This is a genomic window from Crocinitomicaceae bacterium, assembly GCA_016708105.1.
Lineage (GTDB): Bacteria > Bacteroidota > Bacteroidia > Flavobacteriales_D > Crocinitomicaceae > JADJGJ01.
In genome coordinates, this window is sequence record JADJGJ010000002.1 from 1038089 (window position 1) to 1095759 (window position 57671).

Genomic DNA, 57671 nt, shown 5'->3' on the forward strand with positions numbered 1-57671 from the left:
ATTTGATCTTGGAAATCTTTCATGGCACTTGGTGAATGAGGAATTAATATGGAAGTGTTTTTTCCATTGGATCCAATATGATTGAGCGTATCAAAATATTGGGTCAATAAAACGAAGTGCATAATTTCTTCATGTGAAACACCTTTGAGTGATTTTTGAAAATCTTCAACAGACTCTTTAAAACCTCTGATAATTTCACGGCGTTGCGCTGCGATACCTTGACCTGATAATCTTTTTGACTCGGCATCAGCTTCAGCAGCCTTTACCACGCGAATTTTAGCACCTTCAGATTCTTCCATGGTGGCTTCTTTATCACGTTTAGCGGCGTTGATCTTATTCATTGAATCTTTTACCTTGGCATCCGGATCAATATCTGTGATCAATGCTTTCACAATGAGATATCCGTAGTCATCCATAGAATCTGCCAAGTTTTGACGAACAGCAGTTGCTATATCTTCTTTTTTAGCAAATACATCATCTAATTCCATTTTAGGAACTTCAGCACGCACATCATCAAAAATGTAGGATGCAATCTGATGTCTTGCATTATCTAATGAATAATGCGCTTCCCACATTTTATCATTCATAACTTGAAATTGTACTGATACTCTCAAGTGCACAAAAACATCATCTCTTGTTTTGGTTTCAACATCAACATCTAACTGCTGAACGCGCAAATTAATTACACCTGCTTTTTTATCAATGAACGGAATTATCATTCCAAATCCTGCATGAGCCATGCGTTTGAATTTTCCCAAACGCTGTATGACAAAAACAGTTTTTTCATTTACGAGAATAATTGATTTAATTAAAAGCAGAAGGAATAATACTCCTCCAACAGCAATGAATATGATCATTTGTTGATCTAGATTGTTCATAAAGGGCAGTTTAAAATTAGAAGGTGAAGTTAGTTTTTTTCTTGAAAAGAATATCTGCAGAACGGATAATAAAAAATCAAGCAACTATTTACTGACTGTTAATAATCAGTTGTCTGCGGTATTTTGTCAGCAATTTTGATTTAGAAATAAAACCGATAAATTGGTCATTTTTAAGAACCGGTAAATTCCAGGATTCTGTTTCATCAAACTTTTTCATTACTTCGTACATGCTATCATTGAAATCAGCAATAGCCGGCGGGGTACGCATGAGTTCACGTGCTTTGAGTGAATCATACAATTCAGTTTTAAACATGATTTCACGAATATTGTCTAATAATATTACCCCGGTGAGTTTACCTTCATCATCAATAACCGGAAATATATTGCGTGAAGATTGAGCAAGAATTTCTACAAGTTCGCCAAGCGATGCTCCTGGCTTTACCACAATAAAATCTGTTTCAATAAGTTCTTTAAAACTGATGGCTGAAAGAATAGTTTTATCACGGTCATGCAAATGCAAGTCTTCATGAACAGCTAGTTTTTTAGCATCCATTGAAAGCGGTTCAAAATATTTTGCAATCATAAAACTAGTAGCTGACACAAGCATCAAAGGAATAATCAGTTCATAGCCACCGGTAATTTCTGCAATGAGAAAGATACCTGTGAGCGGTGCATAGAAAACACCTGCCAATATACCTGCCATGGCAACAGCTGTAAAGTTGCTTTCAGATAAGCGGGTAAAGCCAAGTAAGTTAATTGCTTTCGCGAAAAAAAATCCCAAATAGGCACCCACAAAAAGTGAAGGAGCAAAGTTTCCGCCATTGCCTCCACTGTTGATGGTAATGGATGTTGCAACAACTTTGAGTAGCATAATAATTCCAATAAACAAAAGAACAAACCATTCATTGTCTGATAAAAAAGAGAATAGTCCATTACTGAGCAAGGCTTCAGGTTGTTGATCAGCAAGGGATGAAATACTAGAATATCCTTCACCAAAAAGACTTGGAAAAAGTAAAATGAGCATGGCCAAAACAAAACCTCCAATCAATGCTTTTTTGTATTTCGTTAATTTGCTTCTGGCAAAAAAGCGTTCAATTTTTGTAAACATTCTTGCGTAATACACAGAAACCAAACCGGCCAGAACTCCTAACAAAACATAATAATGCACTTTTTCATAATGGAAATATTCTTGCAATTTGAATGATAATAAAATATCTTCTTGCAGAATAATTTTAGAACATAGCGTACCAACAGCAGCCGCAATCATTAGTGGAATGAAAGCGGAGATTGTTGCGTCAACAAGTAAAACTTCAAGCGCAAATAAAACTCCGGCAATTGGTGCGTTGAATGCCCCTGCAATACCGGCGGCGGCACCACATGCAAGCAATAAAACTCTGTCTTTATAACCTAAATTATACGTGCGTGAATAATTAGAACCAATGGCTGAACCTGTTGTGACAATTGGAGATTCTAAACCCGCTGAACCGCCGAGTGCAACGGTAACTGCACTAGTCACTACGTGAGAATACATCATCTGTTTAGGAAGATGGGCTGACTTTTTAAAAATTGCTTTATGAATATTGGATGTACCGGCGCCCAGCACACCTTTAAAAAAAACTGTTGTGATCCAAACTGTAATCACGATGCCTGCCATGGGCAATAATAAATAGATGTAATATTGATATGGCAAATCATAATCATAGGTTATTGCCAAATGAATATAGTGAACCAGCGTTTTTAATATTACAGCAGCAAGTCCGGCAGATAAACCAACGAGAATACTTGAAAAAATAATGAACTGCTTATTCGTGAGTTTGCGACTCAGGTAGGTGATCAATTTTTCATATGAATTGATGATTCTCATTTTACGCGTGCAGACATTATTTTTTTAAGTAGTAATTTGTGCTGTGTTGTATTTGAAAAGATTAATTGGCTACCAAAGTACAAAAATGTTCAGCAGTAAAAATTTCATTTAGGCAAGATTTTGCGAAATGTGCCGCTCTGAGAAATAACATTTCATGCGGGATAAGAAATGAATGTTTGCAATTGTCATCCTGAATGCTTAAATTACAAAAAACTAAAATCAAACCCTATGCTTGATTATATATTGCATCTATCGCCGGGCATATTAATTGCGCTGGTGATTATTCTTTTTATTGGACTTGTATCACAGGCTGCCTTGTATGCTAAGGCGGGCGAACCATGGGCTGCAGCTTTAGTACCCGTATGGAACGTGATGATTTTTGTTGATGTTGTCGGGCGTCCCAAATGGCAAAGCTGGATTATTATGGTACCCGGTATAATCATTCTGGCAGTTATTCTCATTTGGCGTATTGAATTAAACGGACTTTTTCCGGTGATTGATCAAGAAACTCTTGTTGCCATGCCCGGGCCAACTCAATGGAAAGAGGTGATGATACCACTTATTATAATTGGTATTGCCGCTTTGCCCATGATTATTTTTACCATGATTATTTTCACCGAAATATGTGACTCTTTTGGTCAGCATAAAACATCTGATAAAGTGATGGCTGTGATTTTTAATGGTGCGTATATCCTATTCGGCATTGCACTTTCTCAAGCGCAATATGAGGCACCATGGTATAAAAAGAAGAGAGGAATTCCGTACACTTTGCCTGAAGATCCTAAAAAAATCCGCGCTGCACAAATGGCAAAAGCTCAGGAAATAAAACGCTCTCAAGGTAGATCAGCCACAGGAAGAAAGTAGGTGTTGGACCTAAATTAGCACTGAAAAAAAACGTCATTGTTTCCAAAAAGTGCGCACTAACGTTACTGTATTTCCTCCTCCTTAATCCCCCTCCAGAGGGGGAAAGCCGCAGCTCAAGGGTTTTGCAAAAGTGGGAACTAACGCTACTTCCTCTCTCTTGCGGAGAGAGGAAAGAGGAGTGAGGACCACATCACACCAATTAAGTTTATCTTTGTATCATGGTAACCGTAGAAGAAGCAATTAAATTAATTGATCAGAACACGAATCAAGGCCCGGCAGAAAATAAAAAGTTGGAAGATGCCTTGAATTATATTTTATTTTCAGATGTTTTTTCACCTATTGATATGCCGCCCTTCAGACAATCAGCTATGGATGGTTACGCATTGAATTTTCAAGCAGACCTGAAATCATTTGAGGTTATTGGTGAAATTGCAGCAGGATCATCTGAACTTTTTGATTTAAAACCGGGTGAAGCGGTGCGTATTTTTACCGGAGCCGCTGTGCCTGATAGTGCAAACGTGGTGGTACAACAAGAAATTGTTGAACGAAAAGAAAATAAAATTTCTTTGATGAAAGAAATTCAAATTGCACAGAATATCAGACCTCGCGGAGAACAAATTTCACATAACGAAGTTGCTTTAAAAAAAGGTACTGTAATCAATCCGGCGGCACTTGGTTTTCTCACCACATTGGGTCTGACAGAAGTAGTAGTGCACCGCAAACCTGCTGTTGCTATTCTTACTACAGGCAGTGAATTGGTGAAGCCCGGTACTCCGCTGAAACATGGACAAATTTATGAGAGTAATTCCGTGATGTTGATGGGGGCATTGATGAATTATGGTTTTGAGAAACCCACCATGGTGAAAGTTAAAGATGATTTGGCAAGCACATCGCAAGCCATTGAGAATTTATTGGCAGAACATGATTTCATTTTAATCTCAGGCGGAATTTCAGTGGGTGATTATGATTATGTAAAAGAAGCGTTGACTCAACAGGGAGTGCAAGAAATTTTTTATAAAGTAAAACAGAAACCCGGCAAACCGGTTTTCTTTGGCAGAAAGGAAAATAAGTTAGTATTTGCATTACCCGGTAATCCTGCGTCAGCATTGACGTGTTTTTATGTTTACGCCTTGCCGGCTTTGCAAAAGTTCAGCGGCATCAGTCAGCCCGGATTGCAAAAAGTGAAACTGAAGTTGAACAAATCATTTGCTAAAAAACCCGGGCTTGCGCATTTTCTTAAGAGTACAATTTCTGGAGATATAGTCACAATTTCTGATTCGCAAAGTTCGGCTATGCTAAATTCTTTTGCTCAGGCTGATGCGATGATTTATCTTCCGGCAGATCAAGAAAATTTTCCAGAAAATTCTACTGTGGATGTTCTATTGATTCGTTAAAAAGTTATGGCGGTTTTTCATCAGGTAGGAGTCATTTTACTCGCAGGCGGCAAATCGTCTCGCATGGGGCAAGACAAAGGTTTGATGAATCTTGACAACAAACCTATGATAAGTCATGTGCTTGAACAGGCGCAAAAAATTTCTGATCACATACTCTTGGTTGCTAATGATGATGCGTATAGCCAATTTGGTTATCCTGTTTTTAAAGATGATTATCATGAGTTAGGACCCATGGCTGGTATCTACACCGGTTTGCGGAATTCAGGGTATGAATATAATTTGGTGCTGAGTTGTGATATCCCGTTTATTCATCAGGGAGTGCTTGAATTCCTTGTTGAATCATGCCAAGGTAATGATATCACAGTGGCAGAATTTCAAGGAAAATTGCATCCATTAACTGCGGTCTATAGAAAATCATGTTTGGATGTCTTGAAAAAAAATATTGAACAGCATAAGTTAAAATTAGTTTCAGTATTTGATGAACTCAAAGTACGCTGTGTTGATATGGCAGATTTTTCACCTGAAAATTTTAGAAATATCAATTCATTAGACGACTTAAAATAGGATACAAAAAACGTTGAATTGTCGTGATTTTCATTCCTTAAGAACAGCAATAACAGTAACCTTTCAAGCCAATTTACTTATATACGATGGTTGAAAACTGGGTAAAATATACCTGTATAAGATCATGGATTAATCTTTATTTTAGCAGGATGTTCTCAGCAAAACAATTTTACCTCTGTGTGACAACGTAATATCAAATCATTCCTTATGAAAAAAATTTCTACGGTTATTCTGCTTTTTATTTCCATTACCGGATCAGCACATTGGGTTTGGGATGAGTTTACCGGTGAAGAGCGTGCTTTCTTCTATAATATGACACGCCGAACAGAAATTCTAAAACCTGAACTTTTTCACTTGTTTGAATTTACTGATTCTATTCCGTGGGTGAATGATACTTTGCCTGATTATGCATACGTTGAAAAACAAGTGGTGAAATATCCTGAAAAATTGATTCTGCATCAGCATGAAATGTTACGTAAACCGGTTGGTCTAATCAGTGATCTAGCATTGGCTTATGCTATCTGGGAATTGGATCGCATACTTCATTACAGGCAGTCAACCGATGAAAAAGATAAACCACTGAAAGAAAAACAAAAGGTATTTGAAAAATACATCATGGAAAATATTCCGCAAACTGCGCTTACTACTTTAACATCCGGTGAGTTTGTTTTGCAAAAAGGAATTTATGGTTATCTCTCACCTTCACTCACTATTTCAGATAAGTTGGCTTCCTTGGTGAATTCCGGATACACCTTGATGGATCAAATGTTGATTGCCAATGCTATCTCATCAGCACAAGAAAAATATGTACATCTGCGTGCCGGAGAATTAATGCATCATTTAGGTTATTCAAAAGATATAATACGTACTGACTTCATCTCAGCTGCCGGTGACGGATCATCCTATTCTGATTTGGAAGGTTCATTCAAAACTCCTTACAACCATACTATACCTGATGAAAGAAATCTTTACTTTTTTGAAGCAGAAGAATTTGTTGAAAAAGAATTGAAACCAGATGGTGAAGAGGTGCTGAAAAAACCAATTATTCGCATTAAAGATATTCGCGTGCGTGAATTCAGAACCAGCACAGATAAAGCAACTGTGTTACATTTTGATGTGCAAGGATATCACCCTGAAAGACAAACTACCATTGCTATTCAGAAAGGCGGAGCATCTTATATTCTTTATGGCAAAAATGATCATAGATTGGTTTCACCTGATTCTTCATACGGCACCGGAACAACCTATTGGAGATTATTATGGGAACTTGAGCATTTTTATATTGATGATTTGAATGAAAAACTATACGGCAAAAGAGGATATGACTATTGGATTGATGTGTATGAGAAAAAAATGAAAAACACAGAATTACTCATTAAGAAAACCGAATTCAGATTAGATGAATTGCGTCATCAACCCGCTGGACAACCCAAAATGAAAAAGAAAAAAATCAAGAATAAAAATCTGGACAATTCTGATCAGATCAACGGACATCCAACCAATACACTCACAAAAACAGAAAAGAAAATGAACATTGAGCAAAATCGCTTAGTGCATTTGAATACCCAATGGGAGAATGAAAAAGCCATGCTTGAAAAATTGAAAAAAGAGATGGAAGAAGCTTACATTCTACTTGTAAAATATCAGACCCTGTATGATAAAATGCAAAAAAATCTCGGATATATTTTTATGGCACATGAGCAAGAAGGTGATATTTTCACTTTTTCAGATGGCGCCATGTTTAATTATGCTACACAAGATTTTATTTTTCCAAGAGAGAGCAGAGAAGAAGTGTTTCATGTGTATCACATTGCTTTTGGAGAACGTGTTTTATCAATGCGCATTGAAGAAACTTTTATTCACATGAATTTGTCTTATGTGAATTTGAAAGATCGTTGCACTCTTGAAAAATTGGTGTATGACAATGAAGGATCAACCAAAATGACTGTATCTGATTCAATTCAAACACAAGAAATATTTATGGCCATTCTTGAAAAAGATCTTCCGGTGGAAATACTTGCCTGCGCCGGTGGTATTGTTGGTAATCCATCAGATGTTGATCATGATTTTTTCAGAGATTCAAGTTCTGTTGCAATTGTCAGTGGAGGTAGCGGATACAATTTTAAAAATGACGGTTTTGTGATGTACCGCGCTGATAAAACCAATAAAATTTCACTCAGCGTAACGGTGTGGAATGAAAAATCTGTGACTGAAAAATTCTCTGCATATCAGGCAAAATATTTGAAGTTTCACGGCAAATATCCCGGTTTGAATGAGGCAGATTTTTATACCGGTATCCGCGCAAAATATATTGCTAACCGTTGGATTGAAGAGTTAAAATCTCTTGCCATTAAATGGTATAAAAAACCGGTAGAACAAACTAAAATTCTGAAAGCACTCAACGCATTAAGCGTGAAATCAGTTTGGTTTGAAAATAAAAAGGTGAAAGCAGCAGTGCCTGAATATTTGAATTAGTTAAATCAACAACTGCACTCCAAGGTTGAAAACAAGACTGAAATCAATTATTCATTCAAATTCCAGTCATATTCCAGGTATTCAATTTTTGCACCTGCCTGAATGGTGATATTTGAATACAGATTTAAAAAATCAATGAGTGTTTTACCATCCACATTGAAATCGGTAGCATACCATTCAAATAGTGCGCTGAGTTGTAATTTTTTTTCAGCCAGAATATTGTGTTTAGTGTCATTTATGAATGTTTTGGTTGCACTACTTAATTGTGAATTCATCTTGTCTGCATCGTAAGCCTGGTTTGATAATTTTGGACATGATTTTGATGCGCAGTTGATTGCAAAATGTATGCGTGGTTCATTCATTTTTCTCAGAATGTCATTCTCAATTTGATTCAAGGTATAATTGGTACCACCCAAGTTTGCCATTTTAAAATTCCAGATATCTTTACCGCTGAATGAAATATCTTTCACAGATGCAACAGGATATTTACTCAGTACAAATTTTATAGTGTACGCATTATACGCATTAATGTAATAAGCTAGTTTTTCATTGCTTGACCAATCTGTTTGCGGGGCATGGTCACGCAACTCAAGTAAATATGCATCCAGTGAATCCATATTCACTTTCATTGATTTGTAGTTGACTGTTCCGCTGCTGCTAACATAATTTGACAAATAGCGATCCCAAATAGCATGTTCTGGTTTTTCTGATGAAAATAAACTTGTGCTAATCACTAAAACTAAAAAAGAGAACAATGCTTTCATAAAAATATAGTTAATAATATGTGGCTTAATAAATCAAATTACTTTGTGCTATTATTGTGGTCGCTCAAATCTATAAAACCTGACAGAACTTTGCAAAAATTATACCAGTGCATTTGGGTAACGCAAATTATTTCAAATGTTACTGTTGTTTAAATGTATATATTCCTTTTGGCATAATGCAATAATGCAAGGGAATATCTGCACTGTGTACATCATCAATCTCTTCAAAATCATCAAACTGATACAAACCAATGAACAGGCAATTTGGCTTGCAGTTCACTAAAAATTTATCATAGTATCCTTTTCCATAACCTACCCGATAACCTTGTTTGTTAAGTGCAAGCATTGGAACCAATACAATGTCAAGTTGATCTGAATTTATCTCAGCACCTGATTGGGGTTCTAAAACACCAAACGAATTTTTTTTCAGTTTATCTTTTCCTTCGTAACGAACATGTTTTAATTTTTCATTTTCACACATCACAGGTAAATAGAAATCTGCTTTGATGGTATCTAATAAAAGCCAGGTATTAATCTCCTGAAACCTAATAATAGGAACAAAACATGAAATATTTTTTCCGGTCAAATCAAAATAGGCGCAAAGATGTCCGGCAATTAAACGTGAAATGTAATCTTGTTCAGCATTACTGAGCTTGCTGCGTTTCTCTTTGTATTTTATTCTCAGATCTTTTTTTAGCATGATTATTTATTTAAAAATCCAGAGGCTAATAATACGCTAAATATCATCATAGAAACGGCAATTACCCAGGTAAGAATTTTAAAATCTATTTTTTTGAGAAGATATTTTCCAATCACTGCTCCGCCAAAAGCTGCTAATAATGAAAATGCAAGTATTTGCCAGTTTGACTTAAGAATGTCTAAGTCAAAATTGGCAAAATATTCGGCTGTTCGTGAAATGTCTACGGCTAATGCAATCACAATGCCGGTAGCTATGAAAACCTCTTTATCTAATTTGTATTTTGTGAGAAAAGCAGTGCGCAAGGCTCCTTGGTGACCTGATAAGCCTCCAAAAAATCCACTGATTAAACCGCCTAACCACAAATATTTTTTATTCAGATTCAAGGTGAATTGCGGTACTATTTCAATCACGGCAAAAATGATCAATAATAAACCAAAAATCAAATTCATGAGGTGAATTGAAAACAAGTTACCATTCATTGTGTATTGCGCAATCACGACATCTTCAAAATGAACCAGCAACCAGGCACCAAAAAATGCAGCCGGAACAGAAGCCAAACCAAATGGCAAGGCAATTTTCCAGTCAACCTTTTTTTGCATCAGTAAAAATTTAAATAGGTTGTTAAGAAAATGAACGATTGCTGTTCCGGCAACAGCCAAAGCCAAATCATGAAACAACAAATAAAATACTGGTGTCAGAATAGTACCCAAGCCAAATCCACTAAAAAAGGTGAGCCAGCTTGCCGCAAACGAAATAAGTATTAACAAGAAAATTTCCATCAGGGTTTTTTATACTGCTGTGAAGATACGAAAAAATGGGGATGTTTTTGGTTGGTGATAGAGAATGGAATGATAGAAAAATCCTGTTTCTACGTATCATCAACTTTATGTGAATTTAGCGCTTAATAATACAATTACCTTCAGAAATGTAAAACACTTCGCTCAAATTCACGACATTTGCCATAAGATTTAATCTCATTGGCATGACCCTGGATAAATTTTTACCTGCTTCATTTGATTGGCATACCGTGCCGGTTGAAAAAATTGCAGGTATGCGTGGTATGGCACTTACTAAAAAGAAAACCATTGGTAACGTTACTATTCGCCGAGTTGAATATACACCTGAATATGTTGCGGATGTGTGGTGTGAAAAAGGTCATGTGGTTTTTGTATTGGAAGGACAACTCATCATTGAACATAAAGGTGGGAGCATTCATTCATTACACGCCGGCATGGTTTACACTGTGGGTGATGATGCACGTGCGCACAAGGCAAAGTCAAAAAATGGCGCTGTGGTATTTATTGTAGATTAAATTAAAATCAAATTGCGTATGGAAAATATTCATCATTGTCTTTTTATTGTTTACGCAGCTGATCAAGAAAAAAGTAAAAGTTTCTATGCTGATTTACTAAAAATGAAACCAAGTTTACACGTGCCGGGTATGACGGAGTTTACGCTTTCCCCAACTTGTAAAATTGGAATCATGCCTGAGGCCGGAATTTCAAAAATTCTTTTACCGCACACAAAAAATCCAGTTGACGGAAATGGAATACCACGTTGTGAAATTTATCTGACAATTGATGATGTTGACACATGGTTCACGCATGCGCTGCAATGTGGTGCTATTGAAATTTCAAAACCAGTTGTCAGAGATTGGGGACATCGGGTAGCCTATGTTCAAGATCAAGACGGACACATCATTGCACTGGCACAAATTCTTTGATCGCAATGACGCAACCTGAAATAAAAGGGCTCACACAAAAAACTGCAGATGAATTACTGCTGAAGCATGGCTACAATGAATTGCCCGCACGAGGCGGTTCAACTTTTTGGAAAATCATGCTGGATGTTGTGCGTGAACCCATGTTCATGCTCCTGATTGCTTGCGGACTACTATACATTTTACTAGGCGATCACAGCGAGGGCATTATTTTAATTTCCACGATTGTTATTTTAATTGGCATTACATTTTTTCAAAATCAAAAAAGTGAAAAAGCCTTGTTGGCGCTGAAACAATTGGCTACACCGCGCGTGTTAGTTATCCGTGACGGTGAGAAAAAAAACATTCCCGGACGCGACCTTGTTCCCGGTGATATCATTCTTTTGCATGAAGGAGACCGGGTTGCTGCAGATTGTCAATTGATAGAATCAGTGAATCTTACTATGGATGAATCCATGCTCACCGGTGAAAGTATTGCCGTTGAAAAAAATATTCCTGAAACAGATTTACTTTATAGCGGAACCATGGTTGTTAAGGGTTCCGGAATTGCAGCCGTGCTTGCTACCGGATTACACTCACACTTAGGAAAAATTGCAGGTTCGCTGGCATCAGTGCAGAATGATCAAACTCGTTTGCAAGTTGAGATGAAAATATTTATTCGTCGACTTGCTTTGATTGGCGTTTTAATTTGTGTAGGAATTGTTCTTGCATTTTATTTTACGCGTGGAAATTTGCTTGAATCTATTTTGAGCGGATTATCTTCTGCCATGGCCATAATGCCCGAGGAATTTCCGGTTGTTCTTACGGTATTTTTATCACTGGGTGCGTGGAGATTGTCCAAGCAAAAAGTACTTACACGCAAACCTTCTGCCATTGAAACACTGGGATCAGCAACCGTATTATGCAGTGATAAAACAGGCACCATCACCGCAAATAAAATGAAGGTGGTTGCAATTGTGAGTAATGATACGCTTATTTCTTCAACTGATTTTGATGGTCAAAATGAAGGTAGTCAAGAAATTATTCGCATCGCAAAATATGCATCACAACCTACCGCTGTTGACCCAATGGATAAAGCTATTTTTGAATTGCCCGGTGAAATTTCAGATGCGCAAATACTTATTCGGGAGTACCCACTAAGCAAAGAATTGCTTGCTATAACACGTGTTCTTAAAACAGAAGATGATCAAACAATTGTTGCCTGCAAAGGATCACCGGAAGCCGTGATGAATTTGTGTAAAATTTCAGGAGAACAAGAAACAGAAATCAGAAATAAAATCAATGCACTAGCTGCAGACGGAAAAAGAATTCTTGGAGTAGCTCAGGGTGATTCAGTCAATGAAATTTTACCGGAAAACCAAGGTGACTTGGATTTTACCTGGCTGGGGTTACTGGCTTTTGAAGACCCGGTTCGTGCGGGTGTGAAAGAATCAGTGCATGATTGTTATACTGCGGGTATAAAAGTGGTGATGATAACAGGTGACTATCCGGTGACGGCAAAAAGTATTGCGTTGCAAGCGGGATTTAAAAGTCCGGTGAAGGTGGTTACCGGAGAAGAATTAAATGCCTGGAGTGATGAAGAATTGAAAAATAATATTAAAACTATTGATGTTTTTGCCCGAGTTGTGCCTGAGCAAAAACTAAGAATTGTTCGTGCATTTCAACAGGCTAATGAAGTGGTTGCCATGACAGGTGACGGCGTGAATGATGCACCGGCATTAAAGGCTGCGGATATTGGAATTGCCATGGGAAAAAAAGGAACTGATGTGGCGCGTGAAGCATCATCACTTGTATTATTGGATGATAATTTCAGTTCTATTGTTGCTGCTATTCGCGGTGGTAGAAGAATTTATGATAATCTGCAAAAAGCCATGTCGTACATATTGGCAATCCATATTCCAATTATAGGGCTCACGTTAATTCCTGCATTTTTTTCAGAACTTCCGTTGCTGCTTCTACCAATTCATATTGTTTTTCTTGAGCTGATTATTGATCCGGTTTGCTCACTTGCTTTTGAATCAGAGCAAGAAGAGAAAGAAATCATGAAGCGTCCTCCGAGAAATCCGTTGGCAAAATTTTTCAGCATGAAAAAAATTGTTTCCAGTTTGGCAGATGGATTATTGTTACTGGGTATAGTGGCAGGCGTTTATTTTCTGTCAATTGAAGAAGGGCACACAGACGGCGAAGTTCGGGCTATCGCTTTTTCAAGTTTGGTGTTAGGCAATATTTTTTTAATTCTGACTAAGTTGTCTAAATCACGTTCTGTTTTTTCTGTTTTAGCTGAAAGAAATAAATGGGTGATGATCATTTTGACCTTAGCACTTCTCTTCAATATTTTATCTATTTCTCTGCCTCCTTTACTAGCTGTTTTTAATTTTGAGTATCCCGGATTGTTTCACTTTATTCCTGCCATTGGAGGTGCTGTATTGCTGCTCTCAATTCTTGAATTTATCAAGCTGATGCGCTGGAGAAAAGTGAAGGAAAAAATGATGAATGGGTAGAAGGTGATTTATTGTGTGGAGCTAAGTAATTTTAAATTTTACGTTGTGGTAGGGCACGAGCAAGATGCTCGCGCCAGCGGATGAAGGAAAAAATGATGAATGGGTAGAAGGTGATTTATTGTGTGGAGCTAAGTAATTTTAAATTTTACGTTTGTGGTAGGGCACGAGCAAGATGCTCGCGCCAGCGGGTAAGAGGAGTGATGTATTGTAAAGTTATTAGCGCAAAAATTTTCTTGCTATTCAGCCATTACATTTTCCCAGTATCGTTTTGCAGATTCAAAATATTCTGTAGATGGTGCATTCAACATTTCACTGCTATCTGTAATTTTGCCTCCAATATCATCCATAAATAAATAGGAGTATCCTTCCATTTTGTATGAATTGCCATTTTCAAATAAATAAAGTTTTTGATTTCTTGGGCTCACGTCGCTGAAGCAATCTAGTCGGTAAGCCACTGTTATTTCTGCTATTCCATCTTCACTCACATCTATACAGTTTATGTTTAGTCCAATATGTTGAGCAAGTATATCAAATTCACATTCAACAATAGAATCTCTAACTTCGTTAAGTTTTTTAAATGAGCCATCACTTAGCTCATTATAGACATATAAATAAATCCACGCGTTAGAACTGAAATCAGAAACTGATTCAGTTTTTGACGAACGAATGAGATAATTTTTATTGTTTTTATCGTACCATGAATAGGCATCAAACAATTCACCTTCAAATGCACATTCTATAGGTATAGAGTCTTGCATGATACTCACCAGTCTCATTTGTTCAACAGTGACAGAATCTTTTTTAGGCGTAGTATCTGTTGTTTGATTTGTTGAAGGTGCATCACTACCGCATGCAAGCGCAATAAACGGAATGGCAATGGATGTAAGAAATTGTTTTTTCATAAGTATAACTATAAATTGGTTAAATAATTCAAGGTAATTTCAGCAAGAGACTTCATATTCTGAGCTGAGAAATCAAACGAAACTCCGGCGGCTTGATAAATTTCTTTGATGCCTTTGGTGTATCCTAAAGAAAGCCCGTCTTTATATTGCTGAATTGCTTTTTGTTCATCGCTGAGTGAATTTTTCCATACGCTCAATGCGCCCAATTGTGCAAAGCCATATTCAATATAATAAAATGGCACTTCAAATAAATGCAATTGTTTGTGCCAGCTATAATCTCTGCCTGATTCATAACCACTCCAATCAGTTAATCCGGTACCAAAGCGCTTGCTTGTTTCTAGCCATTTTTCCTTGCGCTGTTCACGGGTATGATTCGGGTTTTCATATATCCAGTGCTGAAACGCATCAATGGTTGCAATCCACGGCAAAACGCTCAGTATTGATTCAAGATGTTCTTTGCGTGCGCGTTTTAAATCATCATGCTGCGGATAAAATATTTCCCAATATTTCATACTCAATAATTCCATTGACATAGATGCAAGTTCTGCAACTTCACTTGGAAAACTTTTATACGCGGTTAGTTCAAGATCTTTGGTGAGGAATGAATGAATAGCATGACCTCCCTCGTGAACCATGGTTATTACATCACGATCAGTACCGGCGGCATTCATAAAAATAAACGGAATTCCAATTTCATACAGGGGATAATTATACCCTCCGGGTGCTTTTCCTTTTTTTGATTCCAGATCAAGATGCCCCATTTCTTTCATGGTAGCAATACAATCAGAAAAATAGGTGTCCATCTTTGAAAATGCCTGAATGGTTTTTGTTGTCAGATCATCACCGGTTGTAAAAGGTTTCAACGGGGCTTTTCCATCAGGGTCAGCGCTGAGGTCCCAGGGTTTAAATTTTTCAAATCCAAATTTTTTCAGTTTCTCTTCCTGAATATTTTTGTAAACAGGCACAATAAATTTTTCTACTGATTGATGAAAATCTAAACAATCCTGCACTGAATAGTCAAAGCGATTCATCTCTTCAAATTTATAATCTCTGAAATTTTTAAATCCGGCATTCAAGGCTATTTCATGTCTGATTTTGACTAACTGATCAAAAATGTCTTCTAATATTTCATTGTCTTGATTTTTGCGTTCAAACAATAAGTCAAAAACTTCTTTACGCACGGTGCGGTCAGGGTCTTTCAAAAATCGTGCAGCTTGAGGTGATGTAAGTTCTTGCCCATTGTAGGTGATGGTTTGTTTACCAATGGTTGTGCTATAATCTTGCGCCAGATTTTGTGTTTTTGAAAACAATTCAATATTTTCTTCTCTGAAAATTTTAATTGCACTTTCAACTTTTTTGAGAAGAATGATATCGGCCTGATCTTTCAATTCATTTTTATACGGGCAGTCAAAGAGTTTTTTATTGAGCAGATTTGATGCGGCAGAAACCGGTGGATTAATTTCATTTACAAAAGTTTCATAGGCCTTTGCTGCATCCTGGTTTGTTGTATCAATGGTCATGCGAATGTAGCGCCATGCCATGTCTTCTTCCAATACGGCTTCCAGTTCGCTTGATTTGTGAAGCCAGTTTCTGAATGCGACGGCGTTTTCTATTTTCTCGTCTAGCAAGGCGTCAAAATAGGGTTTGACATCATTATATGAATTGATCACTAGATCATCTTTTAGAAAAATTCTTTTTTTGCGTTCTACTTTCATAGGTTGAAATTCCACTTCGTTTTAAAATAAGTCAGAAAAAAAATGCTGCCTCCAACAGACAGCATTTTCAAATTTTATTTATCTCAGATTTCTTTTTTAGCCGATTTCTTTTTTGGTTTTTTTTCAGGTTCTGTTTCGGCAGTTACAACTTCACTTTTCTCTTCTTTCTCTTCTGATTCAGATTGAAGTTTTTTCCAATTGTTTACTTTTTCTTCCGTAATAAATCCTTTATCAACCAAGATGTTATACCATTGAAATAGTTTTTTTACATCCGTGTCATATACACGCTCTGCATCATAGTTTGGCAAGAACGTGATCAAATATTCACGAAGTTTTTTAGCTTCTTCCTTATGGTTAATTGATTTCTTGTACTCTTCTTTTTCTGCAAGCGAAACGTAAACTTGTATCAGTGGAACATCTTCATCATACGTGTAGATGCTGATATCATCTAATGCTGAAATTTTATCACTTGCAAAAGCCGGAAATTTTTTTCCGTTATCCAATGATTCAACAATAATGTTGTTTTTCCCTTGTGCAACTACCTTGTATAAGCCGGGTTTTCCGCTAATGGCAATAACTCCTTGTAAATCCATGTAAAAAAATTTGGGCTAAAGTAGCTATTTTTTAATGATCAGTTCCGATGTGACAACAGTATTAAAACACAAATTATTCACACAGCATTCAGGTTGTGAATAAATTATTGCTTCACTAGTTTAAAAGTGCGATAACTCTGCTGATAATAGAGCGTTACAATGTAAGTGCCACCGCTAAGTTCACTTGTATTTATAGGTACAAACAAATTATCTGAAAGAGGAGAAAAACCTGTGAGTACAACTTTACCACTGATATCTGCAATTACAATTTCCAAATCATAATATTCATTTTTGATCAGATAAATCCATTCTGTAAAGGGATTAGGAAAAATCACAAACTCATTTTCAGTTAATTCATGTATTTGCGAAAGATCAATAAAAGTGTCTGCTGATGTAAAACTGCAACCATCATCACTGAATACCTGAACACTGTAATAACCTGTAGTATCAGGATTATAATATTGAGAATTAGAATTTGAAATGGCTGAGCCGTTCAGAAACCAAATTAGTGAGTCAGCCGTGGTTGTAATCAAACCTCCGCCCAAAATATTGATGATGGGAAAAGTTGGAATCTCTCCCTGAATCACGATTACCGTATCAGTGAATGCTCTACATCCTTCATTGTTTATCACGGACAAGGATACCGTATCAGGTGAATCAACACTGATGAAAGGATTTTGATCTCCGTTATACCAGAGATATGAATCAAAATTATTTTCAGCTGTAATAAATAATTCGGGGTCAATGCAAAGTACAGAATCACCAAGAAGTGTAACCGTAAAATTTGTTTGGTTTAATAAAGCAAATGCGTCTACTTTTCCATAACCATAGGCATTGTTTGGTGTTGATCCGGTGTATCCATCTTCATAGGCGTAAGTGTGTAAATCATCTATGAATTGCTGATGTGTTGCTTCAGGACATTTTTCAAGATACAGTGCTGCAATGCCTGCAATGACCGGCGATGCCATGGATGTGCCTCCGTTTCTCACGTGCTGCCCTCCCTGCCCAAGCATAGAGGGATTAGAAACAATTAAACTACTCTGTAACCAAAGCGGACATGAACTTAAAATTCCGTCTCCGGTTGCAGCTACGTCCGGTTTTGTATAGCCAAGCCGATTAGGCCCTTTACTTGAATTAACCGTTAATTGTCCGGCCGGACCACCGCTCAAAACATATAAATTATTGTTCACATCTAAATAATCTACCTGATTTTTAAAATTCCCAACAGTCACAACGTGCTCTGAGCATGTCCATGAACTTACGGTTGTTGTCAATGAATCAGGATAATGATAGTGAGCCACCGGAGGAAAATCACCAACCAGCGGCATGCCGGTATTTTTAATATCTGACAATCCCATCCATGCGCCTGACCACAAATCATATTCACCCGCACCATAGGTCTCAAATCGGAATAAATAATTTGATGAGTCAGGTGAATCAATGAGAAGTTCAATATGATATAAGCCGTTAATTAATTGGGTTGTAAATTCTACGGGCGCCAGTTTGTTGGTTCCGTTCATGATGGAATCAGTGACAGTTGAATCAATGATGTCTAAGATATTATAAAATTGTGTGCGTCCTCTGAAATCAAAGGCCGGTGAAGTATTGTCAGCAGCAAAAGCAAAATGCACCTGATTAAAATTTGCGGTATCTGCCCACAAATCAAAATATACGGCAGGCGTTCCAAAATAAGAAGATGGATTGACGATAAACCAACAGAATGAAGTGTCTGTATCAACCAATGCATTCACGTGATATTTACCTTGCGCACCAGAATTACCGGCAGCGGCAACAACAATGCGACCTGATTTTGCATTGAGTAAACTATCAATCACCAGGGATGCAGGATCTAATCCATCATGTGAACCTAGGTAATCGCCAACACTGGTATTTACAACAGCCGGTTTACCCAATGTATCAGCCATTGAAAATACAAAATCAATAGCGTCTGCAACTGTCATAGTCCAATTAGCTGCGTTAAAATCAGTTTCAATAATAATGATATCTGATTCCGGCGCTGCCCCTTTGAATGCTCCTGTTGCCATGCCATTGCCTGAACCTGCACCGGTCACGGTAGTACCATGTGCATTATTATCCATGGAGGTACAAGTACCGTTATTGATTGAAGCACTATCCCATACTTGTCCGTAACCGTATTTTCCGGGGGTTAACAAAGCATCGTAGGGTAATGATTGATCCCAATAATAAAGTACGCGCGTTGAGCCATCAGCATTTTTAAAGTCATCATGTGTATAGTCTAGCCCTGAATCTACATAACCTACAATAACCCCTTTACCGGTATAGCCTTTTTGCAGCGGACTATATCCCTGTTGAACTGAGTCAATATTCTGTGTCAACCGCATGGTATCATTGAGATGTGCAGGATAAGAAGGTTGAAAATAAATTTTCTCAACTGCCCCGCTGAACGTCAATCTATGCAAGGTTTGTGGCGTACAACGAATAAAGTGCCAGCCTGATACAGAGTATTTATAATGTACATCATCTGATTTTAATATAGCTGTTAAATCTCCCTGCAGGGCAAAATCAGTTTCTTTTTCAGGATTTTTGGTGCTGTAATGATTGTACCAAATACCTCCTGAAACGCCATCTTGTTGGGCATTTGTGAAAAAATTGACCAGCAAGGTTAAACTCAATATGAAAAAGATTTTCTTGTTCATTCTCACTCAATAACGTATTCAAACGCAGATTGGTTTATACAAATTTACATCAATTTTTGCTCCTTCATACCGTGTAGCTACCTTTTACAGGAATTGGATATCTTCAATTAAAAAGAATTTATACTTTTACATTTATAAAAAAATGAACGACGATGAATATTGAGATGAAACGAATTTGTACACTACTACTTGCGGGTTTTTTCTTTTTTACAAATACCCTTCTTGGACAGGATGTCAATCCTAAAATTGTCAATTGGTATAACGGTGCCAAATTTGGCATGAACACTGATTTGGCTTATAAAAAATTGCTGGTTGGCAAAACATCTACTACCGTGATTGTTGCTGTAATTGACTCAGGTGTTGATATTGAGCATGAAGATTTACAAGGCAAAATCTGGACTAATACAGATGAAATTGCAGGTAATAAAATTGATGATGATAATAACGGATACATTGATGATGTGCATGGATGGAACTTCCTTGGAAATCCGGATGGAGAGAACTTGGCGCATGAGCAATTAGAGATGACTCGTTTGTATTCAGAATATGAAAAAAGATTTGCAAACAAAAGTTATCCTGATCTTTCAGAAGATGAAAAGAAAGATTACGAAGAATACAAAACGGTGCGTGAAAAAGTAGAAACAGAAAGAAAAGATGCAACTGAGCAAGTTGAATTTCTGCAAGATTTATATGACAGAGGAAGTGAAGCTGAAACAAAAATTAAAAAAGAATTGGGAGGATCTTACACCTCATCTGATCTTAAAAAATTGAAAAAAGATCCTGAGCTGGGGCAAGATGCAGAATTTCTTTTGATACTCGAGCAAAACCACATAACCGTTGAAGATCTGAAAGAATATGTAGATCATTATAATTCACAATTGGAATACCACTACAATATTGATTATGATGCGCGTAAAATTGTGGGTGATGATCCTAACAATTTTGAAGATAAATTTTATGGAAATGGTGATGTTGAAGGACCAGATGCAATGCATGGTACACATTGTTCAGGAATTATTTGTGCCAACCGTGGTAATGGAATTGGAAATGACGGTGTAGCAGACAATGTATTAATTATGTCAATTCGCGCCGTGCCTGATGGAGATGAGCGTGATAAAGACATTGCCTTGGCTATTCGTTATGCTGTTGATAACGGTGCTCAGGTTGTGAATATGAGTTTTGGTAAATCATTTTCACCACACCAAGAAGAAGTGATTTCTGCCATCAGATACGCTGAAGAAAAAGGAGTATTGCTTGTACATGCTGCAGGTAATGATGGTAAAGATATTGGAGAAGAAGATAATTATCCAACTCCTCAATATCCTTCAATGAGTGAGCGCTTTAGTAACTGGATTGAAGTAGGAGCATCTACTCGCTACAAAAAAGCGCTTGCTGCATCGTTCTCAAACTACAGTGACAAAATGGTTGATATTTACGCTCCTGGTCTTGAAATTTGGTCTACCGTGCCGCAAAGTGAGTATGAAGAATCACAAGGTACTTCAATGGCAGCGCCAATGGTCACAGGGCTTGCAGCTTTATTGAAATCGTATTTCCCAAAACTTACCATGTTTGAAATTAAAGATATCATATTACAATCAGGGCAAGATGTGAGCACAAAGATTACTCCTCTTCCCGGCGATACGCAAGAAATACCTTTTGGTGCGCTTTGCATAACCGGCAAAATTGCCAATACATACAATGCTGTTTTGATGGCCGAAGAATGGTCAGCAAAGAAATAAAATGAATTAACTTTCGTTCAGATGCCATTCAGCCTTCCTGTTGAATGGCATTTTTTTTGATTATCCTACTGAATAACCGCAACGCCCACGACAAATAAATTAAACAGATCATGCAAGTAAAGAATATAAAAATTTCTATTTTACTTATAAGTCTTTGTCTTAGTGTGACAGCGGTTTATAGTCAAAATATTACCACGTTTACCGATGTCAATTTCCGCACCTATCGATTTGATCGCGGAGCGTTTGAACAAATTTATTATCAGCGCACCAAAGATGTTATAGTCTCAAATAAACATGTCTGTATTGTAGACTCTAAAGGTGATGTTTATGCTTATGCCGGTGATGAAAAAATTCAGATTGCGCAAACACACAGTGAAATTAAAGTAACTGACCATATTACCCTGGTACGCACAGCTAATGTATTGCGCGTATTTGATACAGACATTGTTCATCTGCTTACATCAAATGCCATGGGCTGGGCTGTTGGTGATAGCATTGTCTTATATCAGGATTACATTGGCGGTTATCTGAATTATTATTACCAAAATCAAGTGCATCAAATTGGAATGGTAGTAGGTTCATACCCTTTGCTGCCGGGTGAAGTAGGGGCAAATACTTTCGTTTATAAAGACAATGCAGGTAATCATTCAGTTTTTTGGCACGGACAATTTTATAATTTGCTGAATACTAAATTACCTGTCACCTATTCTGCAGGGCAAGATGTTGTTGCATTCAATGACCCGCAGCACATGACATTTGCAGCGTTTGACAATGGATATATTCTTGATTTGGAACCACAACAGGCCAAACGATATACAGCGGGTGATAATTTTATATATTATCAAGATGCTGCTGACGTGCACAAAGTGGTGCGTGAAGAACGTGTTACTGAGTTGGGCATTGACATTACCGGGGTGAATGTTACAGATAGCCTCGTCATTTATCAAGATTTTGGTATAACTAAGGTTTGGTATAATGAAAAGATATATCAAATTTTCAACATGGTATTAACAGATTATCAAACAGATGGAGGAATTATAGCCTATATAAACAATGTAGGCGGAGTCAGCGCTTTCTACCGTGGTAATGAGGTAGACGTAACAAATTCAAGGGTTGAGAGCTTTAAATTGGCAGGCAGTACCATTTTATTAAAGTATGGGCCTTCTTCATACTCAGTCTGGTGGAACGGGGTAGTCTATGATTTTTGACGTATATTTGCGTTCAAAATTTTTAAGAGATGAGTACCTGGTATACAGTAAAAGTAAAGTTTACAAAAGAATTTCAGGACGGTACGCTCAAACGCGTTACTGAGCCTTATTTGGTGAATGCTGGTTCATTCACTGAAGCTGAAGCAAGAATTTATGAAGAGGTTGGAGAATTTATCCGCGGAGAATTTATTGTGACATCAATTGCACGCACTGATTATGCTGATATTTTCCATTATGAAGATTCAGACCGCTGGTATAAATGCAAAGTGTCATATACCACTGAAGATGACAATGGCAAAGAGAAAAAAGTGAATCATAATTTCATGTGCTCAGCACCCACTGCAAAAGATGCTTATGAGCGTATGGAAGATAGCTTGAAAGAATTGATGACTACGTTTGAAATTCCGTCTATCACCTTAACTACTATCGTTGAAATTCTTCCTGCAACCGGTGAAGAAGGCGAAGATGGTGAAGGAAAGAAAAAAGGAAAAGGTCGCGCTAAAGCAAAGAACTCAGCTAAAGTTCGCGTTGCATACAAATCAGAAGAAGAATAAAAAGTCCGCGCATTGCGGAATAATACGTTCAGGTCAAATTTGAAATAAAATGTCTGATCATTTAGATAAAACCCGCAATCAACGAACCGACTTTACAAAAGGAAGTATGGATCAGGTGAAACACCCTGATCCATTTCTTTTTTTTAGTGAATGGTATCGTGATGCTCATGAAAAAAATTGTGCTGACCCGCATGCCTTTGTTCTAGGGACAGTATCAAAAGACGGTCAACCTTCATCACGCATTGTGTATATGCGTGAATTGTTAGAAGAAGGTGTTGTGCTTTACACCAACTATCTCAGCAGAAAAGGACAAGAATCAGAAATGAATCATAAAGTTTCTGCACTCTTTTATTGGGATTGCCTTGAGCGACAAGTACGCATTGAGGGAACTATTGAAAAGGTTAGCCCTGAATTAAGTGATGATTATTTTGCATCGCGTCCTCGCATAAGTCAAATTGGTGCGTGGGCTTCAGAACAAAGCAAAGAAATTCCTGACCGACTTACTTTAGATGAACGCGTAAAATATTTTGAAGAAAAATTTCCTGAAGTAGTTCCTCGTCCACCGCACTGGGGTGGATATCTCATCAAACCTCATTATTTTGAATTCTGGCAAGGCCGCTTAGGTCGTTTGCATGATCGTTTTTGTTATGAAAAACAAGCTGAAGGCTGGAGAATTTATCGTGTCAGTCCCTGATCAATAATTCAATTACTGAAAATTGTGCTGTACAATAATTATGAATTTCATCTGAATTCAATCACGTAAAAAATCATAAACCGTTTTAATCTAATAGTTTAAGACAATGGTATGAACGGTAATTCAAACTTGATATCAAAAAGTAGTTTTGGGTACTCAAAAAAAGACACCCATGAAAAACGAAAACCTTCGTGCAAAAAAATATTTGCGATCGCATGCAGCGCTTTCTGCAAGTAAATTCATTTATGTTTTTGCATTGATTATAATCAGTCATGCATGCATTGCGCAGTATCAAATTGGACATACCACTATTACGTTCAATGATCCTACCCGCACTGGAGGATATGGAAGTGGAGGAGGCCCCGGCAGACAAATTCAGACAGAAATTTATTATCCGGCAAATGTAGCGGGTGAAGATGTTGCTGTAATTCCGCCTTATCATCCAGTTGTAATTTGCGGACACGGTTTTGCCATGTCATGGGATGCCTATGAAAATGTTTGGGAATCCTTGGTGCCACTTGGCTATATTTTGGCTTTTCCTCGCACAGAGGGTTCATTATTCCCTAGTCCTAGTCATGAAGAATTTGCCCAAGATCTTTTAATTGTAGAACAGAAATTGATTGCGCTGCATTCTGAGCCAACAAGTATTTTTTATGATCATGTTTTTAATCGTTCAGCAATCATTGGACATTCAATGGGGGGAGGATGTACCATTCTTGCCGGTGCTGTTGGCAGCGTTACGTTGAAAACCATTGTTGGATTTGCTCCTGCTGAAACAAGTCCTTCTGCCATTGCAGATGCATCGGCTGTTACTGTACCTGCTCTAATTTTTTCAGGTAGTTCTGATGGTGTCACGCCTCCAGTTGATCATCACCTGCCAATCTATAATGCGTTGGGATCTGCATGTAAATTTTTTGTGAGTATTGATGGTGGAGCTCATTGCTATTTTGCCAATACCAATTTCAATTGTGATTTTGGAGAGTCTACCAGTTCAACAGGTATTTCAGTAACTAGAGAAGAGCAACAAGAGAAAACAATGTCTCTGCTAATTCCATGGCTTGATTTTTATCTGCATGAAAATTGTGATGCATACAATGCTTTTGAAGATTCGCTGAGCAGTGTAGGTGGAATTACAACACAACAACAATGCACCTATAGTCCGTTTGATGTGACTGCAGTTATCACGGGTGAAACTCTTGGCAATGATGGTAGCATTGATCAAACAGTAAGTGGCGGAATTGGAACATATACTTTTGACTGGTTTATCGGTGCAACTACAGAAGATTTGACTGGTATTGCAGGCGGAACCTATTCAGTTTATGTAGGTGATGGATATTGCAAAAGATACTATGAGTATTTTGTGAGTTCACTGCTTGATGCTGATGAAAATTTGGGTGAAAATATATTGATATACCCTAATCCGGTTTCTGATGTGCTGCGCGTTGAAGTTCCTGAAAATTTAATTAACCTTGAAGTAATTTCAATTGATGGACGAGTATTATCGGTTCCTTTATTAAATGAAGCTGCCGGAATCTATGAACTTGATATTTCCACTCTTTCCGTTGGAACTTATATTTTAAAATTGACAGATGAAAACAGCGCAACCCGCAGTTTCAGTTTTGTCGTAAAATAGAAATCCTATCAAGGGTAAAATAAATTTAATCTCTTGTTTCAACGGCTTGCAACGTATTCAGCATCAATGAAGCAATGGTCATTGGTCCAACTCCGCCGGGCACGGGTGTGATATAAGAAGCTTTGGCAGCAACTTCATCAAATTTAACATCACCCAATAATCTAAAGCCTGATTTTTTAGATGGATCATCAACACGGGTAATTCCTACGTCAACAACCACTACGCCATCTTTCACCATATCACCGGTTAAAAATTCTGGCTTGCCTAAAGCGGCAATGATAATGTCAGCTTGCTGCGTGATTTCTTTCAGATTTTTAGTGCGTGAATGGGTAAGTGTAACCGTGCAATTACCTACTTTGGTATTGCGCGCCATCAGAATACTCATGGGCATTCCAACAATATGAGAACGACCAATCACAACGCAGTTTTTACCTGAAGTTTCTACATTATATCTGTCAAGTAACTGAACAATGCCATACGGAGTTGCCGGTAAAAAAGTAGGTAGGTTCAATACCATGCGTCCCAAATTTTCAGGATGAAATCCATCCACATCTTTTGACGGGGCAACAGCAAGCGTTACTTTGTGTTCGTCAATATGTGCGGGCAGCGGTAACTGAACAATGTATCCGTCAATGATTGGGTCTTGGTTCAATTCTGATATTTTCTCAAGCAATTCTTTTTCAGAAATGGTTTCAGGTAAGGTGATGAGTGAAGATTCAAAACCTACTTTTTCACACGCTTTTACTTTTGCATTAACATACGTTAAACTGGCGCCGTTGTTGCCAACAAGAATGGCTGCAAGGTGCGGAATTTTTTTTCCCTGCTGCTTGCGTTCCGCTACTTTAGTGGCAATTTCAAGTTTAATATCATCTGAAGTTTTGTTTCCGTCCAGTAAAATCATGGTATGTCATTTTGAGTGATGATCAAAACTACTAAAAAATATCACGCGTGAATACTCTTTGAAATTTATACAACCAAACAACTTGATTTTGTAAATTTGTCTTAATAACAATTAAATAAACAGACTATCAAAACAGATTTTCTCATCATTGGGTCAGGCATCGCCGGATTAACTTACGCAATCAAAGTTGCTAAGGCTAATCCAGCTTGTAGTGTTACCATTATTACAAAAGCAGATAAGGGAGAGTCCAATACCAAGTATGCCCAAGGAGGAATTGCGGTTGTTTTAGATGAGCATGATTCTTTTGATGTTCATATTGCTGATACGCTAAGAGCAGGTGATCACATAAATGATGTTGACGTTGTGCGCAAGGTGGTTGAAGAGGCGCCTGATCGATTGCGTGAAATTATTACGTGGGGTACACGTTTTGATCGCACCAAGGCAGGAGATTATGATTTAGGCAAAGAAGGTGGACATACTTCAAACAGAATTCTGCATCACAAAGACATTACCGGATTTGAAATTGAACGCGCGCTGCTTGAGAAAGTGGCTGAATGTCGCAATGTTGAGGTATTGACACATCACTTTGCTATTGATCTCATTACAGATCACCACCTTGGAAAATTAGTTACCCGCCGCACAGATAATACCTGTTACGGTGCCTATACACTGAATAGCCGTACAAATGAAATTGAACGGGTACTGGCTAAATTTACCATGTTATGTTCTGGTGGAGCAGGGCAGGTTTATAGTCATACTACAAATCCTATTATTGCAACCGGTGATGGAATTGCAATGGCGCATCGGGCAAAGGCGCTGGTGAGTGATATGGAATTTGTTCAGTTTCATCCAACGGCTTTGTTTGAACCCGGAAAATCTCCTTCATTCCTGATCTCAGAAGCCGTGCGTGGTTTTGGTGCTTATATCAGAAATAAAAAAGGTGATCGTTTTGTGTTGAAAACAGATGAGCGCGGTGAACTTGCATCACGCGATATTGTTTCAAAAGCAATTGATAAAGAATTGAAAGTAACAGGAGAAAATTGCGTGTATTTGGATTGTACACATCTTGAGATGGAAGATTTTTACAGACACTTTCCAAACATTACGGATTATTGCCGCAAAATTGGTGTTGATGTTTCTAAAGACTGGATTCCGATTGTGCCAGCTGCTCACTACACCTGTGGAGGTATCAATGTGAATCAATATTCTCAAACCAGTATAAAAAATTTATATGCAGCGGGTGAGTGTTCTCGCACCGGTCTGCACGGTGCAAATCGCCTTGCTTCTAATTCATTGCTTGAGGCATTGGTTTTCGCCCATCACGCTGCATCTGACGTAAGTGAAAAAATCTATAGCATTCAGTTTAATGATAAAATTCCGGCATGGAATGCTGAAGGCACAACTGATCCTGAAGAATTAATTTTGATTACACACTCTCGCAAAGAGTTGCAAACAATCATGTCTGATTATGTTGCCATTGTGCGTTCTAATATTAGACTCAAACGTGCTCTCAGTAGGTTGAAAATTCATTATGAAGAAACTGAAGAGTTGTATAAAACAACCAAAATATCTCCACAACTTTGTGAGCTTCGTAATCTCATCACCATCGCGTATCTTATCGTGACACAGTCTATGGTGAGATCTGAAAATAAAGGGTCGTTTTATAATGTTGATTTGGTATAAGATTTTTTTTCGGATAAAAAAAAACATTATCTTGGATGCCATCTAACTTAATACTCATTTTATGCGCGTACCTATCAGTAAAACATTTACCCTTGACGAATTGAAATCAAAATTAGAAACAGAAATGGGAGATGTTGTCTGCTCATTCCGTTCTCCAAAAATACTTGTGGTAAAAGACAAATCATCCTCAGCCGCCGCTTTGGTTTTGCTGCGTAGCAATAGAGCTTTGGTCAATGAAGGTTTTGCTTCTATGGGTGCACAAATGGTGTTTGCACTTTCATTAGTTTTACTCGGAATTTTGATTCCGTTTTTAATTTATGCAATTGCATTTTTGCCAAAACAAAAAGCTATCCGTAACAAAGTGGCTGACTATATCAAAACAAATTACGGAACGGCAGAGGTTGTTTGAGTTTGACACAAAAACCTTGGCGTTCTTGGTTAAATATTAAAAATAGGTATTCACTGCAAATTCGAATTGGTCTATGAAAATTTGCTTGAATGCAGAGATGTTATTTTGCTCATAAAAAATCAGCATTGCTTTTTTATAATCTAAAGAGTCAACTGTCCTGAAAGAAAGCGGACATTGATTTTGATTTATTAGAATTGCATTACTGATGATTCTTGCGGTGCGTTTGTTGCCGTCTTCAAACGGCTGAATATAGGAAATCAGTACAAGGGCAAGTAAGGCTTTTTCAAAAACGTCATGCTTGTTGTTTATCAGGTTGCACATCTGATTTAGTGCATCACGAATTTGAAATTCATTGTCCAATGGTTTGTAATTGGTGCCAGAAATACCAACACGCCTTTTGCGGATATTTTTTCCAACGGGTAAATTTTTAATCAAGATACTATGAATGTCCTCAATCCGTGAAATATTCAATGGGTTGATATAATCAGTATTCGAAAGAATAAAGTCTAAAGCTTCTTTGTGATTTAACAACATCACCGCTTCATTTTTTGTTTTTCCTGCTGCGGTTTCCTGCTCTCTGATCAGTCTTTCAGTTTCAAGCAGGGTATATGTGTTTCCTTCAATTTGGGAAGATTTCCAACTCAGGTCAATTGCCAGTCGTTCAAATTCTCGCTGATATTGTTCAGCGGTGAGATCTTTTGTGTTTTGTCTGAAAATTTCTTGCAGAGATTGCAATTTATTACCTTCAATTTCAGAGAATAATTTCATGTTTGTGAGTATCTGATCCATCAAGTTCAAATTAAAATCAACATTTATTTTTCTCTCATCAATCTCCTGATCGAAGTATGTAGTCTGGTCAATTGGGGCTAATACACGATATGCCTTCGATAATTCGTAACGCGTACCCTTTCCTTTGCCGATTGACTGAATCAGGTTGGAGGCCAAGAGCGATTGCAAACTTCTTTTCACAGTGGCGTATCCAAATTTTGCTCCAGTTCCCTCATGAATTTCTTTCGAAGAAACCAATGGATTCTTCCGTAAATAGTCAATTATCAAATTGTTTATAGGGGTATTAACTTTCATATGGTAGTATAATACGGCTCACAATTTTACGAAATAAAGCTCAATTTGTTGTTGTTTTGAGCCAGAAGTTTTGGTTTGGTGAGCTGCATAACTGGGGTACACGTCATAATTAGGAAAAAAAACCTAGTACGACTTGAGGACTTGCGGGACTTGCATACTATGGATGCTGAAGTTCACAAGTGCACTCTAATCCACCCAAAACCTCCGCACGCTCAGGCAACTTTAAACAGATTTAAGCGTATATACTAAAGATCAATTTATTGCGTTTTTATTTAAGTGAAACTTAAATACGGGTTCATATTGGCTTTTTTATGGTGTTTTGGAAACTATTCCAAAGCTAGTCATATCATGGGCGGAGAAATCACCTGGACTTGTTTGGGTGGTGGTGCTTATCAATTCAATCTGGTTCTCTATCGTGATTGTAATGGGCTTGAAATTACTGATCCGGCTTTGAATATTGAAGTATGGGGTCATTCTACCATAACAACAATCACGTGTAATTTTGTGTCATCAACTGACCTGAGTCCTGAATGTACACAGGTTGGCGGAGGGCCGGCAGAATTAGATTGTGGATCAGGAACGGGTGGCGGAAACGGACCCGGCGCTGTTCAGAAATTATTATATCAATCAGCACCCATTGTCTTGTCAGGTACTCCTCCTTCTACGGGTTGGGCTTTTACGTATGATTCTTTTTCACGCAATTGGGGTTTGAGTAATATTTTAGATCCGTTCAATTACGGTATCACGCTTTCAGCTTACATGTATGCAGTTGATGGTAATAATGCAAATCCATGCAATGATTCTTCTCCACAATTTGATCAGGATCCATACATGTTGATGTGTGCGGGAACAGATTTTCAATACAACCCGAATGCGTATGATCCTGATAATGATTCTCTCGTTTTTTCATGGGGAGTACCCCTTGATCACTTTGTTTCGGGCTCATTCAATCCTCCGATAAATCCAGCACCGGTGCCTTTTGTTGGCGGGTATTCTTCAACTAATCCAACACCTGATGCTTCGTTTGCCCCGGGAAATATTCCTGCCGTGATGGATGCAAACAGTGGCGTGATTTCTTTTTTATCAAATACCACCGGTAATTTTGGTCTCGTACAAAAAATTGATTCGTACCGAGATGGTGAATTGGTGTCTACGGTGCATCGTGAAATTCAGATGATCGTTATTCCGTGCCCGGGATACAATAACAACCCACCGGTAATTACTCCACCATTTTCAGCCGGAACAAGTTTTTATGGAGAATTTTTTGCAGGTGATCTGATCAATTTTAATGTTGTAATTTCTGATCCTGAATTGTTGCAAGATGGAACCCCGCAGTTAGTCACCCTCAATCCTTCAGGAAATTATTTTGGAACCAATTTTACTGATCCCAATTCAGGATGTGATTACGTGCCGTGTGCAACATTGAGTACAGCACCTGTCATTCAAGGGGTGCAGGGTTTGACCACAACATTTAGCTGGCAAACATCTTGCGATCATTTATTGGATGCAAACGGAACGCAATTGCCTGAGGTAACTTATTATTTTGTACTCAACGCGCAAGATGATTATTGCAGTGTTCCGGGTCGTGCATTTGAAACTGTAGAGATAAAGATTAAAAATAAAGAAATGTTGAGTCCCGCTGATTTGCATTGTGCAGATGTGCTTGCAAATGGTGATGTTGTGCTAACCTGGGAACCAACAACAGATGCTTCCGGAACTTCATTTATTGAATATGAAATTTGGTCAATGGAGGATGGATTTATAACAGCTATTCCAACTATTGGAACCAATACTTTTACTGTTGCAGGTGCAGGTGCTGATTTGGCGAACAAACATTATTACATTCTCACCGAGTTTGGTTGCGGCGGAAATAATATTCTCAGTTCTGATACCTTGTCAACTATTTTTCTGACCTTGATTGATCTTGCTGACGGGCGTGTATCATTGAGTTGGAATGATATGCATAATCCAATCAATAACGGTGATAATCCGGTTTATGAAATTTATCGGGAATATCCGGCAGGTAACTGGACTTTGCGAGGAACATCGCCGTATGGCGGAACGAATTTTTTTATTGACACCGTGGATGTGTGCAGTGCATTTATGTCTTATGAAATTTGGGTAGAGAACAGTGCCGGTTGCACATCAACATCAAACCAACCCGGTATGGTTTTGCAAGATATTATCAATCCCATCATTCCAGTAATTGATTGGGTGAGCGTTGATACAACTACAGGTTTTGTTGATATCAGTTGGAATGTAAATTCATCGGAAGATACTTATGGTTATATCATTTATGCGCTGATTTTAGGATTTTGGGAACCAATAGATACGGTATATGGCATCACTACAACTGATTATACTTATACCCTTACCAATTCTGCAAATCAAGCCGAGACGTATCGCGTGGCGGCTTTTGATTCATGCATGACAGCAACTTTTCCACCAACATTTCAAACTTCTGCTTTGAGTAATCCACACACTACTATTCATGCCAAAACAGTTTTTGATCCTTGTTTGAAAACTATTGATTTGAGTTGGACACCCTACATGGGTTGGGTTGAAGGGGTCAACCGATATGAAGTAATTGTAAGTATTGCAGGATCACCTTTTGAAATAATTGCAACGCTGAGTTCAACGGCAACATCTTATAATCATGCAGATGTTTTTTATGATGCGGATTATTGTTACTACATCCGTGCGGTTTCTAATAATGATTCTATTTCTTATTCTAATAGGTCATGCAAATACACGCAAAGCCCAAGCCAACCTGCCTTTCATTATCTTGCAACGGCATCATACAATCTGAGTGATGCCGTTGAATTAGTTTGTTATACAGATGGAACAGCCTCAGTGCAGGGGTATGAAATTGAAGTGAAGGGTCCGCTTGATGCTGATTTTTCATTCCTTGCCAGTGTGTCATCCACCACGGGAAATTTTATGTATTATCAGGATGCAACCGTACTACCTGATCGCGGTGCGTATCAATACCGCGTTGGTTTGATTGATTCATGCGGAAATACCGGTTTCATTACCAATATTGCACAAACAGTTTTTCTAAAAGTTGAAACAGATCACGTAGCCATGCTGAACACGTTGAGTTGGTCAACGTATCTTGGGTTTGATGGTGATATTGTGGAGTACAGAATTTATCGTGGCGTGAATGGAGTTTTTGATGCAACGCCTCTGGCAACTACTTTACCCGGAGTGAGATCTTATGTAGATGATGTTTCAGGATTTATGGATTCACAAGGTCAGTTTTGTTATCGTGTAGAAGCTGTGGAAGACGTTAATTCATACGCATTGGCTTACACCGCATTTTCAAATACGGTTTGTGCGGTGATTGATCCGCTGGTTTATATTCCCAATGCCTTTATTGTTTATGGTGAAAATCCAATTTTTCTCCCTATAGTTTCTTTGTATGATTTTGATTCATATTTGTTGACTATTTATGATCGCTGGGGTGGTATAATTTATCAAACTGACGACCGTGAAGAAGGCTGGAATGGAGAATCAGCTGATGGCAATTTGAAACCTGAAGGAACATACGTCTATCATCTCACCTTCAGAGACCGAGAAGGAAAAGATTATCATTACCGAGGCTTTGTAACAATGCTTATTGATAAGGAATAATTAGGGATTTGATCCATACCAGTAGTGGGACAACAATAAGCCATAATCCAACAGAAATTAAAATGGCAACAGCTGAAAATTCACCACGTTGCGCAATTGTTGAATTCTTTGAAGATGATCCAATCGTGCGCAGACGAGTTGTCAATCTGCCAGCAAAAAATAAGACACTGCGAATCACAGAAACGGATAAAAGTATGATTAGTAAAATTTGGTAATTCTGATCTGCTAAAAATCGCAACATGAGTTTCACCAGAAAAAATCCGGCAGTTGAAATAATTCCTATCGTAAATACAATGGCAAAAACCGGTGCATCTTTCAAACCATCTTTGGCTGCTTTATGAATAAATGCATAATTGAGCGCAGCAATCACACCTAACAAGTCAATAGCCGCCATTTCAATAAAAACAGTTGCATAGTCAATGTTAAAATACCAGGCATTTACTAACAATAAAAACAAAGGAAGGACGACAAAAATAATAGCCAGTGAAGCATGTTTAGGTGGCGTATAAACTGCAGTGAGAATAGTTTGAAAAATCACTACAACAATCCAGCCTGAAAGTAAGAGAGGCAGAAATAGGTCATCGCTGAATCCGGTGAGCAAGGCGTACATGCCAAAACCTAAAACCGGCAAGTAATTTAGTAAAGTCAGATGGATTTTTTCTCCCATTATTTTTTCAACTTGACAATGGTTTGCCTAACAAATTCTGTTCGTTCATCAATATCCATTTTAAGATAAACTTCAGGGGGAATAGGATCACCAATAATGACATCAATAGTACCCATGCGCATGTCTAATTTACGTGCTGAAGGCCAAACATGATAAGCCCCATCAATGCGCACGGGCAGTATGTGTGCCTTTGCATCTTCAGCTAAATGAAAAGCTCCCTTTTTAAATGGTTTGATAGTTCCGTCATGTGACGAGGTACCTTCAGGATAGATAGCAACATGATGACCATTGGCAATATAATTTGCAGCAATTTTGAGACTCTCTTTTGCGGCGGCAGTATTTTTTCTGTCAATCATGATGGTTTCCGCCATCCATAAATACCAACCTAAAAAAGGTACATGCTTGAACTCTTTTTTTGCAATGAAACGCAATGAGAGAGGAATTGAAGATGTAATGGCTGGAATGTCAAGATAGGAAGAGTGATTGGAAACAACAACATACGAAACTTTAGGCAAATCAAACTTGCGACCATGTACTTTAAACCGAGCACCCATAATGAAAAAAGAGACAGGTGGCCAAATATATTTTGCCGTAAAAATTGTTGCTCTGCGACTCAGCGTGATGATACTTAAAAAAGTGCCAAGTAAAATACAGAAAAATGACCATGCACCAAAAATGGCAATGCGTATAATAGAAATAAAAGCTCTCAGAAATTTCATTGCGGATCTACATCAATATCTACGCGTACCGATCTGAAATCATGCTTGCTTAAAAATTGTTCAAGCTTTTGGTATATGACATCTTTCACTTTTTTGGGTGACGCGTTGCGTTCAAATTTAATAGTAATATCTTTCAAATAAAAATTCCGCACCTTGGCAATGGCCGGAATTTCCGGTCCCAGCACGCGCTCAGCAAAAGTTTCTTTCAAACTTTCAGCCAGCGTTGAAGCACCTGCCTCAAGGGTATCTTTATTTTTGTGTTTCAAACTTAGTTGAATGATTCTGAAAAAGGGAGGATAATTAAAATTTTTTCTTTCAAGTATTTCTTGTTTATACATTCCTTGAAAATCATGCTCCATCACTTTACGAATGATCCAGTGATGCGGGTTATAACTTTGAATAATCACCTTTCCACGTTTAGCTTTTCTACCAGCACGACCTGCAACTTGTGACATGAGTTGGAATGATCGTTCAAACGCTCTGAAGTCAGGGTAATGCATCATTTGATCAGCACTGAGAATACCAACCAGACCAACATTATCAAAGTCAAGTCCTTTGGTTACCATTTGTGTTCCAATCAACACATCAGTTTCACGATTTTCAAATGAAGAAATAATTTTCTGGTAAGCATCCTTGGCTCTGGTAGAATCATGATCCATGCGTTTGATTGAAATTTTCGGAAAGAAAACAGCCAGTTCATCTTCAATTTTTTCTGTGCCAAATCCTACCATTTTTAATTTCTTACTTCCGCAATGACCACATGAAGCGGGCGGTGTAATAAAGTATCCGCAATAATGACATTTCAACGCATTGCTGGATTTATGATAGGTGAGTGAGACATCACAATTTTTGCATTCAGGAGTCCAGCCGCAAAGTTCACACATCCATTGCGGGGCATAACCGCGTCTGTTTTGAAACAGAATTATCTGCTCATTATTTTTGAAAGCTTCCTCCATCTGTTCAAGTAAAAAAGAAGAGAAGTGTGATTTCATGGTTTTTTGCTTGACCTCTTTTTCTAAATCAGCGCATAAAATTTCAGGCATTTTCACACCGCCAAAACGTTCATGCAATTCTACCAAACCATATCGGCCTTCGGTGGCGTTAAAGTAAGTTTCAATAGAAGGTGTAGCAGAGCCAAGCAATACTTTTGCCTGATTCAGTTGTGCCAGCAATATAGCCGTGTCACGTGCATTATATCTTGGTGATGGATCAAATTGTTTGAATGAATTTTCATGCTCTTCATCTACGATAATTAATCCCAGATTTTGAAAAGGTAAAAATACGGCACTGCGTGCGCCAAGAATTATTCTGAATCTTCCTCCATTTTTTAAAACTTCATGCCAAATTTCAATGCGCTCATTTTGATTAAAGCGACTATGATATACGCCAACCAAATCACCAAAATAATATTGGAGTCTATTGATGAGTTGCGTAGTTAATGCAATTTCCGGCAACAGAAACAAAACCTGTTTTCCTTTTTCTAATTGCTCTTGAATAAGGCTGACATAAATTTCAGTTTTACCTGATGAGGTTACACCATGAAGTAACACCACCTCTTTTTCAGTAAAGTGATGTTTAATTTCATCAAGCGCTTTTTGTTGAGAATCGGATAATGTTTTCACCTCTTTTGACTCGGTCAATTTTGGTTTGAGTCGAGTCACTTCAGCATTAAAAACAACAAGGATTCCTTTTTTCTCAAGAGTAAGCAGACTTGATTCTCCGATGCCTGATTCAAGTATTATTTTTTTTGTAACCGGATTTTGTTTTCCCTCATTCCATTGCGTGAGTTCAACTACCTTTAACAGGGCATTCACTTGTTTCTCATTCTTGCGATTTGCTTCCAATTCATTCAACAAGTGTTCAAGTTTTTCAGAGGTCTGAATGTGTTCTGAAATTTCAATGAATACTTCATATTTTGGAGAATATCGTGCGTTGAGTTCTTCAGAAACTACAGCCACTTTTTTTTCAATGAGTCTTTTGACTAGTGGTTGAACAGTTTTTAATTTAACCAATTCGCTTATTTCTTTCAAGGTTATGCTGTCTTGCACTTGAAGAGCTTCAGCAATGATTAACTCTTGTTCAGAAAGGCTTTCATCATCACGGTCAAATTCAGGATGCAAACTTATTTTTGTTTCACTTGCCAGTTTGAAGTTGGCCGGCAGGGCTGCATTCATTACATCGCCAATGGAGGCCATGTAGTATTCACTCATCCATCGCCAGAGCTTGAATTGTTCACCGGTTACAATGGGTTGATCATCTAAAATTCCTTCAATTAACTTGGCTTGATAATCTTTAGGGATTTCTTCATGTACACGTTCAACAATTCCGGTATAGTATTTTCCTTTGCCAAATTGTACAATCACCCTTTTGCCGGTTTCAATGTGCAAATTAAGTTCAAACGGAACGCGATAAGTATATGTGCGCGGAATGCTAAGAGGAATAATTACATCCGTAAAATATGTTTGTCTCTCACTCACGGCAACGAAAGTAAAACAAAAACCCCCAATTTCAGAAACTGTTAATATCTATTGCGCGCTATTTTGAATCTTAGGCAGTTCACCTTTGTAATATCTATAGGTGATTCCGAACGTAGCGAGTTCAGGAGACCATAGATTAATTTCAAGGTTAAGCCCCAACTTATCACTAATAAAATAATTAAAACCACCCAAAGTAACCCCGGTAAAAAAATTTGCTTTGTCGGGGAAAAATTTTTTCTGCTGATCATTGAGTAATTCAAGGTGAGAAAACCAGAAAGAGACTCCGGCTTGTAATTTAACGTAGTACTCAAATCCTTTTCTGTAAAAAACAGAAACTTGTGGATTTACTGAAAGGTAAAGCAAAGGAGATCCAAAGTAGGTATGATCAAAATATTCATTGATGTATTGAAAGCCAACTCTGCCTGAAAAGCTGAGTACATTATTGAGAACAAATTCATGTGAATATGCAATGAGCGGCATGGCAGTCACAAAATCAAATTCTTGACTGCTGGTATCATTCAACGCTTCAAATAAGTTTTTACGCCTGAATTGGTCATAAGAAACGCCGGTACTCACTTTGAGCATTCGGTTATGAATTTGACTGAAACCTGAATTGAGAGTGAGAAAAATTAAAAGAGTAAAACATATTTTCATGCAACAAAGTTATCAAGATTCAATGGGAGAGCCAAATTAAATTCCCACCCTTGTAGGCGCAGGTCGCGACCTGCACCTACAAGGGTGAGGGGCAATGAGTTTATGGCATAAATATTGTAAATCATCGGGCTGTAACTTTAATTCGCCTAAAAGCGTATATTTGAAAACTAAATTTTAAACTATGAAGAAATTTTTCACTGTGATCATGGCTACTGCTGCCCTGACATTCGGTTTCAACACCGGCGCAACTGCTCAGGTGGAGCAGGGGAATATGATTGTAGATTTGTACTACGGTTTCCCTAATTTTAGTAAAACATTATGGAAAGTATTGGAAGATGATTCTTCAAATGCTAATACAAAAGCAACAGGTATTGGTTCGCTGGGAGGTCGTTTTGAGTATATGATAGCTGATAATCTCGGATTTGGTGTAGATATCAACTACTTGTCAAATGGATTTGAGTATGATTATACATCTAGCGTATATGATACTACAACAAGTACGTTTGTAAATCAAACTTATCATGTTACATACACCAAACAGAAATTAAGAATTATGGCGCGTTTGAATTATCACTTTGTTCAAACAGATGTAGTGGATGCGTATGTTGGATTTGGTGCAGGTTACAAACACAAAATCAATAAATTCACCAGTACAAATCCAAATGATTCTGAAAGTGAATTAGAAGCAGGCCTGAATTTAGTACCGGTTTCTATTCGTATTTGTTTAGGAACAAGATTTTTCTTCACTGAAAATATTGGAATAAACATGGAGCTTGGAGCAGGCGGAGGTCCACTATTATCAGGTGGTTTATCTCTGAAGTTCTAACTAACAAAAAACTGAATAAAACCCGGACAACCAACTGTCCGGGTTTTTTTTTCGTTAACCTTTTCAGATGAAAAAACTGCTGTTTCTTTTTTTACTGTTTAACCTTGCTACCGTGCGCGCCCAAATGCTTGAGGCAGGAGACGGTGTAGTAGAATTGGGTTATGGTTTTCCTAACATGATGCCTTTGGTAAGTGATCCCAGCGGAGCCTTTCACAGTGCCTTTGATATTTTTGAAAATGATGTGAAAGCCTATGGTCAATTTATTGTAAAAGGAGAATTTATGGCAAGTGACCGCATGAGTTTTGCCGCTTCATTTAATTATGGATATTTCCATATTTATGAAGAGTTTGATGAAACCATGTATGACCCGGTATCAGCAAGTTATTATACCAATACCTATTTTTACGATACCAGGGTGCATAAATTAAGATTTACTGCCGGATTAAATTTTCACATGGTACGCACCCGAGTTGTAGATTCGTACTTTGGTGTGCAAGCCGGTACAAAAAAAGCGGGCATCAGCTTTGACACTAATGATCCAACTGTTAATGGTTCTGGTGAGGCTTATGTATTCCCAATAGCATTGCGATTACATTATGGGTTTAGATATTTTTTTACAGCAAATTGGGCAGCCCATTTTGAAATTGGCTTGGGTGGACCGGTGGTGAGTTTTGGAGCAACCTATAAATTTTAATTTCATCGCTCAACAAAAAATCAAAGTTCAAATTGGCATCGAATAAAAGAATAAAAAACAAATAAAAATTTTCTATGAAATCATTCCTCTTGTCATTTATCTTATTGTTAGGCATAAACTTTTCATTTGGTCAAACAAGTTATAAAGAGTATGTGACTTTACGTGTTCAATATGGAAATTCCATTGCAGGGTATAAATATGAAATATACCTTGATATAGGTACTTCAGGTTCACATTCAATGAGCGGACAAGTAACCAATGTAGATGAACACGTGATCATTGCTGACGACTACGGTAAACAAGTATTTGAAAGTGATATGGACTTACTCAATTACTTGGGCAAAAAAGGCTGGGTGGTTATTTCTACCGGAGAAATTGATATATTAGATCAGCATTATTATACCTATTTGTTGGAGCGGGAAGTTATCAAATAATGTTTTCAAAAAATTATCGCATATTTGCATCTGTGTTGAGTGCATGATGTAGTATGATAAAATTACTTTCCCCAGATGACAGGCCGCGTGAAAAAATGCTCACCAAAGGCCATGCTTCCTTATCTAATGCTGAGTTATTAGCTATTTTAATTGGTTCAGGTACCCGTGAAAAATCTGCCGTTGAATTATGTCGTGAAATTCTGCTTGCTGCAGATCATGATCTTAACAAATTGGCGCGCATGACAATTCATGATCTGATGAAGTTCAAAGGAATTGGAGAAGCCAAAGCCATTACCATTGCGGCTTCACTGGAACTTGCACGGCGCAAAAAAAACGAACAGGAAGAATCACCTGTTTTTATTCGTTCTTCAAAAGATGCTTTTCAAGCAGTATCAGCAATTTTTCAAGATTTGAATCATGAAGAATTTTATATCATCTTGCTTTCACGTGCAAATAAAATTCTTTCAGTTGATCTAGTTTCTAAGGGCGGTTTAACAGCCACCGTTGCTGATGGAAAAATTATTTTCAAAAAGGCTTTGGAAAAAGGAGCCGCAGCCTTGATTCTTGCGCACAATCATCCATCAGGGAGCATGAAACCAAGTGAATCTGATATTGATTTAACTAACCGAATGAAAAGTTTTGGTAAGATGATAGATTTACCCGTGTTAGACCATATCATTGTGGCTGATAAGCAATATTTCAGCATGGCTGACAACGGGATGATTTGATTATCCAATGGATTTCACACATTTTCAGTAATTTTATCACCTGTTTGAGCTGTTTGCTTAACTTGTTCAGGTTATGTTTTCTCTTTACTTTAAAAAGGCGTGATGAAAATCTGACACTCAATTAAGGCAAATGTTTACGCAACAAACTAAACCAGAATTAATATAAAATAGATGAAAATAATTACCATCATTGGTGCGCGTCCGCAAATCATCAAAGCAGCTGCAATCAGCAGAGCTATACGTGAAAAATATGCTGATAAAATTAACGAGGTTATTGTGCACACTGGACAGCATTATGATGAAAATATGTCGGCTGTTTTTTTTGATGAACTAAACATTCCCCGTCCTGATTATAATCTCAACGTGGGTTCAGGAAGTCATGGTGCGCAAACAGCCAAGATGTTGGAAGGTATTGAAGAAATTATTTTAAAAGAAAAGCCGCAGGCAGTTTTGGTTTATGGAGATACCAACTCAACCGTGGCAGGCGGTCTGGCGGCTTCTAAATTGTTGATTCCACTGGTGCATATTGAAGCCGGTTTGCGTTCATTTAATAAAAGTATGCCTGAAGAAATCAACCGCATTGCTTGTGATCACATGTCTACTTTGCTTTTCTCACCCACTAAACAAGGCGTTGATAATTTACAGCGTGAAGGGTTTAATCTCAATGCGCAAATACCGTTTACTATTGATAATCCAAAAGTGTATCATTGTGGTGATATCATGTTTGATAATTCGCTTTATTTTTCAGAAATAGCAGAGAAAAAAAATATTTTATCAGATTTACAATTGCATGATGGATTTATTCTCTCAACCATTCATCGCAATAACAATACGGATGAACCTGCCCGTTTGAACGCTATTTTTTCAGCATTGTATGAAATTACTGTAAAAAGTAAAAAACAATTGGTACTGCCTTTGCATCCGCGCACACGAAAAATGATGGAGCAACATCTAGATGCACAATTAAAGAAAGACATTCATGAGAACAAATTAATTCAAATAATTCCGCCGGTATCTTTTCTTGATGTCATTGCCCTTGAAAAGCATGCAGGACTTATCATCACAGACAGTGGTGGAGTTCAAAAAGAGGCGTTCTTCTTTAAAAAACCGTGCATCATTCTCAGACCGGAAACTGAGTGGATTGAAATTGTACAAAATGGAAATGCCATATTATGTGATGCAAATAAAGCCAGAATATTAAGTGCATTTGATCAATTGACAACAAAATCTGATTTTACTTTTCCTGATCTTTTTGGGGATGGAAAATCAGCCGAATTTATTTGCGGAGAAATTCTCACCCATCTTGCATGATTGTTATTTTTTCTGAACATATCACCTCACGCTTAATCTATGTCCTTGATTTCTGTTTTACGCAGAAAGGCATGGAGTATAAAATTGTTCAGTCAACTACTGAGTGGAATCAATACAAAACGTGTCGCATAAATTATTCGTATGCTCATGTTCCGGCTGAAATTCAAATGAAACCGCATGATGTTTTATTTGAAGAAAATATGCGTGAAGAGATTAAATTGACCTATCAGAATAATCAATTTGAGTTGGATGGAATAGAGGATCAGTTTGCGGTTATTTTTTTCATTCTAACCAGGTATGAAGAGTATTGGACTCATGAGCGAGATGAACATGACCGGTACCTATCTGCACAGTCAAGTCTCGTAAAATTGGGTTTGCAAAATCGTCCGGTGGTTGATGAATTAGTGAAATCAATTTGGGCAAAGCTTGAACTAGATTATCGTGTTATAGAGAACAATTTTGAATGTGTACCCTCATTTGATATTGACGTAGCATGGGCATACAAAAACCGACCTTTTTTACGCACGCTGGGATCAGCTGTTAAACATGGTAAACTGGGTGAGCGCCTCAAGGTAATGACCGGAAAGAAACAAGATCCCTACGATACGTATTCTTACATTGCTGAGTTAGCAGCACGAGTGAACAGAATAATTTGCTTTGCCCCCGTGGGAGACTATGCAAAATATGATAAGAATATCCATTGGAAAAATCCTCATTACCAATCCTTGATCAGAGGTTTGAATGCCTCTGGAGGTATGGGCTTGCATCCTTCGTATGATGCATTTGAAAATAAAAATAAATTGGATGAAGAGCTTGATCGTTTACAACAGATTGTGGGGCATGAAATTGTAAAAGCGCGCATGCATTTTTTGAGATTGCGAATTCCGGACACCTATGAAATGATGATTGACCTGGGCATTCAAAGAGATTTTACCATGGGTTATGCAGACAACACCGGATTTCGTGCGGGCACATCATTTCCGTTTTATTTTTTTAACCTGCGCACTAATAAGCAATATAATCTTTTATTATTCCCGTTTGCATATATGGATGGTGTTCTGAAAGATCGTCTCAAATTGTCTGTTCAGGAATCAATCAATCAGATAAAAGAATTAATGGATGCCGTGAAAAATTACGGTGGCGTTTTTATGTGTATTTGGCACAATAGCACCATCCATGATCAAGATGAATGGAAGGGATGGCGTGAAGTTTTAGAGTATACCCTCAGTCGTGTTGAGAAGAGAGAGATCTCAGATTTAGATGATGATTTTTTTGTTTGATGTCAAAACTTTTTTCACATGAAGTTTCTCTTTCCGCTGTTTGCATTCGTTTTTTTTTCCTGTATTCAGCATCAAACCAATCAGCAAATTGATATAACTGAAACCACAGATACCGTTGAGGTTTTGTATGCACAAGGTTTTGAAGTAAATTATAAAAATGGATGTACAGAAATTATCACGCATCATTTTGCTGATAATTCTCCTTTTGCTGATACCGTTTATGTTCTTACGGATAGTCTTGTGAAACTACCTGAAAATGCCCATGTCATTCAACCTGAGAAAATATTTTTTGCCTGTCATTCAAGCACGCATTTAGCATTTTTGAATGCCTTGAATTGTATTGAAAAAGTAAAGGGATTGTGTGGAATGCAATATATTTCAGGTACAGATTATGAAAAAAAACTGAACGACAATGGTGCATTTGAACTCTGTTTACAAGATCAAGTAATACCCGAAAAAATTCAACAAACCGGCGCTGATTTGTTTTTAATGTATCCGTTTGAATCTATCGGAAAAGAAAAATATAGTAGAGCAGGAATCAAAACATTTTTCATAGCAGAGTATCTTGAAACTGATCCTTTAGCCAGACTTGAGTGGATTAAGCTGTTTGGTTTGCTTACCAACCAAACATCGCAAGCGCAAAAAGTTTTTGATTTGGCTTCAACAGAATATCTTCAACTAAAAAAAGAAAAGCCTGAAACAACCAAAAAATTTATTCTGAATTTGCCTTACGGTGAAACTTGGTTTATGCCCTCAAGCCAATCCTTGCTGGTTAATTTGATTCAGTCATCAGGCTTGTCTTATTTTTATCCACCCAGTGGTAAAACAGAAAATGATGTTCACAGTTTGGAACAAGTTTGGAATGATGGAATTTTTGCAGATTATTGGATCATCATTGCCGGACGCGATGCTGATTTTTCACTACATGATTTATCTGAAGAGTCTCCGGTTTATGCAGAATTTAAATCAGTGAAAAAAAAGCAGGTGATATTTTGCAATACCAACACTACAGAGTATTTTACAACCGGAGTAATTGAACCACACGTGTTATTAAAAGATCTTCTTTACGCACAAGGTGAATTGAGCAATCATCAACCGGTTTATTTTAGAATTTTGGAGTAGGGGATGGAAGAAACAAATCACCCAGCCAACTCAAGCAATCCTTCTACAAGATTATCTAAATCAGATGTGCTGGTATAAACATGTGGCGTAACGCGAATACCATTCACCCCTTCCCAAATGATGGCAACCGTGTGAATGCCTCTTTTCTCAAATAATTTACTTTCTATTTCCCCGGCTTGCATTCCTTCAATACCAACGGTAGCAATTGCGCATGATGAATTTTGACCAAGAGGCGTGTAAAATTTTATTTTGGGATGTTGTTTTACTTTTGAGGTCCAATATTCTTGTAAAAACTTTAGTCGGTTTTGTTTTCTTTCGGTTCCAATGGATTGATGAAATGAAATTGCTCTGCCAATTGCCATTTCAGCAGGGAATGATCGTGTACCTAAAGCTTCATATTTTCTGATGTCTTCCCCATCGGGTTTATCATTTGGAAAAATGGGCCACAAGGTTTTTATTTTGTCCTTTTTTACATAAAGCATTCCGGTTCCAAATGGAGCGCAAAGCCATTTATGCAAACTGGTTCCCGCATAATCAACGTCTAGATCATGCAATGAAAATTCAATATGAGCAAAAGAATGAGCTGCATCCAAAACCACTTCAATGCCTTTTTCATGAGCCAAAGCTGTAATTTTTTTAGCAGGCAGAATTTGTCCTGTCCAGTTGATGATATGCGTGATATGAATGATTTTTGTTTTACTTGTAATGGCGTTGGCGAAAACATTTACCAGGTCTTCTTCATTTTCGGTATTGAGCGGTACAGATACCCAAACTAACTTAATACCATCTCGTTTTTCACGTTGCAGCCAAGCATTGCGCATATTTGGGTAATCATAATTGGTGACAATGACTTCATCTCCTTTTTCAAGATTGAGACCAAAGATGATAGTGTCTAATGCTTCAGTAGAATTTCGGTGAATGGCAAGTTCATCAGCATCGCAGCCTGCCAGTTCAGCAAGGTTGGTGCGCACTGATTCACGGCCTTTGTCTAATACGCGCCACATATAATAGGACGGTCCTTCATTGCTGAGTCGGTTGTAATTTTCAAATACTTCCTGTACTACTTTCGGTTGTGGACTCACACCCCCATTGTTGAGGTTGGTAATGTTTGATGAAACGGTGTAGGATTGACGTATCCATTCCCAATAATCTTGTTCAGTTGAAAAATCATGAACGTGTTTTATTGTTTCAAATTTAGTATCTGATGCCAAAAGGCTTGAATCCATCAATGAAGCTGCCCCAAGGGTTATACCGGCATTGCGAATAAATTTTCTGCGTGAAAAATCCATATCCGTGTCTTTTGGTATAAATATAGCAATTTCTTCATACTGACTTATTCATGCTATCTGTCAACTAGATCAATGATGCAGGTCATTGGTAAGGTAAAACAGAACAGTGAACTTTGGTCTAAACAAAACGATAGATTATGGACAAAACAATTATAGAATATCTTGTGGATGGTTTTCGCAAGGCAGCTAATGAATTGGAAGAGTTGCAGGTACAGCTTGCACTTGGAAAAGCAGAAGCAAAAGACAAATTTGAATCGCTGAAAAAAAATTTCAATGGGTTAGTTCACTCTGCTGAACTGAAAGTGGATGAAGCCAAAGATTTTGCTCAGGAGATGCGCGTAAAGTTTGAAGAATTGCGCGTGCAACTTGCGCTTGGCAAAGCTGAAACGTTGGAGGCTTTTGAAGCACAAAGAAAAAAAATTAATCAAAAAATGCAGGAGATTGAACAGTATATTAAAGAACATCCAACTTTATCAAAAGTTTATGATTATTTGGTATATGAATTTGAACGCATTAAAACTGAATTGGAAATTCTTGCCATTAATTTTAAACTGGCTTTGAAAAAAACAGATGATAGTTTGCAGAAACGCCGTGAAGAAATGGCAAAGATTATTCAGAATTTACAATCAGGTCTTGAAAAACATTTGCATACGCCAGAACCTACTCGACATGAGAATTTCAGAAATGAAATAAAACAAGCGTATCATCATTTGAAGGCAGCATTTAGCTAATAATAAGTTGAATCAAAACCTTCTTCTTAAAAGTCCTGCGTCGTGGTGGGACTTTTTTTTGGTTGAATCATGCACAGACGATTCTTGTCTCTTCTTTATAATCTGGCGGCCAGTTCTGACAAGCACTTTTGCAGATTTGCTTTGTCTCTGTTTTTTGCATCCAAATCAGAAAATGCCTGATCAATTTCTTTTTTCTCTGACTCTGACAATAGGCTGCCTGCGCTTGATAAAATGATGGCATTTTCTCGGTGCAAATGTTGTGCAAGTTCATCAAGATAATCGTTCATCACTTTTCTCAGACGAGTATGATCATGCACGGTAAACAGATTTTCTACTTCAGCCAACATGGATTTGAAATCTTCATGATTATCGCAAATCTCATGCATAAATTCTGCAGACATATTTTTTGTTCTATTCCTCAGGATTGGATATAATACTTGCTCTTCTTTTGGATAGTGAATTAATTCAGTATAATTTCTGATACAGATAATGAAATCATGCATGAGCTCATGATAGAATGAATCATCAGAGATTTTTTGAATTGATTTGCCTGTATCAATTGCTTTGAATAAAATTTCATGTTCATTTTCCAAGGTGTCAAGCGGGTTTTGCATACGGTAGATTTTTAAAGTACATCCTTCTGCATCTCTCTTCAATAGAGCCAATTGACTAAAAAAAATGTATATAGAGTATGACAAATGTCATAAAACGAATATTAGCGATAGAATTTGTGAGATGATATTTGGGTTGCGCATTAAAGACCCACGCGGCGTCAAGGTCGCGACCTGAACCTACTTAATCGTGAAGTAGAGTTTTTTTAATGTTTTGGTATCACTAACTGAATATTTTGTGGCGGCATTTTCATCTGCATCTGCTTTTTCTGTGTCAGCAGAATCAAGACTAGTGTCGCCAAAAACTCCACCGGCGGTTGACGTTTTATATAAATTTCCGTCTTCCGGCTGATCATCAGTAGCAGTAGTTGAATAGGCGGGAGAAACGGATTCTTTTTCTTCAACCTTACCTGAGTTATTGTTCGTATAGCCTGAATTTTTATCTGTTTTTTTATCTTTCTCTTTTTCTGATAAATTCACTTTTCTGTCAACGCCAATTTCACCTGAATAAGTTTGTGTCACCGTGCTGCCTGAACCTGTATTAGATGTAGTTGTGGGACTCAAATTATAATCATCAGCCAGCACAGGCCCATCATAAGCATTGCCAGGAGATAGTTTTACTTCTTCAGCTACAGACATGTCACGATAACTATCTTCAACCGGAGTTTCTTCAAGTTCATCCATAACCAATTCACTGCCTTCAGTATTTGTTTTAGTGGTTGTCACACCGGTTTGTTCGTTTCTGTTCAAGCCGTTTTGTAACTCATCTTGTTGCGCATTTGATGGATCAGAAATAATTGTTTTTTCATCATCAACTTTTATTGGATTTTCTACCGGATGATCATTCAATGCTAAATCTTTTTCTTGTATTTCAGATTGATTAAAAAGAGTGACAGCACCAATAAAAAGAATGGCAACAGCCGCAATTTGCAATGCAGGATACTGATATATTTTTTTATCGGCAGGAAATAAAAAAGCGGAAACCCCATTCAGCCAAATACCTTTTGGGGCAGCCTGTTTTTGAGAAAGATGTGCCATCACACCTTTTTTCAGATTTTCTGAAGGCGTAATTTTTTCTTGATCAAAGGCAGATGATGTGCTGAGTAAAAACCAGCGCATGGCCTCGTAATCTTCTTCATTAGTGGCATAATCTTTTACCAACTCACGCTCTGTTGCCGTAAGTTCGAAGAATTTTTTCTTCCGGATGATATCCTCTGCTGTATTCATGTTCTCTGTTTTCATCTCCGTCTTATGCTGTATACAACCTATTCAATTTTTGGTTCAATCTTTCAGAATTGATTTTCTGAAAATCTCCAGTTTCTCTGCAACCGTTTTGGTTGCATGATGTAATCTTGATTTTACTGTTCCGGTGTTAATGTCTAATGTTTCTGCAATTTCTTCCAGAGCTAAACCTTCAAAATGGCGCAGCATAAATACTTCTTTATGTTTGTCTCCTAATTTGTCTAGCTCACGCATCAATATCTGATTGAAGCTGGCCTTGTCAACCTCTTTGTCCGGTGCATCTGCCGTATCAGTGCCTTGATAATGATCAGGCACGTCAAACGATGTGTTTTTGCGGATATCTTGCTTTTTATATTCGTTTTTACACATGTTATTAGCAACTGAAAATAGCCAGGCTTTGAAGTTTCGGCTGGTATCAAATAATTCAGGATTATCAATTAGTTTGGTAAATAAATCATGCGCAAAATCTTCTGCTTTTATTCTATCATTCCAAAGTTTGCGATAAAAGAAGTTGACCATGAATTTTTCATACCTGGCATAGAGATTTTCAAAAGCTTTGTGATCGCCTTTGGTATAAAGAGTCATCAACTCTTCATCGCTGTGTGTGGTATAATCTTTTTTGAAAATCCGCATCAGTTGGCTTCAATCTCTTTTAAAATTTCATTTACTTCTTCGGTTCTTGATACTTTTTCAGCAATGGCCTGAATGGTTGTTTTCAAAACCTGATCGCCGGGTGTAAGCATATACAATGTGATGAGTGCAGGTAGGTAATTTCCATAAAGTTTTTTTTCAGCACTGCCTGAAAGGCTGATTTGACTGAGATCTTTGGCTTTAACTTTTTTCCAGAAGTCGTTGAGCGCGGTTAGCTGATCTATATTTCCATATTGATATACCAAACCGGTTATGTATAATTTGTCGGAACATGCAGAAAAATAATCTTGAGGTACGGTGGCTGAAATAAATATTTTTTTGGTGCCGCCGGTGAGGATCGTTTTTACATAGTTTTTTTCGTTTCCCAGGAAAGTCATATCGGTGATGCCGCAATTATTAGAAACCATTTCACGATACTCATCATTTTTCATCATATCCATACAAACTACTTGCACTTCACTTCCCACACCTTCAATTACCTGAGCAAGTAAAAATCCAAACATATCTTCTTGCCCTGATGTAAAGAGTAATGATTTTGTGCTTGGCATAGCATCTTTGTAATAGGCAAGTTCAGATGCCGTGTAATATTTTTTTATTTTGAGAAGATACTCTTTTTGTTTTGCCGTGTTGAATGTTACTGCATAAAATCCTGCCATTTCTTTCAATACGGTTTCATCTGTCGGGTTTAATTCGTATGCCGTAAATAGAGATGATTGCAGATTGGTATTATAATTCCCGTTTACATAAACCACCAAATTGTATTCAAATGAATTGGGGTCAAGTGTTTTTAATTCGGCAACCAGAGCATCTAATTGTGATTGCTGATCAGTGGTAAGTTTTTTTGTTGAACTGCTTTGAAATGATTTTCTTTTCTCAAAATATTCTTCCTTAATAGTGGACAATGATCTATCACCTGATTGACAGAATATCAATCCGGTGGTCATCATCAATAAGAAAACCAAAACCACTTTATGCATAGCTACTGCGTTTATCATGCTTACAACCCAAGTTGAAAAAGGTTCAAATTTAGCTGAAGTTACCTGATTTAATTGAATTTACAAAATATACACTATCAATCTGAATCATTAAGTACAGATCATTTATATTTGTTTTCTACTTAATTTCTATTGATCAACAGAAATCATTTTATTTGTATAGCTATGAAAAAAACATTCTTATTCCTTTTTATAATCACTTCATTTCTCATGTCTTCATGCGATGTGGGTTCTGCAGAAAAAATGGCAGATGAATTCCACCAGCATTTAAAAGCGGGTGAATATGAATACATTGCAGATAATATGATTGATGATGAATCATTAGTCATTACTCCGCGTGAAGAGTGGATATCCTTGTTCAGCGGCATGCGTGAATTTTACGGTGCAATTTCAGAAATCAGCAAAGACATGGGATTTGAATCAAGTTATAACAACGGTATCACCACGGTAAAATTTGATTATACCATCACGTTTGAAAAGATGAAAATATACGAGCGTATTTATTTTGTAGATCGTGGTAAGGGCTATAAAATTTCAGGTATTTTGTACAATGAAAATTTTTCTGCTTTAGAAAGACAATCAGACAATTTTTAGTCTGCCTGCGCAATTCTGCTTCGGCAGATGAGTGAGGTGAAGCAAATTCTATGCTACATGCTGCGTATTTGTGATAGGAAATTGCTTCTCATGGATATCCTATTTTTGCGGCAAATCAATGCTCCATATAATCCAAATCTTTGTCGTGTGTTTCTTCCAACAAAAAAACGCTGAAAATAGCCAAAGCAAAAATTACGGCACCAACAATCATTGCGGCGTGAATGATGCCCATGTCAATAGATAAATATGACCAGAACAAAGTCATACCCACGGTTGCACCACGCACAAAATTTGGTACGGTGGTAGTAACCGTTGAGCGAATATTAGTACCAAATTGTTCAGATGCCACCGTGATAAATACTGCCCAATACCCCATGGCAATTCCCAAAATAAATGCCATGAAATAATAGATGGTTGGGCTTGTGCCATCTGTCATGAAATACAAGATAGAAAATAGCACCAAGCAGCTGATTGAAACCAAGAGAGCCTTTTTGCGAGAAGCCAATTTTTGACTTAGCCATGCTGTCAAGATACTTCCAATAGCTGCACCAATATAATGAAACATAATCGCCTTGCCTGAGCTCACTGGTCCGGTAATGTGAAGTGCTTCACCAAACTCTTTTGAAAACATAATGAGTATTCCAATCACAAACCACACCGGCATGCCAATAATAATGCAGCTGATATAGCGGATAAGGCGTGATTTATTGGAGAATAAACTGAAAAAATTTCCTCTCTTCACATTAGACTCTTTTACCTTGTGGAACATGTCAGAATCATGTACGTAAACTCTGAGCGCAAGTAATGCCAATCCAAGTACACCACCTACCCAATATGCTTCACGCCAGCCCCACTCGGCAACTAAAAACGCCAACACAGCACCCACAATTCCAACTCCTGAAACCAAACTGGTCCCCCATGCCCGATGTTTTTTTGACATCACCTCAGCAACCAGCGTAATACCAACACCTAATTCACCTGCCAGGCCAAACCCTGCAATGAAACGCAAAATGGCATATTGCTCATAATTTTGTACAAAGCCGTTGGCAATATTTGCAAGTGAATACAATAATATGGTGAGAAATAAAGTAGACATTCTTCCCTTTTTATCGCCCATGATTCCCCACACGATACCACCAATCAGCATACCGGCCATTTGCCAGTTCATAAGATCTATTCCAACTGCTGTAATTTGATCTGCCGGAATACCAATTGCTTTTAAACTATCCACACGAACAATGCCGAATAAAATGAGATCATAGATATCTACAAAATATCCAAGGGCGGCTACAATTACCACCATGTTAAACGGATTGGTACTAATGTCTTTTTTTGTCATGGAGATGTTTTTGATCTGATGAGTCAAATATAGTTTTTTGAAATGAATCCGATAAGATATGATTTCTCTGTCCATTATTTCTGCAAAGATTTCTGTGTATCAATCTCAACTTTTGATTTTTTCAAATACGGTGATCGCTCTTGCAAGTTCTTTATTTAAACTAATTCTATTATCTTTACAGCATTGCATGCACAGTATCATGGTTGATAAAGAGACACTACAGGAAACCGTACGAACAATTTTCAGTCATTATCTTGAAAAAAACGGACATCGGAAAACCCCCGAAAGATTTGCTATTCTTGCTGAAATTTATGCACACAAAGGTCATTTTGATATTGAATCACTCTATGTTAAAATGAAGAATAAAAATTACCGTGTCAGTAGAGCAACATTATATAATACGATGGAATTGCTTTTAGCTAGTAATTTGGTACGTAAGCACCAGTTTGGCGGCAATTTAGCTCATTTTGAAAAGGCACATGGTTTCAGTCAACATGATCACGTGATTTGTACAAATACCGGTGAGGTGATAGAATTTTGTGATCCGCGCATTGAAAAAATCAGAGCTACAATTGAAGAATTGTTCAATGTAAAAATTCATCACCATTCACTCTATTTCTATGGTGAAAAAATAGTGGATCAAAAATAAGTTACATGGCTTTAAACATTTTGGAAAAAAAGCACAACCGTTGCATTGAACTTGCATTATCAGGTTCTGCGCTTACTGAAGATGATTTTTCTCCCTTGATTTCTAAATCCAATACTTTAGCCGCAGCCGGTAGCAGCCGTCTGATTTTAAATCTTGAAGGCATTCACCTACTTAATAGTCTTGGCATTAGTGCATTAATTAGAATATTCACTCGCTGCCGCAATACCGGCGGTGATTTATATGTTGTTAATATCTCAGACAAAATTAGTCAGGTGCTTTTGCTTACTAAACTAAATACAGTCCTTAATATTGCACCTTCCGTTGAGGAAGCAGTTAGTAAGTTTAAAGCGGAGTAAATTGCAATCTTAATTGATTTTTTTTACTCATCAAAAGAAAATATACCATGAGCGTAGACGTATTGTTGGGCATGCAATGGGGCGACGAAGGCAAAGGAAAAATTGTTGATGTTGTAGCCCCAAAATATCAGATTATTGCCAGATTTCAAGGAGGACCCAATGCCGGGCATACCCTTATTTTTGAAGGAAAAAAACATGTACTTCATACAGTACCTTCCGGAATTTTCAGAAAGGATACTATCAATATTATTGGCAATGGGGTGGTCATTGACCCTATCACCCTACGCGGTGAAATTGAAAAAATTGAAGCACACGGAATCAAAGTGGCAGGCAATCTGCTCATCTCAAAAAAAGCGCATTTAATTTTGCCTACACATAAAATTCTTGATCGTCTTTCAGAAGAATCAAAAGGACATCAGAAAATTGGATCAACTCTAAAAGGAATTGGCCCAACCTATATGGATAAAACAGGCAGAAACGGTTTGAGAATGGGCGATACGCAATTGTCAATCTTCAAAGAGAAGTATGATGCGCTGGTGAACAAACACAAAAAAATTCTTGGTAATTATGATTACGCCTCACTCCTTGCTGAAACTGAAAAGCAGTGGTTTGATGCTATTGAATTTTTACGTCAGATTGAATTAATTGACAGTGAGTATTACATCAATAATGCATTGGCTGACGGTAAAAAAATTCTGGCTGAAGGCGCACAAGGTACCTTGCTTGACATTGACTTTGGAACATATCCTTATGTCACTTCTTCAAATACCGTAACAGCAGGAACCTGTACCGGACTTGGTGTGGCACCTTCATGCATTGGTGAGGTGATTGGTATTTTCAAAGCATATTGTACGCGTGTTGGTAGTGGTCCTTTTCCAACAGAAGAAGCCAATGAAACCGGTGCTAAAATTCGTGAAATTGGACATGAATACGGCGCAACAACCGGACGTGAACGCCGCTGCGGTTGGATAGATTTACCGGCTCTGAAATATGCGTGCATGATAAACGGCGCTACACAAGTGGCCATGATGAAAGCTGATGTGCTTGACAGTTTTGATACCGTGCGTGTTTGCACTCATTATGAAATTGATGGCAAGATGCAGGATATTTTTCCTTATGATTTGGACGGATTAAACGTAAAACCAATCTACCGCGAATTCAAAGGATGGAAAAAAGATTTAACCAAAATGACTAGTCTTGACCAAGCACCGGCAGAATTTTTAGCATACATTGCATACTTAGAACAAGAATTGCACGTTCCTGTATCTATTGTCTCTGTAGGACCAGACAGAGAGCAGACCATCATACGGAAAAAAAGTTGAGAACAACACGAAAAAATACTTTCCAATGGGCGCTTTTAACAGGCGTCCTTTTTTTTACCCGGCTAGTTCTTGCGCAGGATGCTCCGGTAAGGCTTATTTTTGCTGAAACTGTCAGTGATTATAAAGGGCAAGTAAATACCACCAAGGCAATTGGCAACGTGCAATTTGAGTATCAAAACAGTAAGCTTTTTTGTGACTCAGCTATCTTTTTGCGCACTCCCAATCTTATATATGCTTATGGTCATGTTCAGGTTAACCAAGGTGATACGGTGAATTTGTTCTGTGATTCTCTTTTTTATAATGGCAATACAAATATGTCTGAATTGCGTGGGCATGTGAGGTTGAGAGATAATGAATACAAATTGCTTACAGACTCTATGGATTATGATGGCAATTTGGCCATGGGGTATTATCAGGCGGGGGCTGTGATCACAAGTATTAAAGAAGATTTGAAATTAACTTCACGCAAAGGATCGTACTTTTCAAATTCAAAAACATTTTTTTTTCGTGACAGCGTGCATGTAACCCATCCTGAGTATGAATTGTTCAGTGACACTCTTGAGTTCAGAACTAACGCCGCCACTGCGCATTTTCATGGTCCAACCAAAATACTTTCTGACTCAGCTGAAATTCATTGCAACCGGGGAATTTACTATACGCGCACAAATTATATTCAGCTTTGGAACGGAGCGTCCATGCTAGAACGGGGCAGAACATTAGAGGCAGATAGTTTGATTTTTGATCAGGAAAAAGATGAGGGACAAGGCTTTTGCCACGTGCGCATGTACGATTCAATGGAGCAGGTTTTATTTTTAGCTGATTACTTTTATAAATCACCATTTGATACCGTAATCCAATTATTGGACAACGCTCACGTAATTCAATTCAGTAGGCAGGACACCCTTTTTCTTTCGGCTGATACAATAACGTATTATACAGATACCTTGAGCAATATGTCAAAGTCAATAGCTACAGGGAGAGTTGAAATTATTCGGGCTGAATTTATGGTGGCTTGTGATTCGGCTTATTTCAATGAAACGGATTCAATTATTAAGCTGCATAAAAATCCGGTGATTTGGAGTGACTTGACTCAACTAAGCGGTGATTCAGTGCTTGCAACCTATTATAATCAGGAATTTCATTTGTTAAAAATATATGAACACGCTTTTATTGCTACTGAGCAAGACAGCATTCACTATGACCAAATCAAAGGCCAATACATGACAGCCTATTTGGATTCAGGTAAAATATCAAAAGTATTTATTGATCTCAATGCTCAAACCAGATATTACCTTTCTGAAACAAGCAAAGACAGCCTAGGATATGAAATTAAAACCCTTACCGGAATGAATGAAATAGACTGTAATGATATTTTGATTCATTTTAAAAATTCAGAAATCAGCAAGGTTAGCTTTAATGTGCAGCCCGCTGGCAGTTACACGCCAATAGAAGAAATTCCGGATAACGATCTTTTCCTCAAAGGTTTTGTCTGGCAAATTCAGCGTAAACCCGTCAGAGTATTTATAGAATAATTTTATCTTTACTCCGTGAAATTTCGGTTTGCCATTCTGCTAATTTTTGTTGCCCAGTTTGTTCTGGCGCAAAATGATTTTCCTTTTGGCAAAATCAAGGTTAGAAATTTTACGGCAAAAGACTATACCGCCACGGCACAAAACTGGGATATAATTCAGAATAACGAGTATTATTTTTACATAGCTAATAATGGGGGAATTCTTGAATTTAACGGAGAAAGCTGGTCCAAAATAGAACTTGAAAACAGTGAGCACCCGCGTTCATTTGCTAAAAATGATACCGGACGCATTTATGTGGGTGGACGCGGTGAGTTTGGTTATCTTGATTATGATGCGATGGGCAAAACAGTCTATCACAAACTTTCACACCCGGTTGATACCATTGAGTTTTCAGATGTATGGAATGTCTACTGCATTGGTGAACACACCTGCTTTGTAACCAGCAGCCATATCTTCATTTATTTTGAACAGAATATTGAAGTGATTGAAGTACCCGATGGCGAACGCATAAAAACCAGTTGTTCTATTGATGAAGTAATAATCTGCACGTTTGAAAGAACCGATGGCGACCTTTCTTATGTTTTGAGAGGGAATAAATTTTTTGAAATCCAGAATTCTATCAAAGTTTCTCCTGCTATTATTTATGAAGAAGAGGGAAAAAAAATAATCATTGACGACAAAGGAAATTTTCATGAGTTTCAGCAAAATGGAAGCGCTTATCAAATGGTTTTACAAACCAATCGTAAGTTGAATGTTGGTGAAGGTTTTAAAATAAATAACATTGCTATACAGAATAATTTAATTGTTACCGGCACGGCAGGCAATGGCGTATTGATCTTTGATATGAAAGGTAATCTGGTGAGAACTTTTATGGAAAAAGATGGTCTTGAAAATTTAGAAATCAGAAAAATATTTTTTGATCAGTACAGCAATATCTGGTTGGGCAATGATAATGGAATCACCTTTGTTGAAACATCTGATGCAATCACATCATTTGATAAGGATTTTGGCATTACCGGAATTACAGAAGATATCTATTTGAAAAACGGAGAAATTTATTTGGCAACGCATACTGATTTGTTTAAAAGTGAATTCGGCAATGGAACCATGTCATTTAAAAAACAAAATGTATTTGGCATGGAATTATACCAATTGCGTGAATATACTTTCTCTGATGGAAAAACATACGTGCTGGCAATTGCGAATGATGGAGTATATTATTTAGATGATCAAATGCAAAAACATCTCATTGGAGATTTGTATGCATGGGATTTATTTCAGTCTACAAAAAATCCTGACATGATTTATGTTGGTTTAGATGGTACCGGAGTAGGTTCTATCTCCTATGTCAACGGAAAATTTATATATAATGGTATTTATGACGGAACCACCGGTGAAGTGCGTTCGGTGATTGAAATTCAAGGAAACGTCTACTATTCAGTTAAACGAGAAGGAATCTATCTGTTGGATACAACAAAAAATCAAAATGAAAACATCTTGCCCGGATTGTTACCATTAAAGGATACAACCAACTATTATGAGCAATTTACGCTGGGAGTATTTAGAGACAGAGGTTATGTTGGTACCTCAAATGGCTTGTTTGAAATTGAAGGTAAAAACTTAGTTGCTTCAGAACTCAACCAAGGGCAATTCATTGAAGAGAAACTATTGGTGCATCGCATTTTTAATGATGACAATGAAAAAATGTGGATGGTGATTTTTCACAAGGCAGATACTAAAGATGAATATTCAGAAATTGGATACATGGATTTTTCATCAGATACAGCAATTTGGGTTTCAGCTCCCTTTAAACAAATATCAGATGATGTAATTTATTCTCTCAAACGCGACAAAAATGGCATCTATTGGTTTGGCGGCGGACGTAAAGTTTATGCCTATAATCCCGAGGCAACTTCTAATTTTGCTCAGCCATTCAACTCTTACATTTATCAAGTATCACTTAATGAAGATTCTATTTTTCAATATAACACACACAAAATACTTTCTACAGAACATCGCATTGTATATGCGCAGAATTCAGTTCGTTTTGATTTCACATCTACTGCTTATCTTGGTGGATTAGAAAATGAGTATAGCTGGTATCTTGAAGGTTTTGAATCAGATTGGGGAAAATGGAAATCAACAAATTTTACAGAGTATCAAAGGTTAACTGAAGGTGATTATGTTTTTCATGTTCAGGCTAAAAACTATTATGGTTATGAGAGCACTGAAGCAACCTTTTCATTCACTATTTTACCACCATGGTATCGCACTGCGTGGGCATATATCGTATACATCA

General features: G+C 37.5%; 50 protein-coding genes (2 of these 50 running past the window's edge). 29 read left to right on the forward strand and 21 right to left on the reverse strand.

Translation table 11 applies throughout. The annotated features are described in order from the left end of the window. On the reverse strand, window positions 1-857 hold the 5' portion of the coding sequence (locus IPH66_15575; protein ID MBK7130761.1) for an SPFH domain-containing protein. 52 nt of this gene lie to the left of the window's left edge; only the first 857 of its 909 coding nucleotides appear in the window; it begins with the start codon at window positions 855-857; its stop codon lies off the left edge, out of view. 109 nt (window positions 858-966) lie between these two features. Then, the gene (locus IPH66_15580; GenBank protein ID MBK7130762.1) at window positions 967-2742 is read right to left on the reverse strand and encodes a chloride channel protein; all 1776 of its coding nucleotides are present in this window, start codon (window positions 2740-2742) and stop codon (window positions 967-969) included. Window positions 2743-2970: 228 nt separating this feature from the next. Between IPH66_15580 and IPH66_15585 the strand changes: the two genes are divergently transcribed. The 4 genes from IPH66_15585 (at window position 2971) to IPH66_15600 (ending at window position 8039) form a co-directional block, all read left to right on the forward strand. Then, complete coding sequence (locus IPH66_15585) at window positions 2971-3606, forward strand: hypothetical protein (protein MBK7130763.1); 636 nt, start codon at window positions 2971-2973, stop codon at window positions 3604-3606. A gap of 218 nt (window positions 3607-3824) precedes the next feature. Continuing rightward, on the forward strand, window positions 3825-5000 hold the full coding sequence (locus tag IPH66_15590) for a molybdopterin molybdotransferase MoeA (GenBank protein MBK7130764.1): 1176 nt from the start codon (window positions 3825-3827) through the stop codon (window positions 4998-5000). A gap of 6 nt (window positions 5001-5006) precedes the next feature. Beyond that, window positions 5007-5564 (forward strand): molybdenum cofactor guanylyltransferase, encoded by a 558-nt coding sequence (locus IPH66_15595; protein MBK7130765.1) that lies wholly within the window; start codon window positions 5007-5009, stop codon window positions 5562-5564. A 207-nt stretch (window positions 5565-5771) separates the two neighbouring features. Continuing rightward, the gene (locus tag IPH66_15600; GenBank protein MBK7130766.1) at window positions 5772-8039 is read left to right on the forward strand and encodes a hypothetical protein; all 2268 of its coding nucleotides are present in this window, start codon (window positions 5772-5774) and stop codon (window positions 8037-8039) included. 47 nt (window positions 8040-8086) lie between these two features. On the opposite strand, the gene IPH66_15605 is transcribed toward IPH66_15600, so the two are convergent. The 3 genes from IPH66_15605 to IPH66_15615 form a co-directional block, all read right to left on the reverse strand. After that, window positions 8087-8803, reverse strand: coding sequence for a DUF547 domain-containing protein (locus tag IPH66_15605; GenBank protein MBK7130767.1), 717 nt, complete (start codon window positions 8801-8803; stop codon window positions 8087-8089). A 139-nt stretch (window positions 8804-8942) separates the two neighbouring features. Next, window positions 8943-9503: a 5-formyltetrahydrofolate cyclo-ligase gene (locus tag IPH66_15610; protein ID MBK7130768.1), complete on the reverse strand. Its 561-nt coding sequence runs from the start codon at window positions 9501-9503 to the stop codon at window positions 8943-8945. A gap of 2 nt (window positions 9504-9505) precedes the next feature. Continuing rightward, window positions 9506-10282, reverse strand: a complete 777-nt coding sequence (locus tag IPH66_15615; GenBank protein ID MBK7130769.1) for a sulfite exporter TauE/SafE family protein — start codon at window positions 10280-10282, stop codon at window positions 9506-9508. Between the two features lie 203 nt (window positions 10283-10485). Between IPH66_15615 and IPH66_15620 the strand changes: the two genes are divergently transcribed. Genes IPH66_15620 through IPH66_15630 form a run of 3 tightly spaced genes read left to right on the forward strand, consistent with a single transcriptional unit; the run spans window position 10486 to window position 13724 of the window. After that, window positions 10486-10815, forward strand: a complete 330-nt coding sequence (locus IPH66_15620; GenBank protein MBK7130770.1) for a DHCW motif cupin fold protein — start codon at window positions 10486-10488, stop codon at window positions 10813-10815. Between the two features lie 18 nt (window positions 10816-10833). Continuing rightward, the gene (locus tag IPH66_15625) at window positions 10834-11226 is read left to right on the forward strand and encodes a VOC family protein (GenBank protein MBK7130771.1); all 393 of its coding nucleotides are present in this window, start codon (window positions 10834-10836) and stop codon (window positions 11224-11226) included. Window positions 11227-11231: 5 nt separating this feature from the next. Next, entirely contained in the window at window positions 11232-13724 is a 2493-nt protein-coding gene (locus IPH66_15630; protein MBK7130772.1) for a cation-translocating P-type ATPase, read from the forward strand. Between the two features lie 236 nt (window positions 13725-13960). On the opposite strand, the gene IPH66_15635 is transcribed toward IPH66_15630, so the two are convergent. The 4 genes from IPH66_15635 to IPH66_15650 all read right to left on the reverse strand — a co-directional run bounded on the left by IPH66_15635 (window position 13961) and on the right by IPH66_15650 (window position 19612). Beyond that, a complete protein-coding gene (locus IPH66_15635) occupies window positions 13961-14626 on the reverse strand; it encodes a hypothetical protein (protein ID MBK7130773.1) in 666 nt (221 codons plus the stop codon). Between the two features lie 8 nt (window positions 14627-14634). Further along, entirely contained in the window at window positions 14635-16341 is a 1707-nt protein-coding gene (locus IPH66_15640; protein MBK7130774.1) for a M3 family oligoendopeptidase, read from the reverse strand. An 83-nt stretch (window positions 16342-16424) separates the two neighbouring features. Next, window positions 16425-16934 carry a DUF5606 domain-containing protein gene (locus tag IPH66_15645; GenBank protein ID MBK7130775.1) on the reverse strand — a complete coding sequence of 170 codons (510 nt, stop codon included), beginning with the start codon at window positions 16932-16934 and terminating at the stop codon, window positions 16425-16427. Window positions 16935-17038: 104 nt separating this feature from the next. Then, window positions 17039-19612, reverse strand: a complete 2574-nt coding sequence (locus IPH66_15650) for a S8 family peptidase (protein ID MBK7130776.1) — start codon at window positions 19610-19612, stop codon at window positions 17039-17041. A 152-nt stretch (window positions 19613-19764) separates the two neighbouring features. Here IPH66_15650 and IPH66_15655 point away from each other — a divergent pair, with 152 nt between their 5' ends. The 5 genes from IPH66_15655 (at window position 19765) to IPH66_15675 (ending at window position 25440) form a co-directional block, all read left to right on the forward strand. Continuing rightward, window positions 19765-21351, forward strand: coding sequence for a S8 family peptidase (locus IPH66_15655; protein ID MBK7130777.1), 1587 nt, complete (start codon window positions 19765-19767; stop codon window positions 21349-21351). A gap of 110 nt (window positions 21352-21461) precedes the next feature. After that, window positions 21462-22559 carry a hypothetical protein gene (locus IPH66_15660; GenBank protein ID MBK7130778.1) on the forward strand — a complete coding sequence of 366 codons (1098 nt, stop codon included), beginning with the start codon at window positions 21462-21464 and terminating at the stop codon, window positions 22557-22559. Window positions 22560-22588: 29 nt separating this feature from the next. Next, window positions 22589-23113 carry a DUF4494 domain-containing protein gene (locus IPH66_15665; GenBank protein ID MBK7130779.1) on the forward strand — a complete coding sequence of 175 codons (525 nt, stop codon included), beginning with the start codon at window positions 22589-22591 and terminating at the stop codon, window positions 23111-23113. Between the two features lie 49 nt (window positions 23114-23162). Further along, window positions 23163-23807: a pyridoxamine 5'-phosphate oxidase gene (pdxH, locus tag IPH66_15670; protein ID MBK7130780.1), complete on the forward strand. Its 645-nt coding sequence runs from the start codon at window positions 23163-23165 to the stop codon at window positions 23805-23807. Window positions 23808-23979: 172 nt separating this feature from the next. Beyond that, window positions 23980-25440, forward strand: coding sequence for a T9SS type A sorting domain-containing protein (locus IPH66_15675; protein ID MBK7130781.1), 1461 nt, complete (start codon window positions 23980-23982; stop codon window positions 25438-25440). Window positions 25441-25465: 25 nt separating this feature from the next. On the opposite strand, the gene IPH66_15680 is transcribed toward IPH66_15675, so the two are convergent. Further along, the gene (locus tag IPH66_15680) at window positions 25466-26341 is read right to left on the reverse strand and encodes a bifunctional 5,10-methylene-tetrahydrofolate dehydrogenase/5,10-methylene-tetrahydrofolate cyclohydrolase (GenBank protein MBK7130782.1); all 876 of its coding nucleotides are present in this window, start codon (window positions 26339-26341) and stop codon (window positions 25466-25468) included. Between the two features lie 126 nt (window positions 26342-26467). Here IPH66_15680 and nadB point away from each other — a divergent pair, with 126 nt between their 5' ends. Both nadB and IPH66_15690 read left to right on the forward strand, forming a co-directional pair. After that, window positions 26468-28024, forward strand: coding sequence for an L-aspartate oxidase (gene nadB / locus IPH66_15685; GenBank protein ID MBK7130783.1), 1557 nt, complete (start codon window positions 26468-26470; stop codon window positions 28022-28024). Between the two features lie 61 nt (window positions 28025-28085). Then, a complete protein-coding gene (locus IPH66_15690; protein ID MBK7130784.1) occupies window positions 28086-28433 on the forward strand; it encodes a hypothetical protein in 348 nt (115 codons plus the stop codon). A 36-nt stretch (window positions 28434-28469) separates the two neighbouring features. On the opposite strand, the gene IPH66_15695 is transcribed toward IPH66_15690, so the two are convergent. Beyond that, entirely contained in the window at window positions 28470-29516 is a 1047-nt protein-coding gene (locus tag IPH66_15695; GenBank protein ID MBK7130785.1) for a Fic family protein, read from the reverse strand. 300 nt (window positions 29517-29816) lie between these two features. On the opposite strand from IPH66_15695, the gene IPH66_15700 reads away from it, so the two are divergent. Further along, window positions 29817-33149: a gliding motility-associated C-terminal domain-containing protein gene (locus IPH66_15700; GenBank protein MBK7130786.1), complete on the forward strand. Its 3333-nt coding sequence runs from the start codon at window positions 29817-29819 to the stop codon at window positions 33147-33149. Here IPH66_15700 and IPH66_15705 read toward each other — a convergent pair. From IPH66_15705 to IPH66_15720, 4 genes are read right to left on the reverse strand one after another with little or no spacing between them, the layout of a single operon-like run. Continuing rightward, the gene (locus IPH66_15705; GenBank protein MBK7130787.1) at window positions 33133-33816 is read right to left on the reverse strand and encodes a hypothetical protein; all 684 of its coding nucleotides are present in this window, start codon (window positions 33814-33816) and stop codon (window positions 33133-33135) included. The two genes, IPH66_15700 and IPH66_15705, sit on opposite strands and share 17 nt — an antisense overlap. Then, window positions 33816-34535: a 1-acyl-sn-glycerol-3-phosphate acyltransferase gene (locus IPH66_15710; GenBank protein MBK7130788.1), complete on the reverse strand. Its 720-nt coding sequence runs from the start codon at window positions 34533-34535 to the stop codon at window positions 33816-33818. The genes IPH66_15705 and IPH66_15710 overlap by 1 nt, the downstream gene beginning before the upstream one ends. Further along, complete coding sequence (priA, locus tag IPH66_15715; protein ID MBK7130789.1) at window positions 34532-37012, reverse strand: primosomal protein N'; 2481 nt, start codon at window positions 37010-37012, stop codon at window positions 34532-34534. The genes IPH66_15710 and priA overlap by 4 nt, the downstream gene beginning before the upstream one ends. A gap of 48 nt (window positions 37013-37060) precedes the next feature. Then, window positions 37061-37666 (reverse strand): hypothetical protein, encoded by a 606-nt coding sequence (locus tag IPH66_15720; protein MBK7130790.1) that lies wholly within the window; start codon window positions 37664-37666, stop codon window positions 37061-37063. Between the two features lie 181 nt (window positions 37667-37847). Between IPH66_15720 and IPH66_15725 the strand changes: the two genes are divergently transcribed. The 7 genes from IPH66_15725 (at window position 37848) to IPH66_15755 (ending at window position 44061) form a co-directional block, all read left to right on the forward strand. Next, a complete protein-coding gene (locus IPH66_15725; protein ID MBK7130791.1) occupies window positions 37848-38492 on the forward strand; it encodes an outer membrane beta-barrel protein in 645 nt (214 codons plus the stop codon). A 67-nt stretch (window positions 38493-38559) separates the two neighbouring features. Continuing rightward, window positions 38560-39186: a hypothetical protein gene (locus IPH66_15730; GenBank protein ID MBK7130792.1), complete on the forward strand. Its 627-nt coding sequence runs from the start codon at window positions 38560-38562 to the stop codon at window positions 39184-39186. 74 nt (window positions 39187-39260) lie between these two features. Further along, window positions 39261-39620, forward strand: a complete 360-nt coding sequence (locus IPH66_15735) for a hypothetical protein (GenBank protein ID MBK7130793.1) — start codon at window positions 39261-39263, stop codon at window positions 39618-39620. Window positions 39621-39673: 53 nt separating this feature from the next. Then, on the forward strand, window positions 39674-40348 hold the full coding sequence (radC, locus tag IPH66_15740) for a DNA repair protein RadC (GenBank protein ID MBK7130794.1): 675 nt from the start codon (window positions 39674-39676) through the stop codon (window positions 40346-40348). Between the two features lie 171 nt (window positions 40349-40519). Then, window positions 40520-41659 (forward strand): UDP-N-acetylglucosamine 2-epimerase (non-hydrolyzing), encoded by a 1140-nt coding sequence (gene wecB / locus IPH66_15745; GenBank protein ID MBK7130795.1) that lies wholly within the window; start codon window positions 40520-40522, stop codon window positions 41657-41659. Beyond that, window positions 41656-42939, forward strand: a complete 1284-nt coding sequence (locus IPH66_15750; GenBank protein ID MBK7130796.1) for a polysaccharide deacetylase family protein — start codon at window positions 41656-41658, stop codon at window positions 42937-42939. Before wecB ends, IPH66_15750 begins: the two co-directional genes overlap by 4 nt. An 18-nt stretch (window positions 42940-42957) precedes the next feature. After that, window positions 42958-44061 (forward strand): ABC transporter substrate-binding protein, encoded by a 1104-nt coding sequence (locus tag IPH66_15755; GenBank protein MBK7130797.1) that lies wholly within the window; start codon window positions 42958-42960, stop codon window positions 44059-44061. Window positions 44062-44078: 17 nt separating this feature from the next. Here the strand turns inward: IPH66_15755 and IPH66_15760 are convergent, their stop codons facing one another. After that, window positions 44079-45350 (reverse strand): aminotransferase class V-fold PLP-dependent enzyme, encoded by a 1272-nt coding sequence (locus IPH66_15760; GenBank protein ID MBK7130798.1) that lies wholly within the window; start codon window positions 45348-45350, stop codon window positions 44079-44081. Window positions 45351-45487: 137 nt separating this feature from the next. Here IPH66_15760 and IPH66_15765 point away from each other — a divergent pair, with 137 nt between their 5' ends. Next, a complete protein-coding gene (locus IPH66_15765; GenBank protein ID MBK7130799.1) occupies window positions 45488-46081 on the forward strand; it encodes a hypothetical protein in 594 nt (197 codons plus the stop codon). Between the two features lie 95 nt (window positions 46082-46176). On the opposite strand, the gene IPH66_15770 is transcribed toward IPH66_15765, so the two are convergent. The 4 genes from IPH66_15770 to IPH66_15785 form a co-directional block, all read right to left on the reverse strand. After that, complete coding sequence (locus IPH66_15770) at window positions 46177-46695, reverse strand: hemerythrin domain-containing protein (protein ID MBK7130800.1); 519 nt, start codon at window positions 46693-46695, stop codon at window positions 46177-46179. Between the two features lie 177 nt (window positions 46696-46872). Then, window positions 46873-47919, reverse strand: a complete 1047-nt coding sequence (locus IPH66_15775; protein MBK7130801.1) for a hypothetical protein — start codon at window positions 47917-47919, stop codon at window positions 46873-46875. A 54-nt stretch (window positions 47920-47973) separates the two neighbouring features. Then, entirely contained in the window at window positions 47974-48567 is a 594-nt protein-coding gene (locus IPH66_15780; protein MBK7130802.1) for an RNA polymerase sigma factor, read from the reverse strand. Then, entirely contained in the window at window positions 48567-49580 is a 1014-nt protein-coding gene (locus IPH66_15785) for a hypothetical protein (GenBank protein ID MBK7130803.1), read from the reverse strand. Before IPH66_15785 ends, IPH66_15780 begins: the two co-directional genes overlap by 1 nt. Window positions 49581-49745: 165 nt before the next feature. Here IPH66_15785 and IPH66_15790 point away from each other — a divergent pair, with 165 nt between their 5' ends. Then, window positions 49746-50174, forward strand: coding sequence for a hypothetical protein (locus IPH66_15790; GenBank protein MBK7130804.1), 429 nt, complete (start codon window positions 49746-49748; stop codon window positions 50172-50174). A gap of 115 nt (window positions 50175-50289) precedes the next feature. Here the strand turns inward: IPH66_15790 and IPH66_15795 are convergent, their stop codons facing one another. After that, window positions 50290-51513, reverse strand: coding sequence for an MFS transporter (locus tag IPH66_15795; protein MBK7130805.1), 1224 nt, complete (start codon window positions 51511-51513; stop codon window positions 50290-50292). Window positions 51514-51712: 199 nt separating this feature from the next. Here IPH66_15795 and IPH66_15800 point away from each other — a divergent pair, with 199 nt between their 5' ends. The 5 genes in view from IPH66_15800 to IPH66_15820 are tightly spaced (at most 47 nt apart) and all read left to right on the forward strand, a layout consistent with a single transcriptional unit that may run on beyond the window. Beyond that, entirely contained in the window at window positions 51713-52162 is a 450-nt protein-coding gene (locus IPH66_15800) for a transcriptional repressor (GenBank protein ID MBK7130806.1), read from the forward strand. A gap of 5 nt (window positions 52163-52167) precedes the next feature. After that, window positions 52168-52518, forward strand: coding sequence for an STAS domain-containing protein (locus IPH66_15805; protein MBK7130807.1), 351 nt, complete (start codon window positions 52168-52170; stop codon window positions 52516-52518). A gap of 47 nt (window positions 52519-52565) precedes the next feature. After that, window positions 52566-53840, forward strand: a complete 1275-nt coding sequence (locus IPH66_15810) for an adenylosuccinate synthase (GenBank protein MBK7130808.1) — start codon at window positions 52566-52568, stop codon at window positions 53838-53840. After that, on the forward strand, window positions 53837-55372 hold the full coding sequence (locus tag IPH66_15815; GenBank protein MBK7130809.1) for a hypothetical protein: 1536 nt from the start codon (window positions 53837-53839) through the stop codon (window positions 55370-55372). The genes IPH66_15810 and IPH66_15815 overlap by 4 nt, the downstream gene beginning before the upstream one ends. Window positions 55373-55387: 15 nt before the next feature. Further along, window positions 55388-57671, forward strand: the 5' portion of a protein-coding gene (locus IPH66_15820; GenBank protein ID MBK7130810.1) for a SpoIIE family protein phosphatase. It continues 914 nt past the right edge of the window; only the first 2284 of its 3198 coding nucleotides appear in the window; its start codon is at window positions 55388-55390; its stop codon lies off the right edge, out of view.

Bases quoted from the DNA above. Each gene is read 5' to 3' on its own strand.
- IPH66_15725 (MBK7130791.1), top strand. From the start codon at position 37,848: ATGAAGAAATTTTTCACTGTGATCATGGCTACTGCTGCCCTGACATTC.
- IPH66_15805 (MBK7130807.1), top strand. From the start codon at position 52,168: ATGGCTTTAAACATTTTGGAAAAAAAGCACAACCGTTGCATTGAACTT.
- IPH66_15750 (MBK7130796.1), top strand. From the start codon at position 41,656: ATGATTGTTATTTTTTCTGAACATATCACCTCACGCTTAATCTATGTC.
- IPH66_15590 (MBK7130764.1), top strand. From the start codon at position 3,825: ATGGTAACCGTAGAAGAAGCAATTAAATTAATTGATCAGAACACGAAT.
- IPH66_15755 (MBK7130797.1), top strand. From the start codon at position 42,958: ATGAAGTTTCTCTTTCCGCTGTTTGCATTCGTTTTTTTTTCCTGTATT.
- IPH66_15610 (MBK7130768.1), bottom strand. From the start codon at position 9,503: ATGCTAAAAAAAGATCTGAGAATAAAATACAAAGAGAAACGCAGCAAG.
- IPH66_15735 (MBK7130793.1), top strand. From the start codon at position 39,261: ATGAAATCATTCCTCTTGTCATTTATCTTATTGTTAGGCATAAACTTT.
- IPH66_15675 (MBK7130781.1), top strand. From the start codon at position 23,980: ATGAAAAACGAAAACCTTCGTGCAAAAAAATATTTGCGATCGCATGCA.
- IPH66_15665 (MBK7130779.1), top strand. From the start codon at position 22,589: ATGAGTACCTGGTATACAGTAAAAGTAAAGTTTACAAAAGAATTTCAG.
- IPH66_15790 (MBK7130804.1), top strand. From the start codon at position 49,746: ATGAAAAAAACATTCTTATTCCTTTTTATAATCACTTCATTTCTCATG.
- IPH66_15660 (MBK7130778.1), top strand. From the start codon at position 21,462: ATGCAAGTAAAGAATATAAAAATTTCTATTTTACTTATAAGTCTTTGT.
- IPH66_15730 (MBK7130792.1), top strand. From the start codon at position 38,560: ATGAAAAAACTGCTGTTTCTTTTTTTACTGTTTAACCTTGCTACCGTG.
- IPH66_15695 (MBK7130785.1), bottom strand. From the start codon at position 29,516: ATGAAAGTTAATACCCCTATAAACAATTTGATAATTGACTATTTACGG.
- IPH66_15720 (MBK7130790.1), bottom strand. From the start codon at position 37,666: ATGAAAATATGTTTTACTCTTTTAATTTTTCTCACTCTCAATTCAGGT.
- IPH66_15585 (MBK7130763.1), top strand. From the start codon at position 2,971: ATGCTTGATTATATATTGCATCTATCGCCGGGCATATTAATTGCGCTG.
- IPH66_15710 (MBK7130788.1), bottom strand. From the start codon at position 34,535: ATGAAATTTCTGAGAGCTTTTATTTCTATTATACGCATTGCCATTTTT.
- pdxH (MBK7130780.1), top strand. From the start codon at position 23,163: ATGTCTGATCATTTAGATAAAACCCGCAATCAACGAACCGACTTTACA.
- IPH66_15780 (MBK7130802.1), bottom strand. From the start codon at position 48,567: ATGCGGATTTTCAAAAAAGATTATACCACACACAGCGATGAAGAGTTG.
- IPH66_15625 (MBK7130771.1), top strand. From the start codon at position 10,834: ATGGAAAATATTCATCATTGTCTTTTTATTGTTTACGCAGCTGATCAA.
- IPH66_15770 (MBK7130800.1), bottom strand. From the start codon at position 46,695: ATGCAAAACCCGCTTGACACCTTGGAAAATGAACATGAAATTTTATTC.
- IPH66_15580 (MBK7130762.1), bottom strand. From the start codon at position 2,742: ATGAGAATCATCAATTCATATGAAAAATTGATCACCTACCTGAGTCGC.
- IPH66_15615 (MBK7130769.1), bottom strand. From the start codon at position 10,282: ATGGAAATTTTCTTGTTAATACTTATTTCGTTTGCGGCAAGCTGGCTC.
- IPH66_15785 (MBK7130803.1), bottom strand. From the start codon at position 49,580: ATGATAAACGCAGTAGCTATGCATAAAGTGGTTTTGGTTTTCTTATTG.
- IPH66_15690 (MBK7130784.1), top strand. From the start codon at position 28,086: ATGCGCGTACCTATCAGTAAAACATTTACCCTTGACGAATTGAAATCA.
- IPH66_15765 (MBK7130799.1), top strand. From the start codon at position 45,488: ATGGACAAAACAATTATAGAATATCTTGTGGATGGTTTTCGCAAGGCA.
- IPH66_15605 (MBK7130767.1), bottom strand. From the start codon at position 8,803: ATGAAAGCATTGTTCTCTTTTTTAGTTTTAGTGATTAGCACAAGTTTA.
- wecB (MBK7130795.1), top strand. From the start codon at position 40,520: ATGAAAATAATTACCATCATTGGTGCGCGTCCGCAAATCATCAAAGCA.
- radC (MBK7130794.1), top strand. From the start codon at position 39,674: ATGATAAAATTACTTTCCCCAGATGACAGGCCGCGTGAAAAAATGCTC.
- IPH66_15620 (MBK7130770.1), top strand. From the start codon at position 10,486: ATGACCCTGGATAAATTTTTACCTGCTTCATTTGATTGGCATACCGTG.
- IPH66_15680 (MBK7130782.1), bottom strand. From the start codon at position 26,341: ATGATTTTACTGGACGGAAACAAAACTTCAGATGATATTAAACTTGAA.
- IPH66_15645 (MBK7130775.1), bottom strand. From the start codon at position 16,934: ATGGATTTACAAGGAGTTATTGCCATTAGCGGAAAACCCGGCTTATAC.
- IPH66_15775 (MBK7130801.1), bottom strand. From the start codon at position 47,919: ATGAATACAGCAGAGGATATCATCCGGAAGAAAAAATTCTTCGAACTT.
- IPH66_15600 (MBK7130766.1), top strand. From the start codon at position 5,772: ATGAAAAAAATTTCTACGGTTATTCTGCTTTTTATTTCCATTACCGGA.
- IPH66_15595 (MBK7130765.1), top strand. From the start codon at position 5,007: ATGGCGGTTTTTCATCAGGTAGGAGTCATTTTACTCGCAGGCGGCAAA.
- IPH66_15640 (MBK7130774.1), bottom strand. From the start codon at position 16,341: ATGAAAGTAGAACGCAAAAAAAGAATTTTTCTAAAAGATGATCTAGTG.
- IPH66_15800 (MBK7130806.1), top strand. From the start codon at position 51,713: ATGGTTGATAAAGAGACACTACAGGAAACCGTACGAACAATTTTCAGT.
- IPH66_15795 (MBK7130805.1), bottom strand. From the start codon at position 51,513: ATGACAAAAAAAGACATTAGTACCAATCCGTTTAACATGGTGGTAATT.
- IPH66_15705 (MBK7130787.1), bottom strand. From the start codon at position 33,816: ATGGGAGAAAAAATCCATCTGACTTTACTAAATTACTTGCCGGTTTTA.
- IPH66_15635 (MBK7130773.1), bottom strand. From the start codon at position 14,626: ATGAAAAAACAATTTCTTACATCCATTGCCATTCCGTTTATTGCGCTT.
- IPH66_15810 (MBK7130808.1), top strand. From the start codon at position 52,566: ATGAGCGTAGACGTATTGTTGGGCATGCAATGGGGCGACGAAGGCAAA.
- IPH66_15655 (MBK7130777.1), top strand. From the start codon at position 19,765: ATGAATATTGAGATGAAACGAATTTGTACACTACTACTTGCGGGTTTT.
- IPH66_15630 (MBK7130772.1), top strand. From the start codon at position 11,232: ATGACGCAACCTGAAATAAAAGGGCTCACACAAAAAACTGCAGATGAA.
- IPH66_15650 (MBK7130776.1), bottom strand. From the start codon at position 19,612: ATGAACAAGAAAATCTTTTTCATATTGAGTTTAACCTTGCTGGTCAAT.
- IPH66_15760 (MBK7130798.1), bottom strand. From the start codon at position 45,350: ATGGATTTTTCACGCAGAAAATTTATTCGCAATGCCGGTATAACCCTT.